The organism is Streptomyces sp. NPDC028305 (assembly GCF_055569495.1).
In genome coordinates this window covers 57,672-113,141 of sequence record NZ_JBVHTN010000006.1, presented here as the reverse complement: position 1 = coordinate 113,141, position 55,470 = coordinate 57,672, and the positions used below count along the sequence as shown (strand labels likewise).

Genomic DNA, 55,470 nt, shown 5'->3' with positions numbered 1-55,470 from the left:
CCTCAACTCCGCTTTGACACTCCGGCTGCCCGGGCATCGTTCATGACAGGTAGGGACCGGTGACCTGATACGGGGAGTACGGGGGAGAGTACGGGGGATACCGGACACCGGACCGAACACGGGGGACACGGGGGAACGGAAGGGAGTGAGGTCCGATGACCTTCATGGTCGTCCTGATCGTGGTGGCGTTCGCCGTCGCGGTGCTGGCCGCGCTCGGCACCGCGCGGACCCGGCGGGCCCGGGCCTGGGGCAGCTCGGCGTACGGCGGCGGGGCCGACGACAGCAGCTGGTGGGCCGGGAGTGACGGGGGCGGAGGACACGGAAACGGGGGGCACGGGGGACACAGCGGAGGACATCACCACTCGTGCGCAGGCAGCGGGTCGTCGTGTGGGGGCGGCTCGTCGAGCGGCGGCGGTGGTGGCTGCGGAGGGAGCAGCTGACTCACGGGGGGTCAGCTTCTCCACCCGCCTGTGCGCCCGGCGTGCCAACGCACGCCGGGCGCACTTATGTTGGGCGCCAGTGCCTATTGAACACATGAACTGATAGGCGCCCGCAGGGGTGGAAACCTGGCGAAGATGGGTAAAAACGATGTGCTGCCCGCTCATTCCATGATTCCGTGTACCACCGACCCCACGGACCCCGCGTGGGCACGCTTCGGCGCATCCGAACGCGCCCGGCTCACGGCGGGGCGGGCCGGCCGATCTCTTCCCCCTGCGCTGTTTGCGGAGCCGACCCATGCTCACGACCCTCAAGACTGCCTATACCGACACCCGCGCCGACGACCTCGCCTGGAGTCTGGGGCGGGAACCGCTGCCGGCCCTGGCCGTGCTCGATCTGCGGCTGCGTGAGTTCTCCGTGCAGTTGAGGCTGCTCGGCGCCTCCCACCAGGTTCTCCTGGAGGGCGAGGGGGGCTCCTGCTCGGAGACCGTGGCCTGTATGTCGGGCAACAGCACCCCGCTCCCGATGGGCGTCTCCACCCTGGTCGACGGCCGTGAGTACGAATTCGCGGCGCGCGTGGAGGAGTTGTCGCGCGACGCGTTCGCGGGGCGCGCGCAGGAACTGCTCGCGCTGGTCGCGGACCATCCCCACGGGCTGGCCGGCACCTTTCCCGGCAGCCCGCACGCGTTCACGGCGATGGTCGCGCAGTGGCGGGACGGGAAGGTGAGCTGGCGGACCTGGCACGCCTATCCGCAGGAGGGGCGGCTGGTGGCGACGCGTACGTGCATGGGGGCGCGGGTGGCGGCGGCGCTCTGACGCCCGACCCCTCGAACCCGGTCTCGCCCTGAGAAGAGGGGCTCTAGGCACGGATGAGCGGCGGCCATTGCCTCCGTGTGGGTGACAAAGCGTGAGTGATGTGTGACGTAGCGTGCCCTTCGTGATCGATTCGTCGGTGCCCGCCACCCCGAGCGCGCCACCTCTCCCCGAGCCCGAGCGCCCGGCGCGGCTGCCCGTGCCGCCCGGGCTCGGCCGCTTCCTCGTGCTCGGCACCGTCTTCGTCTGCGCCGCCTGCGGGCTGGTCTACGAGCTCGAACTGGTCGCCCTCGCCTCCTATCTGATGGGCGATTCGGTCACCCAGGCGTCCGTCGTGCTGTCCGTCATGGTCTTCGCCATGGGCCTCGGCTCGCTGCTGGCCAAGCGGCTGCGCTGCCGCGCCGCCGTCGGCTTCGGCGCGATCGAGGCGGTGCTCGCGCTGGTCGGCGGCTGCTCGGCGATGGCGCTGTACGCGTGCTTCGTCTGGTCCGGGCAGTCGCGCGCCGCACTCGTCGGCTTCTCGCTGGCGATCGGGGTGCTGATCGGCGCCGAGGTGCCGCTGCTGATGACCCTCATCCAGCGGGTGCGGCGGCAGGACGCGGGCGGCGCGGTGGCCGACTTGTTCGCGGCGGACTACGTGGGCGCGCTGGTCGGCGGGCTGGCGTTCCCCTTTCTGCTGCTGCCCGCGCTCGGCCAGCTCACCGGCGCGCTGCTGACCGGCGCGGTCAACGCGGTCGCGGGCGGGGCGCTGGTGCTGTGGCTGTTCCGCCGCGATCTGAGCGCGCGGGCGCGGTGGACGCTGGTCGTGGCCAATGTGGTGGTGCTCGCCCTGCTGGCCGCCGCCGCGGCGCTGACCCCCGCCTTCGAGCGGGCCACCCGGCGAGCCGTGTACGGGCCGGACATACGGGTCGCCGTGCGGACCGGCGTCCAGGAGATCGTGCTGACCGGCGGTGGGGCGGACGGGCGGCCGCTGTCCCTCTTCCTCGACGGCCGGCTGCGGGTCAGCGGGCGCGACGAGCTCCGCTACCACGAGGGGCTGGTCCACCCGGCGATGGCCGGGCCGCACCGGCATGTGCTGGTGCTCGGCGGCGGCGACGGGCTCGCGGCGCGCGAGGTGCTGCGGTACGGCGGGGTCCGCTCGGTCACCGTGGTCGAACTCGACCCGGAGGTGGTGCGCCTGGCCCGCACCGACCCGGGGCTGACCTCCCTGAACGCGCACGCCTACCGCGATCCGCGGGTGCGGGTGGTGACCGCCGACGCGTTCGGCTGGCTGCGCGGGGCGGGAAGTCCCTACGGCCCGGCCGACGGCCCCCGCTCGCCTGGCCCGTCCGGCTCCTCTGACTCTTCTGGCTCCTCCGGCGCGTACGACGTGGTGATCTGCGATCTGCCCGACCCCGGCGTCACCCCCAGCACCAAGCTCTACTCCCAGGAGTTCTACGGGCTGGCCGAGCGCGTGCTGACGCCCGGCGGGCGGCTCGCGGTGCACGCGGGAACGCTGAGCGCCGACCCGAGGGCCTACTGGACGGTCGAGGCGACGGTGCGCTCCGTCGGCCTGCGGACCACGCCGTACACGGTCGGCGGGCGGCCGCCGGGCGGCGACTGGGGCTTTGTGCTGGCCGGGCGCGCCCCGGTCCGGCCGGCCCTGCCCGATCGCGGTCCGCGCCCGCGGACCCTGACGCCGGACGCGCTGCGCGCGGGCGTGCGGGAGGCGGCTCGCCAGCGGCAGCCGGGGCTGCCCGCCTCGACGCTGACGCACCCGCGGTACGCGCCGTGACCCCGCCGCCCGGAATTCACGCGGGTGCGCGGTGAAAGTCGCGCGGGAACGGGTCTCACGGGAGGCGCGATGGGTAGTGTCTTGAGCTATGGAGCATGAGGTGTTCGTTCCGTTTCCCGTCGACACCGTCCGGCTGGCGCTCACGGAGTCCGACCGAGTCGCCCGCTGCGTTCCCGGGCTCCAGCAGGACGCCGATGAAACGGCCGGCCCGCTCGCCGGGCGGCTCCGACTGCGGATCGGCGGCTCGACCATCACCTACCGCGGCTCGCTGCGGGTCGCGGCGCGCGGCGGTGACTTCGAGGCGCAGGGCGAGGGGACGGAGGCGCGCGGCGGCGGCTCGGTGAAGCTCGCGCTGACCGTGGCGCTGAAGGCCGTGGCCGGAGGGACCGCGCTGATCTGCTCCGGGGCCGTGCGCAGGGAGGGGCGGCTGGCGGAGTTCGACGAGGAGGCGGCCGCCACGGTCGGCCGCCGGATGCTGGACCGCTTCGGCGCGGCGCTGGCCGCGGGCCTGGAGAGCGACCCGGTCGTCACGCTCGACGACGTCGAGGAGGTGGCCGTCGATGACGTCGGGGATCTCGACGACGTCGACGACATCGATGACATCGCCGATGTCGAGGACATCGAAGACATCGAGGACGTGGCCGAGGTCGGCGACCTCAGCGACCTCGACGAGCTGGGCGACCTCGGCGACGAGCCCCCCGCGGAGGCCGCACACGCCCGCCGCACGATGATCGGCCGCTCCACGGAGGAGGTCGACCACGCCCCGCCGCGCGGCCGCTACGCCCCGGTGCCCGCGCCCGAGACCGTGTCCTCCGGTATTGCACTGCGCTGGGCCGCGCCCGCCGCCGCAGTGGTGATCGCCTCCGCCGTCGTGGTCAGCCGGGTGCTGCGCCGCAGAAAGTGAGCGCCGCAGAAAGTGAGCGCCGCGGAAAGTGATCGCAGCGGAAGGTGAGCGAGGCGTGCGCGGGCGCATAAGGTCGGGGGCGTGACCACCGAAGAGAGTACGGATACCCGCGGCGTACGGCTGAGCGCCGGGGACGTCGAGCTGACCGTCGCGCCCGACAGCGGCTGCCGCGTCGGCTCATTGCGCATCGGCGGTACGGAGCTGCTGCGGCAGGGCCCGAAGTTCGGGTCGTTCCCGATGGTGCCCTGGTGCGGCCGGGTCGAACACGGACAGTTCCGTAACGGCGGCCGGAGCCATCAACTGCCCGTGAACGCGCCGCCGCACGCGATCCACGGCACGGGGCGGGACACCGCCTGGCGCACGGTGAGCGCCGACTCCGCCACCGCGGCCTTCACCTACGACCTCGCCGACCCGTGGCCGTACCGCGGGCGGGTCACCCAGACCTTCCAGCTGACTCCGGACTCCCTGACGACCACGATGAGCGTGGAGACCGAGGACGAGTCCTTCCCGGCGCAGGCGGGCTGGCACCCGTGGTTTCTGCGCAACCTCCCGGGTGACGGCGCCGGCACCGCCGTGGAGATCTCCTTCCAGCCCGACTGGCAGGAGGAGCGCGGCGAGAACCACCTGCCCACCGGCCGCCGGATCGAGCCCCGCCCCGGCCCCTGGGACGACTGCTTCGGCATGTCGCAGGGCGTGGACGTCACGCTCACCTGGCCCGGCCGGCTGGAGCTCAAGGTCGCCAGCCGCACCGAGTGGGTCGTCGTCTACGACGAGCAGGCGGAGGCCGTCTGCGTGGAGCCGCAGTCCGGCCCGCCCAACGGGCTGAACACCCTCCCGCGCCTGGTCACCCCCATCGACCCGCTGGAGATCGCCATGACCTGGAGCTGGCGACGGCTCGGGTGAGGCGCCGGCGGGACAGCGGTCTAGGCTCGTGGCCATGAGCGATGCGCGTGACGCCCTGCTACAGCAGATCAAGGACAAGGCCGTGGTCCACGGCAAGGTGACCCTCTCCTCCGGGCTGGAGGCCGACTACTACATCGACCTGCGCCGGATCACCCTGGACTCCGAGGCGGCGCCGCTGGTCGGCCAGGTCATGCTCGACGCCACGGCTGACCTGGACTTCGACGCGGTGGGCGGGCTCACGCTCGGCGCCGACCCGGTGGCCGCGTCCATGCTGCATGTCGCCGCCGCGCGGGGCCGCAGGCTCGACGCCTTCGTCGTGCGCAAGGCCCAGAAGACCCATGGCATGCAGCGCCGGATCGAGGGCCCGGACATCAAGGGCCGCCGGGTGCTGGTGGTCGAGGACACCTCCACCACGGGCGGCTCGCCGCTCACCGCCGTCGAGGCGGCGCGTGAGGCGGGCGCGGAGGTCGTGGCGGTCGCGACGATCGTCGAGCGCGGGGCCGCGCCGGCGATCGCGGAGGCGGGGCTGCGCTATCTGCACGCGTACTCGCTGGCCGACCTCGACCTCGGCTGAGGCGCGCTTGCGGGCGGCCGCGTTGGACACTTGATGACGGGGGGTGGTGGTTTCACGTGAAACCACCACCCCCCGTCCGAGTCATCCCGCCGTGCGCCGTGTGGAGCAAAGGACGGAGTCTGGGAAGATGGCCGTGACAGTGACGTCGCCCCCGCGGTTTTCCTAGGTCAGGGCCAAGAACCGACACCCGCACATCACAAGGAGCGGACAGATGCCCATCGCATCCCCCGAGATCTACAACGAGATGCTCGACCGGGCGAAGGCAGGCAAGTTCGCCTACCCGGCGATCAACGTGACCTCGACGCAGACTCTGCACGCCGCGCTGCGCGGCTTCGCCGAGGCGGAGAGCGACGGCATCGTCCAGATCTCCACCGGTGGTGCGGAGTTCCTGGGTGGTCAGTACAGCAAGGACATGGTGTCCGGTGCGGTCGCCCTCGCCGAGTTCGCGCACATCGTCGCCGAGAAGTACCCGGTCAACATCGCCCTGCACACCGACCACTGCCCCAAGGACAAGCTGGACGGGTATGTGCGCCCGCTGATCGCGATCTCGCAGGAGCGCGTCGCGGCCGGCCGGAACCCGCTCTTCCAGTCCCACATGTGGGACGGCTCCGCGGAGAAGCTCGACGAGAACCTCCGGATCGCGCAGGAGCTGCTCGCCGAGGCCGTCAAGGCCCGGATCATCCTCGAGGTCGAGATCACCCCGACCGGCGGCGAGGAGGACGGCGTCTCGCACGAGATCAACGACGAGCTGTACACCACCGTCGCGGACGTCGAGCGGACCGCGGAGGCGCTCGGCCTGGGCGACAAGGGCCGCTACCTGCTGGCCGCCTCCTTCGGCAACGTCCACGGCGTCTACAAGCCGGGCAATGTCGTGCTGCGCCCGGAGCTGCTGCGTGATCTCCAGGACGGCATCTCCGCGAAGTACGGCAAGGCCGACCCGTTCGACTTCGTCTTCCACGGCGGCTCCGGCTCCACGGAGGACGAGATCCGCACCGCGCTGGAGAACGGCGTGGTGAAGATGAACCTCGACACGGACACGCAGTACGCCTTCACGCGGCCGATCGCGGACCACATGTTCCGCAACTACGACGGTGTGCTGAAGGTCGACGGCGAGGTCGGCAACAAGAAGACGTACGACCCGCGGAGCTGGGGCAAGCTGGCGGAGAAGGGCATGTCCGAGCGCGTCACCAAGGCGTGTGCGGATCTGCGCTCCACGGGCACCAAGCTGAAGTAACGCGGCGACGCGGTTTCTGCGGGCCCGGTACCCCCACGGTGGGGGCGCCGGGCCCGCGGCTTTCTCCCCGCCCCGCCCCTTCCCGAACCGGGACTCCGCCCCGGACCCCGAGCCGGCACTCCGGCCCCCGGATCTTGGGTTTCGGGTTGGCGGGGAGGGGCGGGGGCGAGGAGGATCCTGGTATGGGTGATACCGGGCCGGGTGTCGGGCCGCGCCGCGAGCACAGGCCCTCGGGTTCCGCGCCGTCCGGGGCGGGCGGGGCGGGGGCGGAGCGTGCCGGGACGATGCGGCTTTCCTCCGCGGCCGGGCGCTGGGTCGTGTTCACCACCGTGCTGGGCTCGGCGATGGCGCTGCTCGACAGCACCGTCGTCAATGTCGCCCTGCCGCACATCGGCCTCGACCTGAACGCCGATCTCGCCGTTCTCCAGTGGACCATCAACGCCTACATGCTCACCCTCGCCGGGCTGATCCTGCTGGGCGGGGCGCTGGGGGACCGATTCGGGCGGCGGAAGGTCTTCGTCATCGGCGTGGTGTGGTTCTCGGTCGCCTCCCTCCTGTGCGGGCTGGCGCCGAACGCCGGGGTGCTCATCGCCTCCCGCGCGCTCCAGGGCATCGGCGGGGCGCTGCTCACGCCGGGGTCCCTGGCGCTGATCCAGGCGACCTTCCACCCGGACGACCGGGCGCGGGCGGTCGGCCTGTGGTCCGGGTTCGGCGGGGTCGGGGCGGCGATCGGGCCGTTCGTGGGCGGCTGGCTGGTGGACGGGCCGGGCTGGCGCTGGGTGTTCTTCCTGAACGTGCCGTTGGCGCTGGTGTGCGCGCCGGTCGCCCTGCGGCATGTCCCCGAGTCCCGCAATCCGCGCGCGCACGGGCGGTTCGATGTGCTGGGCGCCGCGCTGGGCGCGCTGGCGCTCGGCGGGGTGACCTACGCGCTGATCGCCGCGCCCGTCGCCGGGGTCTCGGCCGCCGTGATCGTGCCGGCCCTCCTGGGCGTGCTGCTGGGCGTGGCCTTCGTGTACGTGGAGCGGCGGCGTGCGTCGGACGCGATGCTGCCGCTGGACATCTTCGCGTCCCACCAGTTCACCGCCGTCAACGCGGTGACGCTGTGCGTGTACGCGGCGTTCAGCGGCTTCTTCTTCCTGTCCGTGCTTCAGCTCCAGGTCGTGGTGGGCTACTCCGCGCTCGCCGCGGGCACCGCGCTGCTGCCGACCACCGTGCTGATGCTGCTGCTGTCGGCGCGCGCCGGTGAGCTGGGGCGGCGTATCGGGCCGCGGATCCCGCTGACCGTCGGGCCGCTGCTGTGCGCGGTGGGGATGCTGCTGATGACGCGGGCCGGGCCGGGGGCGGTCTACTGGCGGGATGTGCTGCCCGCGCTGCTGGTGCTCGGCCTGGGCATGGTGACGCTGGTCGCCCCGCTCACCGCGACCGTGCTGGCCTCGGTGGAGGTGGAGCGCGCGGGTCTGGCCAGCGGCATCAACAACGCGGCCGCCCGTGCGGCGGGCCTGATCTCGGTGGCGGCGCTGCCGCTGCTGGCCGGGATGGGGCCGGAGGCGTACCGGTCGGCGCACCAGTTCCAGGCGACCTTCGACCGCGCGATGCCGATCTGTGCCGGGGTGCTGGTGCTGGGCGCCGTCGTGGCCTGGTGCACGGTACGGCCGGATGTGCTGGAGCAGGGGGCCGTCGAGCCCGCGCCCGCCGCCGGGCCTACGGCCGGGCCCGCGGGCGCTCCCGCGGCGGCGGCGGAGGAGGGCGCCCCGGGGCCGTGCCGTCCCGAGTGCGTCTACCACTGCGGCGTGGGCGCCCCACCGCTGGATCCGGGCGACGCCTCGCGGCGCGTCCCGGGCTGCTGAGGGCCGGACGGCTGTCCGGGACGCCCCCCGCCCGGGCCCGGACCAGGCAGACTGGGGTCCATGGCCATTCATGAGAATCTGCTCGGGGGACCGCCCCCGACCCATCTGCCCGACGACCCCGAGCCGCGTGAGCTGCTCGCCTCCGGCGCCGCTCCGGCCGAGGTCGCGGCGAAGTACCCGGCCTCCTCCCTCGCCTGGGCGCAGCTCGCCGACGAGGCCTTCGAGGCCGGACGCGTGGTCGAGTCGTACGCGTACGCCCGCACCGGGTACCACCGCGGCCTGGACGCGCTGCGGCGCAGCGGCTGGAAGGGCCACGGGCCCGTGCCCTTCGAGCACGAGCCCAACCGCGGCTTTCTGCGTGCGCTGCACGCGCTGGCCCGCGCCGCCCAGGCCATCGGTGAGCAGGAGGAGTACGAGCGCTGCTCGACGTTCCTGCGGGACAGCTCTCCGACGGCGGCGGACACCCTCTCCTGAGGACTCCTGAGGCCCGGCAGCGCACTTGCGATAAGTGCGCATGGCACGCATGATGCGCTCGGGGCCCGTCGATGGCGGGTCCCGAGGGGACCGGGGCTCCGACGCCGATCAGGAAGGGGCGGACCGCTACCCGGTAGCAGACTCAGGAGACAGCGATGTCGCATCAGCCTGCCCCGTACGAAGCCGAGCCGGACGCCCCGAATCTCGACTTCCAAGGCACGACGCCTTATGAGGACTACGTCCAGGCGTCCGTGCTCACCCACCTCCAGCACCCGCTCTCCGAGGACCCCGGAGAGATGGTGTTCCTGGTCACCACCCAGGTCATGGAGCTGTGGTTCACCGTCATCGTCCACGAGTGGCACACCGCCGCGCAGGCGCTGCGCGAGGACGATCTGTCCACCGCGCTGGCCGCGCTGAAGCGCTCCACGTACGAGCTCGAATCGCTCAACGCGTCGTGGAAGCCGCTCGCGCATCTCACGCCCGGCCAGTTCAACTCCTACCGCTCCGCGCTCGGCGAGGGCTCGGGCTTCCAGTCCGCGATGTACCGGCGGCTGGAGTTCCTGCTCGGCGAGAAGTCCGCGTCCATGCTCGTCCCGCACCGGGGCGCGCCGCGGGTGCACGCGGAGCTGGAGAAGGCCCTGACCGAGCCCAGCCTCTACGACGAGGTGCTGGGCTATCTGGCCCGCCAGGGCCTGGCCGTCCCGGAGTCCGTGCTGGACCGCGATCCGACGCGGCGGTACGAGCCGGACCCCGCGGTCGAGCGGGTGTGGGAGGAGGTCTACTCCGGCCCGGAGGACAGCGCTCCGGCCCGCCTCGGGGAGGCGCTCACGGAGGTCGCCGAGCTGGTGTGGCGCTGGCGCAACGACCACCTCGTCGCGACCCGGCGGGCCATGGGGGCCAAGACCGGCACGGGCGGCTCGGCGGGGGTCGCCTGGCTGGAGAAGCGGGCGACGAAGAACGTCTTCCCCGAGCTGTGGACGGCGCGCAGCCATGTCTGAGCCGAACGCGTCCGCCACCGCCTCCCTGGCCGAGGAGGCGGCGAAGCTGGACGCCGCCGACGAGCTCAGCGCCAAGCGCGCCGACTTCGTCCTCGACGACACGGTCTACCTCGACGGCAACTCGCTCGGCGCCCTGCCGGCCGCCGTCCCCGCCCGGCTGGCCGATGTCGTGGCCCGCGAGTGGGGGCGGCTGCGCATCCGCTCCTGGGGGGAGAGCGGCTGGTGGACCGCGCCGGAGCGGATCGGCGACCGCGTGGGGCGGCTCGTCGGGGCCGCGCCCGGGCAGGTGGTGGTCGGCGACTCGACCAGCGTGAATGTCTTCAAGGCGCTCGTCGGCGCCATACGGATCGCCCAGGGGCGGTCAGCGGGGCGAGATGTGGCCCGGGACGAGATCCTCGTCGACGAGTCCACCTTCCCCACCGACGGCTATATCGCCGAGTCCGCCGCCCGGATGACCGGCTGCGCCCTGCGGCCCGTACCGGCGGCCGAGATGGCCGCCGCCGTCGGCCCGCGCACCGCCGTCGCGCTCGTCAACCACGTCGACTACCGCACCGGCCGCCTCCACGACCTGCCCGGCATCACGGCGGCCGGGCACGCCGCGGGCGCCCTCGTCGTCTGGGACCTGTGCCACAGCGCGGGCGCGCTGCCGGTCGGGCTCGACGAGCACGGGGTCGACCTCGCGGTCGGCTGTACGTACAAGTACCTCAACGGCGGGCCCGGCTCGCCCGCCTACCTGTACGTCGCGTGCGAGCACCAGCCCCGCTTCGACTCCCCGCTGCCCGGCTGGAACTCCCACGCCGACCCCTTCGGGATGGCGCCCGCGTACGTCCCGGCCGATGGCGCCCTGCGCGGCCGTGTCGGCACCCCCGACATCCTGTCCATGCTCGCGCTGGAGGCCGCGCTGGACGTCTGGGACGGGGTCTCGACGGCCGCCGTGCGGGCCAAGAGCCTGGCCCTGACGGACTTCTTCCTGCGCTGCGTCGGCGCGTACGTCCCGGCGGGGCGCGTCGAGTCCCTCACCCCCGCCGCGCACGGGGAGCGCGGCAGCCAGGTCGCGCTGCGCTGCGCGGACGCGGGCGAGGTGATGGCCGAGCTCATCCGGCGCGGCGTGGTGGGCGACTTCCGCCACCCCGACGTGCTGCGCTTCGGCTTCACCCCGCTCTACACGGGCTTCGCCGACACCGAGCGCGCGGCGCGCGTGCTGGCCGCGGTGCTGGCGGGGGCGCCGGGGGAGGTGGCCTAGTGCCGCATCAGACGAGGTGCGCCCGGTTCGCCGTCCTGGCGCCCTCCTCCGGCTGTCGCCGGGCGGTGCCCGTGTGTTGTGTCGGCCGAAAGCCCGGTAGGCCCGCCCCCGGCCTTCGGCGGGGCGGCGCGCCGCGCCGCGCGTGGGCCCGCCGGACCCTCGGGCGCCGTCCCGCTGGACGGGGCCTGGCCGGGTGCCCGCACGGTGCGGCTCCGCACCGGGCCGTTGCCGCCGGGCCCCCGGGCGCGCGCCCGGGCACGGGGGATTTCCCCGATGTCCGGGGACAGGGCGCGGGGCCCCTCGCCCGGCGTCCCGGGAGGGGTTCGCACGGGGCCTCTCGCCCCTGCGCGGCCGAGCCCGGGCGGCCGGGGACGGGCCGGCCGTACGGGCGGGGGAGCCGGCGTTGACCGGCCGACCGGACCCGGCCCCGGACCCGGCCGCGGACCCGGCCGCGAACCCGGCCCCGGACCCGGCCGCGTCCGCGAAGGCGTCCGCCGAGGCCGAGGAGGCGTCCCTCTTCGGCCTCGCCACCGTGCCTCCCGACCGCGTCGCCGCCTACGGCGACCACCGGGACCAGGTGGTCGACTTCCATCTCCCTCCGTCCGAGGCGGACCCGCACCACGCCCCGCTCGTGCTGCTGTTCCACGGCGGCGCCTGGCGCGCCCCGTACGACCGGCGTCACGTCTCGCCGTTCGCCGCGTATCTCGCGCGGCGCGGGTTCGTGGTGGCATCGGTGGAGTACCGCCGGGGCGGGGGACAAGAGCACCACGCCGGGCGGTGGCCGGAGACGCTGGACGACATCGCGGCCGCCGTGGACACCGTGCCGGGGCTCGCGCGGGGCCTGGCGCTGCCCGTGGACCCGGCGCGGGTCGTGCTCGCCGGGCACTCCGCGGGCGGGCACGCCGCGCTGTGGGCGGCGGCCCGCCATGTCCTGCCGCCGGACTGCCCCTGGCATCTCCCCGCGCCTCCCCCCGTGTGCGGCGTGGTCGCCCTCGCCCCCATCGCGGACTTCGCCACGGCGCGCGAGCTGCGGGTGTGCTCCGACGCCGTCGACCAGTTCCTCGACGGCGAGGCGCACCACCCGGAGCGGCTGCCGCTGGCCGACCCCGCCGCGCTGCTCCCCACCGCCGTCCCCACCACCGTCGTGCAGGGCGCCACCGATATCGACGTCCCGCCGCGGGTCGCCGAGGCGTTCGCGGGGGCCGCGCGCGGCGCGGGGCAGCCGGTCCGGCTGGTGCGGCTCGCCTCGGCAGGGCACTTCCCGCTGATCGACCCCACCGCCCCCGCCGCGCGCACGGTCGCCGAGGAGATCGCCCATGCGGCCCGCAGAACGAGAGAGAAGTAGCGTCCGAGTATGAGCAGCAGCGCAGCACCCGCCCCGGCCTCCTTCGACCCGTGGGAGCCGTCGTTCGTCGCCGATCCCTATCCGGGGTACGCGGCGCTGCGCGCGGGGGGCCGCGCGCACTACTTCGAACCGTCCCGGCAGTGGCTGATCCCGCACTACGAGGACGTCCGGGCCCTGCTGCGCGACCGCCGCCTCGGCCGCACCTATCTGCACCGCTTCAGCCACGAGGAGTTCGGCCGCACCGCCCCGCCGCCCGAGCACGAGCCGTTCCACACCCTCAACGGCCACGGCATGCTGGACCTGGAGCCGCCGGACCACACCCGGCTGCGCCGGCTGGTGTCCAAGGCGTTCACGCCGCGCATGGTCGAGCGGCTCGCGCCGACCGTCGCGCGGCTGGCGGACGAGCTGGTCGAATCGTTCGTCGCCGAGGGCGGCGGCGACCTGGTGGCGGCGGTGGCCGAGCCGCTGCCGGTGGCCGTCATCGCCGAGATGCTGGGCATTCCGCCCGCCGACCGCGCGCCGCTGCGCCCCTGGTCGGCGGACATCTGCGGGATGTTCGAGCTCAACCCGGGCGAGGAGACCGCGCGGCGCGCGGTCCGCGCCTCCGTCGAGTTCTCCGCGTATCTGCGCGAGCTGATCGCCGCCCGCCGCCGGGACCCGGGCGAGGACCTGATCAGCGGGCTGGTCGCGGCGTACGACGAGGGGGACCGGCTGTCCGAGCAGGAGATGATTTCCACCTGTGTGCTGCTGCTGAACGCCGGCCACGAGGCCACGGTCAACTCCACGGGCAACGGCTGGCTGTCCCTCTTCCGCAACCCCGGCCAGCTCGCGCTCCTGCGGTCCGACCCCGACGCGCTGCTGCCCACCGCGGTCGACGAACTGCTGCGCTACGACACGCCGTTGCAGCTGTTCGAGCGGTGGGTGCTGGACGACATCGAGGTCGGCGGGACGGTCATCCCGCGCGGCAGCGAGGTGGCGATGCTCTTCGGGTCGGCCAACCGCGACTCGGCGCGCTTCACGGACCCCGACCGCCTCGATCTGTCCCGTACGGACAACCCCCACTTCAGCTTCGGCGGCGGCATCCACTACTGCCTGGGCGCGCCCCTGGCTCGTCTCGAACTCGCCGCGTCGTTCGGCGCGTTGCTGCGGAAGGCGCCCGGGCTGCGGCTGGTCGAGGAGCCGCGGTGGAACCCCGGGTTTGTGATCCGGGGGCTGCGGGAGCTGCTGGTCGAGGTCTGAGCCCGCGCCGGATGCCCGGAACCCCCGCCGTTGTCCACAGGGTGTGGACGACGGCGGGGGTTCCGGCTTGACGGGAGGCGTCAGTTGGTCATGTCGCGGCGCCGCAGCCCCACCAGCCCCGCGACCGTCAGGACGGCCGACAGGAGGAGGAGCCACAGGAAGGGCGCCGCCGACAGGCTCTCGCCCGGGAGCTTGGGCAGATGGCTGAAGGGCGAGAGGTTCAGCACGGGCTGGGGCGCGTCGAGCGCCGGGCCGAGCCAGCCGATGGCGACGACCACCCCGACCACGGCCCAGCCGAGGGACGCGGTGTAGTTGGGCAGCAGGCCGAAGAGGAAGACCACCAGGCTGGTGACCACCCACACCGCCGGGACCTGGGCGAGCATGGCACCCAGGACGCGCGGCAGCTCGCCGCCCAGGTCGTCGGACGCGGCTCCGTAGACCAGGCCCATCGTCAGCCCGCCGGCGGCGAGGACGGCGACCGGGCCGAGATAGGCGATGACGAGGTGGCTCGCGGCCCACCGCAGTCGGCTGACGGCGTTGGCCAGCAGTGGTTCCGCGCGCTGGTCGGTCTCCTCGCTGCGCAGCCGCAGCACCGCACTGACGGTGTGGACCGTGAGGACCACGCCGAGGACGGTGACCATGGCGGCGAGGAAGGCGTCGTTCAGGTTCTGCGCCCCGCCCAGGCGCTCGATGAGGTCGCGGTTCTTCTGGCTGTCTCCGATGATGCTGTCGGCGCCGTTGGCGGCGCCGCCGAGCCCGGCGGCGGAGAGGGCGATGCCGATACCCCAGCCGATCAGGGTGCCGCGCTGGAGGCGCCAGGCCAGGCCGTACGGGCCCTGGAGGGAGCGGCCGGCGGAGGCGGGGCCGGGGCGGGACGCGAAGAAGCCGGCGCCGATGTCGCGGCGGCCCGCGAGGGAGTAGGCGACGGCGAACGAGACGGCCGTGAAGGCGGCCAGCAGCAGCAGCACCCACCACCGCTCGTTCGCGAACGGCCGCGTGTACTCCGCCCAGCCGATCGGCGAGAGCCACACCAGCACATGGCCGGAGCCCTTCGACCCGTCCTGGGCCGCGTCGCCCAGCAGGCGCAGCATGTACGCGATGCCGACGGCACCGGCGGCCAGACCCCTGGCCAGTCGCGCGTTCTCGGTGACCTGGGCGGCGATGGCGGCCAGCCCGCCGAAGGCCAGGCCGGTGAGGCCGACGGCCAGGCCGTAGGCGAGCGCGCCACCGCTGCCCTCGCCCGCGAGCGTGGCCGTGATCAGCAGGGCGATGGCGGCGTTGGCGATGCCCATGGTGAGCAGGGCGGAGGTCAGGCCGGCGCGGCGGCCGACCATGCCGGCCGACAGCGCCTCCTGGCGGCCCGACTCCTCCTCCTCGCGGGTGTGCCGGATCACCAGGAGCACACTCATGATCCCGGCGAACGCGGCGAGGAAGACGCCCACGCGCCAGGCGGAGAGCGCGCCGTACGAGTCGCCGAACGCGACGCCGAGCATCGACCGCATCGAGCCGTTGCCGTTCATGTCCTGCACGACCTTGGCCCGGTCGGCGGCCGTCTCGTACGTGCTCTTGAGCCGGCCGAGGGCGCTGCTGCCGGTCATGCCGATGGCCAGCACCCACACCGGGATCATGACCCGGTCGCGGCGCAGCGCGAGCCGCAGCAGCGTGCCGGTGCCGGCCAGGTCGCGGGAGCCGGTGCGCTCCGGGGTCGTGGCGCGGGTGTCCGCTACGGCGGTCATCGGGCGGCCACCTCTGCCTCTTCGCGGATGTCGTCCTGGTAGTGGCGCAGGAACAGCTCTTCAAGGGTGGGCGGGGTGCTGGTCAGGCTGCGCACGCCCGACTCGCTGAGCTGCCGCAGCACGGCGTCCAGCTTGTCGGTCTCGACCTGGAGCTTGACGCGCTTGCCCTGGACGTCGAGGTCGTGGATGCCGGGGAGGCCGGACAGGCCGTTGGGCGGGCCGACCAGCTCGGCGGTGACGGAGGTGCGGGTGAGGTGGCGGAGCTCGGCGAGCGAGCCGGTCTCGACGGTGCGGCCCTTGCGGATGATGCTGACCCGCTCGCACAGCGCCTCGACCTCGCTGAGGATGTGGCTGGACAGCAGCACCGTGCGGCCCCGGTCCCGCTCCTCGATCACGCAGTCGCGGAAGACCTCCTCCATGAGCGGGTCGAGCCCGGAGGTCGGCTCGTCCAGGATCAGCACATCGACGTCCGAGGCGAAGGCGGCGACCAGCGCGACCTTCTGCCGGTTGCCCTTGGAGTAGGTGCGTCCCTTCTTGGTGGGGTCGAGCTCGAACCGCTCCAGCAGCTCTGCCCGCCGGTCCTGGTCGAGACCGCCGCGCAGCCGCCCGTACAGGTCGATGACCTCGCCGCCGCTGAGGTTGCGCCACAGGGTGACGTCGCCGGGTACGTACGCGATGCGGCGGTGCAGCTCGACCGCATCGTGCCAGGGGTCCTTGCCGAGGACCTGGACCGCTCCGCCGTCGGCCCGCAGCAGGCCGAGCAGGACGCGGATGGTGGTGGACTTCCCGGCTCCGTTCGGCCCGAGGAAGCCATGGACTTCGCCTGTCTCGACCTCCAGGTCGAGGCCGTCCAGCGCATGGGTTCGGCCGAATGACTTGTGGAGGCCGGAGGTGGAGATTGCCGTTGTCATGCTTCAGAAGCTACGCTAGTTTCACAAAATTGTGAAGTTAGGGAAGCGTATAAACTGATATTGAACAAGCGGCGAGGGGAGATGATGAGGTGGTGACGGAGGTGACGCGGCAGGAGGGCGCGCACAAAGGCGCGGACGACGATTTCGCGCGCGACGAAGAGGCGGTGGCGCAGTTCGTCGAGCGGTTCGCCGCGGACATGACCGAGTCCGGGATGCAGCGGATGGGCGCCCGGGTCTTCGCCGTGCTTCTCGCCTCCGACTCCGGCAAGCTCTCCGCCGCCGAGATCGCCGAGCGGCTCCAGATCAGCCCGGCCGCCGTCTCCGGCGCCGTCCGCTACCTCGCCCAGGTGAACCTGATCACCCGCGAGCGGGAGCCGGGCTCGCGGCGCGACCAGTACCGCCTGTACAACGAGGTCTGGTACGAGGCCGTGTCCAAGCGCGACCACATCCTCGAACGCTGGCAGCGCACGATGCAGGACGGCGCGAAGGTCCTCGGCCCGGACACCCCGGCGGGGGCGCGGGCGATCAGGACCGCGGAGTTCTACGAGTTCATGCAGGCGGAGCTGCTCGACATGCTGGCGCGCTGGCGGGCCCGCTTCCATGTGGGGGAGCAGCGGAACAACAGCGCGCCTTAAGCCGGACACCCCCTGCTCAGCCTCCTCGGGGGAGCATCAGATGCCAGGCCTCGGTGAGAACCGTCCAGGTGCGGGTGCGCACCGGGCCGCGGGCCAGGGTGTCCGCGCGGTAGCGGAAGTCCGGGCCCGAGACGGTGATCGCCCGGGCCCGCGCGCGGACCGGACCGGCACCGGCGCGCGCGTGGATCACGACCTCGGCCAGGCCGCCGCCCGCGGTGCCCGTGGACACCGAGACCCGCTCGACCGGCCGGTCCAGATCGGCCAGCAGCACGCCGTCCGCCTCCACCCGCAGCCGCTGCGCGGGCGGCCGTACGCGCCGCCGGGAGCCGCCCAGGCCGATGCCGCCGGGCAGCGACAGCAGCGTCAGCGCGGAGCGCGCGGTGCGGGCCGCCGGGGTCCACCACGGCTGATGGCCGCCCGGCGCGCCGTGCCCCAGGTCGCGCCCGGGCCTCTTGCCGTCGGGCCCGTCGCCGTCGAGCCCGCTGTCGCCGTCCGGCGCGCCGTCCTGCGCCTCGTCCTGCGCCTCCCGGTTCTGAGCCTCGTACGCCGCGTCGTACGGCGCGAAGCCGCACCCGCCGACCTCGGCCCCGGCCCCGGCCCCGTACGCGGTGGCGTCCTCGCCGGAGATCCTCAAGCCCCCGAGGACCACCCCGCCGCTCTCGTCGACCAGCAGATCCCGCCGGTGCGCGGAGCCGTCCAGCGCCGTGCGCGCCGCGCTCACCGCGTCCGTGGGCAGCCCCAGGGCGCGGGCCAGCGCCAGCGTCGCCGAGCCGCCCACCGGCACCATCGACAGCGCCGCGTCCGCCAGCTGCCGCTTGCGGTGCAGCAGCTCCACGGTCCGCAGCAGGGCCCGGTGGTCACCGACGACCACGGGGCGGCGGCTGCCGCGGCGGGCGAGCGCCCGCTCGACCTCGTCGGGCCCGTCCGGCAGGCAGATTTTCGCTGCGGCGCCCGCACACAACACATCTTTCGCGATCCGCACCGACTCCCCGTCCGTTCGCCGGGCGGTGGGGTCGATGAGCACGAGCAGGGGGCGGCCCCGGACGGCGTCCGGGGGAATCTGCCAGGGATCTGGAGCCGACACCTCGGTCCTTCCTCAGGTAATCTCTCGGTGCAAGAGCCCCTGTCGCTGTTGCGCCAGGGGCTTCGTCTATCCGGGGCACCGGTCCGACGGCTCTTGTGGTTGCGCGAGCCACCACGCACGTTGGACATGCCCCGCCCGGAAGGGGTGTACGCCTGTGCCCGCACTTGTGCTGCTCGGTGCTCAGTGGGGTGATGAAGGCAAGGGAAAGGCCACCGACCTGCTCGGCGGCTCGGTGGACTATGTGGTGCGTTACCAGGGCGGCAACAACGCCGGCCACACGGTCGTCGTCGGCGACCAGAAGTACGCGCTGCACCTCCTCCCTTCCGGAATCCTCTCCCCGGGATGCACCCCGGTCATCGGCAACGGCGTCGTCGTGGACCCGGCGGTCCTGCTCTCCGAGCTGAGCGGGCTGAACGCGCGCGGAATCGACACGTCCAAGCTGCTGATCAGTGGTAACGCGCATCTGATCACTCCGTATCACACCACCCTCGACAAGGTGTCGGAACGCTTCCTCGGAAAGCGCAAGATCGGCACCACCGGCCGCGGCATCGGCCCGGCGTACGCCGACAAGATCAACCGGGTCGGCATCCGGGTGCAGGACATCTTCGACGAGTCGATCCTGCGGCAGAAGGTCGAGGCGGCCCTCGACCTCAAGAACCAGCTCCTGGCGAAGCTCTACAACCGGCGCGCCATCGCCGTCGAGCAGGTCGTCGAGGAACTGCTGGGCTACGCCGACCAGCTCCGCGGCTTTGTCGCGGACACCACGCTGATCCTCAACGACGCCATCGACGACGGCCAGGTCGTCCTCTTCGAGGGCGGCCAGGGCACGCTGCTCGACGTCGACCACGGCACGTATCCCTTCGTCACCTCCTCGAACCCCACCGCGGGCGGTGCCTGCACGGGGACCGGCGTCGGCCCGACGAAGATCAACCGCGTGATCGGGATCCTGAAGGCCTACACCACGCGCGTCGGCGCGGGCCCCTTCCCGACCGAGCTCTTCGACGAGGACGGCGACAAGCTGCGCACGATCGGCGGCGAGCGGGGCGTGACGACCGGCCGTGACCGGCGCTGCGGCTGGTTCGACGCGGTCATCGCGCGCTACGCGACCCGGGTCAACGGCCTGACCGACTTCTTCCTCACCAAGCTGGACGTGCTGACCGGCTGGGAGCGGATCCCGGTGTGCGTCGCGTACGAGATCGACGGCAAGCGGGTCGACGAGCTGCCGTACAGCCAGACCGACTTCCACCACGCGAAGCCGATCTACGAGACGCTGCCGGGGTGGTCGGAGGACATCACCCAGGCGAAGACCTTCGACCAGCTGCCGAAGAACGCGCAGAAGTACGTTCAGGCGCTGGAGGAGATGTCGGGCGCGCCGATCTCGGCGATCGGCGTCGGGCCGGGCCGTGACGAGACGATCCAGATCAACTCGTTCCTGTGACCGTCCGGGGGCCCAGAGCCCCCGGACCTGAGCCCGCGCCGCGGGGCGTTGCCCCCGGACCCCCGGGTCCGGGGCGGGGCGCTCCTGCGGGGGTGCCGCACGTCGATGACGTGGGAAGGGGCCGGTAGCCCCGGGGGCGCCGCAGGCTTCGCCCGCGCGGCCGGGCGCCAGCTCGCCCGCAGGTGGCGTAGGAGCCGCGGGGGCGCCGGGGGCTGGGGCGGAGCCCCTCACGCGGCGGAGCCGCATATCGACAGGGGCTGGAAAGGGGCGGGGAGGGGAAACATTCCTCCGGACACCACTCAGCGCATCGCGGGAGGCCCGAAGCCCCCTCCCTCCGGCTGCCAGCGCTGCGGCTGCTGCATCTTCGTGACGCGGGCCACCACCATCAGCGCCAGCACAGCCGCGGGCGCGGAGGCCACATCGTCGATGATGCCCAGGCCGACGGACACCATCTTCCGCTCGGTCGAACTGGCCAGGCCCTCCGCCGCCTCCTGGAAGACGGTGCTGAAGCACATCGTCACGAACAGCGCCCACCACCAGTTCAGCACCGCGCGGGAGGCGGGCCGGGTGTTGGGGGGCGTGCTGGAGATCCAGATGTCGTTGGCGATCTGCTTGGGGATCCACAGCTGGGCGACCGGGAGGAACCACGAGCCGGCCGCGAGGCCGCTGCCGTACCGCTGGCGGCCGGGCGCGAGGAACGTGGCGTTGAGGTACACGTGCCGGAACCACACCGGGAACAGCACGATGAGCGTGATCCCCAGCACCCCGGTGAAGATCTCGAGGAGGTCCAGGGCGTTCCTGGCCTCGTCGATATCGGCCCTGGTGTCGACGCCGTTCAGAGAGTCGTCGTACGCGCCGAACAGCGTGCCGTTCAGGCCCAGATGGGCGATGGACAGCAGCGCGAAGGCGCCGAGCAGCCACTTCATGGTCGTGCTCAGGCCGCGCGAGGTGCGCAGCGACCGGGCGGGCGGGGCGCCGATGCGGCCCGGGAACTGGTGGTGGGCGCTCGGCCAGGGCTGCCCGGCCGCGCCGGCCATCGGGTAACCGGGGTGGGCGGCGGGCGGGGTGAAGGCGCCGGGTGGTGTCCCGGGCGCTCCGGGCGCGGGGGGCGTGGCGTAGCCGACGTGGCCGCCGGGGGTGTGCGGCGCGACGGCCACCATGCCGCCCGTCCGCAGGTTGGCGGTGTCCGAGTCTGCTTCGGAGTCGGAGTCTGCCTCCATCTCCAGCAGCTGTAGCGCGTCCCGCCCGAGCTTGGCGAGCAGCTCGCCCGGCAGCCAGGGGCCGGTGGCCGCCTGCCCGGCCGGTTCGGTGCGCGCGAGCACGTCGTCGATCGAGAACCGGGCGTCCGGGTCCTTGTGCAGACAGCCGACGACCAGCTCGCGCAGTCCCTCGGGCAGCCCCTGGAGGTCGGGCTCCTCCTGGGCTATTCGGTACAGCAGGGCGTGCACCCCGCTGGTCACATTGCCGAACGGCTGACGGCCGGTGGCGGCGAAGGCCACCACCGAGCCGAGGCAGAAGACATCGCTCGCGGTGGTCACGGCCTCGCCGCGCACCTGCTCGGGCGACATGAAGCCGGGCGAGCCGACGACCGCGCCCGCCACCGTCAGGTTGGTGCCCACGCCGGCGATGGTCTCCAGGGCCCGCGCGATGCCGAAGTCGATGACGCGCGGCCCGTCGATGGTGATGAGGATGTTGGACGGCTTGAGATCCCGGTGGATCAGCCCGGCCCCGTGGATGTCGCGGAGCGCGAGGGCCAGCCCGCGGGCGAGGGTCTGTACGGACTGCTCGGGCAGCGCGCCGAACTGCTCGGCGACGACGTCGTGCAGGGAAGGACCGCCGATGTAGCCGGTGGCCACCCAGGGCACCTGGGCCTCGGTGTCGGCGTCCAGTACGGGGGCGGTCCACTGCCCGCCGACCCGTCTCGCGGCCGCGACCTCACGCCGGAAGCGGCTGCGGAAGTCCGTGTGTCGGGCGAGTTCGGCCTTCACCAGCTTTACGGCGACGGTGCGGCCGCGGGAGGAGCGGGCCAGGTAGACCCGGCCCATCCCGCCCTCGCCCAGCCTGCCGAGCAGCCGGTACTCGCCTATCCACCGCGGGTCCTGGGCCCCGAGGTTCTCCATTGCCGTACGGCTCCTGTCCGTGTGCGTTCAGCCGACGACCGGCCATCGGCTGACGGGCGATCAGCCTACGCGAGTGAACGTCTGCGTCTGAGTCTCGTCGCTGTAGTCGTTCGGATCGTCGTAGTCCACACGGAGTTTGTCAGAACCGTCGGCGGTAAAGCTGAGCATCTCGCTCGAAGGGCAGGAGTCCGCCGGGGTCTCGTCGACGACCTCGCCGGGGCTCAGGACCAGTCCCTTGTCGACCGAGACCAGAATCCGCCTGGTCTCGCACTGGTACCTCTCGCTCTCCCCGAGGTCCTTGGTGACCACCGTGCCGATCGCGCCCTGCTTGATGGTGATCTTCAACGTGGCGCCGGACACCCCGAACGCGTCCTTGGCCAGCCAGGTGCCCAGGTACTTGTCGGGGATGGGGCTGTCACCGGACTTCGAGGGGCGCAGCGTGGCGGACGAGGAGCCGTCCGAGTTGTTCCAGGCGATGGAGCCGTCGTTGCCCAGCTTCAGGGTCTGTTCCCCGACGGCGCTGCAATTGGCCGAGGGGATGCTGGTGTTCACTTCTTCGTCCTCGATGACCAGAAGGCTCTTGACGTCCTTGAGGGTCGCCTTGCTCGAGCAGAAGGAGTCGGAGGCGGCGGTGAAGGTCTCGATGGTCTTCGAGCCGATCGCGCCCTGGGAGATGACGATGCGGCGGATCTTCCCGGTGGCCGTGTCACCGTCCATGATCTGGCCTTCCCAGGCGCCCAGGTAGTCATCGGGGACGTCGCCGCCGTTGTTCAGGCCCGTCGAGGACGGCTCGGGCGAGGACGAGTCGTCCTCGGACGGCGATGTCGGCGGCGTGGTCTTGGAGTTGGCCGGGGGCGTGTGGGTCATCTTGCTGTAGTCCGGCTTGTCCTTCTTGTCGTCGTCGTTGAAGGCGACGTAGGCGAAGGCGGCCGCGCCCGCGATGATCAGGGTCGCGGCGGCTGCGGAGGCGATGATGACCGGCTTGCGCCTGTTGCGCTTCGCGGGCGGGGGTGTGGGCGCGGGGGCGGGCGCGAACGGCCCGCCGGGGCCGCCGGGACCTTGGAGTCCGCCGGGGCCGCCCGGGCCCATGGCGCCGAGGCCCGCGGGGGGCGTGTTGGGCGTGGCGTCGAAGGAGGTGACCTCCGGCGGCCCGAATCCCTGCGGCGGCGTGGGCGCAGGTGCCGCACCCGGTGCCGCGCCCGGACCCGCGGTCTGCGCCGGCTCGGCGGGCGCGGCCGGTTCGGGGGCCTGCGGCGCGGCGGCGTTCTCCGCCCGCGGCTCGGGCACCGGGCTCGCGGCGGGCGCTTCGGCCTGCGGCGGGACGGCGGGCGGCTGAGGCGTCTGCGGGGCCGCGGCTGCGGGCGCCACCGGCGAGGCGGCGGGCATCGCGGGGGGAACGGCCGGGGGAGTGGCGGGGGCCGCGGGCGGGGCCGCCTGCGCGGGCGCGCCGGCCGGCGGCGGGTTGGTCGGCGGCGGGGGCGTCGGCGGCTCCGCAGGCGCCAGCGGGAACGACGTGGCGGACAGCGACGCCGTGGGCGGCGTGGCCGGGGGAGCCGGGACCGTCGGCTTGGCCGGCGGGAAGGCGGGCGGGCCGGCCGGCGGTATGGTCGGCGGCGCGGGCACGCCGGGCGACAGCGGCGAGGCGGGGGTCTCCGCGTCCAGCAGCTGTACGGCGTGGCGCCCGAGCTGGGCGACGAGGCTGCCCGGCAGCCAGGGCTCGTCGGCGCCGTCGGCCCCCTCGGGCTCGGCCGTGCGCTCCAGCAGCTGCTCCAGGGTCGGCCGGGCGGCCGGGTCCTTGCGCAGACAGTCGGTGACCAGCTCCCGCAGCCCATCGGGCAGCCCCTGAAGATCGGGCTCCTCCTGCGCGATGCGGTACATCACCGCGTGCACCCCGCTGTCGGTGGTGCCGAAGGGCTGGCGGCCGATGGCCGCGAACGCGAGCACCGACCCGAGGCAGAACACATCGCTGGACGGGCTGACCCGCTCGCCGCGCACCTGCTCGGGCGACATGAAGCCGGGGGAGCCGACCACGGCGCCGCTGCGGGTGAGGACGCCGTCGGTGATGGTCTCCAGGGCCCGCGCGATGCCGAAGTCGATGACGCGGGGCCCGTCGATCGTGATCATGACGTTGGAGGGCTTCAGATCGCGGTGGATCAGGTTCGCGCCGTGGATGGACTGGAGCGCGCGGGTCAGGCCGTTGCCCAGGATGCGCACGGACCGCTCGGGCAGGGGGCCCGACTCGGTCACGATCGCGTGCAGTGAGGGCCCGGCGATATAGCCCGTGGCGACCCAAGGGGTGGCGGCCTCGGTGTCCGCGTCGAGCACGGGCGCGGTCCACTCACCGCCCACCCGCTGCGCGGCCCGCACCTCCTGCTTGAAGCGGCGCCGGAATTCGGCCTGCTGCGCGAGTTCGGTCTGTACGAGTTTGACCGCTACCGTACGGCCGCGCGGCGAGTGGGCCAGGAACACCCGTCCCATGCCCCCCGCTCCCAGCCGGCGGATCAGCCGGTACTCGCCGATCCAACGAGGGTCGTCGGCCCCCAGGTCTTCCATGCCTCGCTGTCCTTCCCCTGATCCCCTGATCAGCCCCTTGCCAGAGAATAAAGGGGACTGAGAGCGAAGTGGACGACGCATACGATCCGTTATCGGTTCCGTATCTGACCGTGCCGATTCCGCACCGTCCGCACGGCCTCCGGCGGCCGCCCGCGGCGCGTCCGCCCCGGCCGTGAACCCCCCTCCCCCGCCCGGCTGTTCGCACAGCCGTCCGGCGCGACCCCGGTGGCCTGGAACGATCCCTCGAACGGCCGCGGCCTTCGGCGGGGACCGAGCTCCGTCACTCTGTCCATTCTGTCGATGGTTCGGGCCCCGCGCCCGACAGCCTGTCGGTGCCGCGCCCCGGTCACCGGTCCGTACCCTGGGCTCCACCGACCCGCGAGCGATCAGAGGTAGCGAACGTGTCCGCACAGCCCGCGCACTCCGCGCCGACCCCCAGCCCGACGCCCGACCCCGCCGCCGGTGCCGCCGTCAAGGCGGTGGACCGGGCCCATGTCTTCCACTCGTGGTCCGCCCAGGGGCTCATCGACCCCCTCGCCGTCGCGGGCGCCTCGGGCTCGTACTTCTGGGACTACGACGGCAACCGCTACCTCGACTTCTCCTGCCAGCTGGTCAACACCAACATCGGCCACCAGCACCCCAAGGTCGTCGCCGCCATCCAGGAGCAGGCCGCGCGGCTGTGCACCATCGCGCCGGGCTTCGCCGTGGACGTACGGTCCGAGGCGGCGCGGCTGGTGGCCGAGCGCACGCCCGGCGACCTGGACAAGATCTTCTTCACCAACGGTGGCGCCGAGGCCGTGGAGAACGCCGTGCGCATGGCCCGGCTGCACACCGGCCGCACCAAGGTGCTGTCCACCTACCGCTCGTACCACGGCGCCACCGCCGCCGCGATCAACCTGACCGGCGACCCGCGCCGCTGGGCCTCCGACACCGCCTCGGCCGGCGTCGTCCACTTCTGGGGGCCGTTCCTCTACCGCTCGCCCTTCCACTCCACCGACGAGCGGCAGGAGTGCGAGCGCGCGCTCGCGCACCTGGAGGAGACCATCGCCTTCGAGGGCCCGCAGTCCATCGCCGCGATCATCCTGGAGACCGTCCCCGGCACCGCCGGGATCATGGTGCCGCCGCCCGGCTATCTGGCCGGGGTCCGCGAGATCTGCGACCGCTACGGCATCGTCTTCATCCTCGACGAGGTCATGGCGGGCTTCGGGCGCACCGGCCGCTGGTTCGCCGCCGACCACTTCGGCGTCACCCCGGACCTGCTGACCTTCGCCAAGGGCGTCAACTCCGGCTATGTCCCGCTCGGCGGCGTCGCGATCAGCGCCGAGATCGCCGCGGACTTCGACCAGCGCCCCTACCCCGGCGGACTGACCTACTCCGGCCACCCGCTCGCCTGCGCCTCCGCCGTCGCCACGATCAACGCGATGGCCGAGGAGAGCATCGTGGAGAACGCCGCCGAGATCGGGGAGAAGGTCATCGGCCCGGGGCTGCGCGAGATCGCCGAGCGCCACCCCAGCGTGGGCGAGGTCCGTGGCCTGGGCGTGTTCTGGGCGCTGGAGCTCGTCAAGAACAAGGAGACCCGCGAGCCCCTGGTCCCGTACAACGCGGGCGGCCCGGCCAATCAGCCGATGGCCGACTTCGCGGCGGCCTGCAAGCGCGGCGGTCTGTGGCCGTTCGTGAACATGAACCGCACGCATGTCGTCCCGCCGTGCACCGTCACCGAGGCCGAGGCCAAGGAGGGGCTGGCGATCCTGGACGAGGCGCTGTCCGCGGCCGACGCCCACACCGACGCCTGACCCCGGCGTCCGCCCGCGCGCCGCGCGTCGGCGCCGCCCTGAGCCCGCAGGCTCAGGAGGAGATCAAATAACCGTGTAGACCAGTTCACTCGGGTCCTCTCCGCGCACTTCGCGCAACGGCCCTCGCATATCGTGATGCGAGGGCCGTCCGCATCCGTACGACACGACGGCCGCGGAAGGAGACGGTCCTCGATGTCCGTGCCCGGTGCCAGCCCGGTCAAGCGCAACACCCTGCGGCAGCAGATCGCCGAGGCGCTGTGTGACGAGGTGCTCGCGGGCAGGCTCCCGGCCGGGCGGCAGTTCACGGTCAAGGAGATGGCCGACCAGTACGGGGTCTCCGCCACTCCGGTCCGCGAGGCCCTGCTCGACCTGTGCTCGCAGGGGTTGCTGGACGTCGAGGAGCACCGCGGCTTCAAGGTCCACGAGTTCACGTTCCAGGACTTCCGGCACATGGTCGACGCCCGCAACATGGTCGTCGAGGGACTTTTCCGGCATGCCGTCGAGGAGACCCTGCGCACCATGACCCCGCAGGCCCTGGCCTCGGTGCGGCGCCGGGCCGAGGAGGCCGAGCGCGCCGCGCGCTCCGGCGACCTGGACATACTCATCGGCTACGACCTGCGCTTCTGGCGCGAGATCTGCGGGCTCGTCGGCAACCCCTACATACTCGACTTCCTCCAGCGGCTGCGGGTGCAGACCTGGGTGTTCACGGTGCCGTATCTGCGGCGCGTGCCGGATCTGCGCGGGGAGCTGTGGGCGGGGCACTGCGAGCTCACGGCGGCCGTCACCCGCGGCGACGCCGAGATCTCCGAGCGTCTGATAGCCGCGTACAACGCGCACTTCCTCGCCCTCATCGAGCGGTTGGTCAACGGGCGCGAGAAGGAGTGACCGCTCGCCCCTCGTGAAGCTGTGACGCAGAACACACAACCTGCCGGGGGTCCGGCGTGGTCACCGTCATGTGCTGCACACTTCGCCAAGTCCTCTCGTGGCCCGCGGGCCCGCGTCCGGCACCGGCGCCGTCGATCTGACGGTCGTCGTGCCCGCGTACAACGAGGAGGACCGGCTGCCCGGGACCCTCGACGCGATCTGCCGCTATCTGCGCTCCTCGCCCGGCCGCCACGCCGAGTGGGAGCTGATCGTCGTCGACGACGGGTCGACCGACGCCACCGCGGCCGTCGTCCGCGACGCGGCCGAGACCGAGCCGCGCATCCGGCTGCTCGCGCCGCCCGCCGCCGCATCCCCCACCTCCGGTTCCTTCGCGCGCAACCACGGCAAGGGCCACGCGCTGCGCCTGGGCGTGCTCGCCTCGCGCGGGCGCCGGGTGCTGCTCACCGACGCCGATCTCGCCACCCCCATCGAGGAGTTGGCACAGCTCCACGACCGGCTCGACGCGGGCTTCACCGCGGCCATCGGCTCCCGCGCCCACCCCGACGCGCTGATCGAGGTGGACCAGCACCCGCTGCGCCGGCTGCTCGGCCGGGCGGGCAACCGGCTGATACGGGCGGTGGCCCTGCCCGGCTTCGGCGACACCCAGTGCGGCTTCAAGCTCTTCGACGGCGACCGGGCGCGCGCGGCCTTCGGGCGGTCGCGGCTCGACGGGTGGGGCATCGACGTGGAGATCCTGCGCACCTTCCGCCGCGCGGACTGGGCGGTCGCCGAGGTGCCGGTGCGCTGGGCGCACCAGGCAGGCTCCAAGATCCGCCCGCTGGACTACGCCCGGGTGCTCATGGACCTGCTGCGCCTGTGGCGGCGGAGCCTGGGGGAGCGGATACGCCCCGGCGACCGGGCCGTCCTCCTCGCTTATCTGCTGCTGTCGGTGCTGCTCTACAAGGGGCTGTGGGTGGATGTCGGCCACCGCTACCTCGTGGACAGCGGGCAGGACCAGAACCAGTGGGAGTGGTTCTTCGCGGTCACCGCCGACAACCTCTTCGGGGGATCCGGGCCCGGCGACCCGTTCTTCACCGAGCTCCAGAACGCCCCGCTCGGGGTGAACCTCATGGCCAACACCGCCATGCTCGGGCTGTCCGTCCCGCTCGCGCCCGTCACCGTGCTCCTCGGCCCCGGGATGACCTGGGCGCTGGTGCTGACCTGCGGGCTGGCCGGTTCCGCGGGCGCCTGGTACTGGCTGCTGCGCAAGCGGTTCGTACGCGCCCGCCGGGCCGCCGCGCTCGGCGGCGCCCTCTGCGCCTTCGCCCCGCCGATGATCTCCCACGCCAACGCGCACCCCAACTTCGCGGTGCTGTTCATGATGCCGTTGATCATCGACCGGCTGCTGCGGCTGTGCGAGGGCACCCGTGTCAGGCGCGACGGCGTGGTCCTCGGCCTCTTCCTCACCTACCAGGTCTTCCTCGGCGAGGAGGCGCTGCTGCTCGCCGCGCTGGGCCTCGTCCTCTTCGCGATCGGCTACGCGGCCGCCCGCCCGCGCGTGGCGCGCGCGGCGCTGCGCCCGCTGGCCCGGGGGCTGGCCTTCGCGCTCGCGGTGTGCCTGCCGCTGGTCGCGTATCCGCTGCTGTGGCAGTTCTTCGGCGACCAGAGCTACCACAGCGTGCTGCACGGCCCGGCCGGCAACTCACCGCGCGCGTTCACGGAGTTCGCGGGCCGCTCGCTGGCCGGGGAGGAGGCCACCGCCGACGCGCTCGCCATGAACCGCACCGAGCAGAACGCCTTCTTCGGCCTGCCCCTGCTCCTGCTGGCCGCCGGCACGGTGGTGTGGCTGTGGCGGGACGCGCGGGTGCGGACGCTCGGCTGGGTGGCCCTCGGGGCCTCGGTGCTCTCGCTCGGGCGCACGATCCCCGTGCCCTGGACGGGGATCGTGCTGCCGGGCCCGTGGCGGGTGTTCGCCGGCCTGCCGCTGTTCGAGTCGGTCATCGAGTCGAGGGTGGCGATGGCGGCGGTGCCCGCGCTGGGCATCCTGGTGGCGCTGGCCTGCGACCGGCTGTACGAGGAGGGGCGCCGCGCGGAGGGGCGTCGCGCCGAGGGGGGTGAACGGCTCTGGTTGCCGCGCATCACGGGGGCAGGGACCACCGGGCCCCGCATCACCTGGCTCCGAACGACCGCCTCGCAAACCGTCGGGTCCCTGACCACCTGGCTCGGAACCGCCAAGCCCCAGCTCACCAGGCCCCAGCTCACCAGGCCCCAACTCACCAGGCCCCAGCTCACCTGGTTCCGAACCACCGGGCTCCGGATCGCCGGGTGGGCCGCCGTCGTGGCCGCCCTGCTGCCCATCGCGCCCACCCCGTTCACCACCGCCGACCGCACCCCCGTCCCGTCCTTCGTCGCCGACGGCACCTGGCGCGCGCATGTCCCCGAGGGCCACACGCTCGTCCCCGTGCCGCTGCCCAGCCCTGGAAACGCCGAGCCACTGCACTGGCAGACCGTTGCCAAGATGGGCTTCCCGATCCCCGGCGGCTACTTCAACGGCCCCTACGGCCCCGACCGGACCGGCATCTACGGCCCGGAGCCCCGCTACACCTCCGCCCTCTTCGAAGAGGTCCGCCGCACCGGGAAGGTCCCGGACATCGGCCGCAAGCAGCGCCGCGCCTTCCGCGCGGACCTCGACTTCTGGCGGGCGGGCGCCGTGGTGCTGGCCCCGCAGCCGGGGGACGAGGCGCTGCGTGCCACCCTGGAGCGCCTGCTCGGGTGGCGGGGCGAGTGGATCGGGGGCCTGTGGGTGTGGGAGGTGCACGGAGAGGCATGAGGGGGAGGGCGGGGCACGGGGCCGCCGGTACGGCCGAGGACTGGACGAAGGACCGGGCCGACGACCGGGCCGAGGCCGAGCGAGCGTACACCGCGTACGTCTCCGCGCGGCTGCCCGCGCTGCGCCGCCTCGCGCATCTGCTCTGCAAGGACCCGCACCGCGCCGACGACGTGGTCCAGGCGGCGCTGACCAAGCTGTACGTCCACTGGCGCCGCGCCCGCGCCGCCGACGACCTGGACCGCTATGTGCACACCATCCTCGTCCGGTGTTTCCTGAACGAACAGCGCCTGGGCTGGGCCCGGTTCGTCCGGCTCTCCGGCGCCCCGCACGACACGCCGGGGCTGCCGCCCGTCGAGGGGGTCCCGGACATCGAGACGCGCACCGTCGTGCACACCGCGCTCTCCCGCATCCCGGCGCGGCAGCGCGCCGTGCTGGTGCTGCGCTTCCTGTGCGATCTGCCGGTGGCCGAGGTGGCCGCGGTCCTCGGCTGTTCGGAGGGGAATGTGAAGAGCCAGACCGCGCGGGGCCTCGCCCGGCTGCGCGGCCAACTCGGCGACCGGCCGCTGACGTCGGGGCCGTCAGGGCCGTCGGGGACCTCGGGGACATCCGTGGGCAAGCCCGTGGGGAAGGAGTAGCCGCCATGCGGGACGACGACGAACTGGCACGGGAGGCGGTGCGGCTGCTCGCCCCGCTGCGCGGGCTCGAACCGGGCCCCGGGGCGCCGGGCGTGGACATGGCGCGGGCGGTGCGCAGCGGCAGGCGCCGGGCGCGGGCGCGCCGGGCGGCGGTGCCCGTGGCCGCGGGGCTGGTCGTCGCGCTGGTGGCGGTGGCGCTGGCCCTGGTCGTACGGATCCTGCCCGACGGCCGCGACGCGCCGCCCGCGGGTCCGGGCCCGGTCCGCCCCGTGTCGTCGACGACCACGACCACGACCACCACCGCGACCGCGTCGCCCTCGGAGTCCTCGTCCGGGACGTCCGGAACATTCGAGACGTCCGGATCGGCGGAACCGTCGGGGTCGACCTACTCGCCGTCGACGCCGCCGCCGAGCACAACGGGGGCCCAGCCGACGGACACGGACACGGTCACGTCGCCGGCGAGCCCGTCCTCGCCGACGCCCCCCGAGACGACTCCAGTGACGACCCCAGCGACCACAGCCCCCTGACGTACGGGACTCTTCGCGCGGCGTACGGGGAGCATTACGCTGGGCCGACCATCGACCGTACGGATACGAGAGTGAGATCGCGTGGCATGTGACCTCTGGCTGGTCCCCCTCGTCGATGTGCTGTGCCACAGCCCCGACAACCCCTTCGCGGAGGAGATCGCGGCATACGACAAGGCGCTCGGTGAAGCCGGACTGCCGCCCGTGCCCGTCTTCGGCTATATGCCGGGGCTGTCCGGGGACGTCGCCCCGGTCGCGGCCTTCGACTACGACGCGCTGCACTTGCTGCGCCGCGCCTATCTGCTCCAGGTCTGCGGGCTGGCCGTCTCGCCGGTGGGCGAACTCGGCGGGGACTACGAGCAGTTGCTGGAGATGTTCGAGCCCACGGCCCAGCAGTCGCACCTGGTGTGGCACTACGACCACGCCGGCACGTATGTCCCCGTCGACTTCGAACGCCCGCTGTCCAACGACGAACTCCTCGAAGGCGGCGGCCCCCTGGGGTCGAGCCACGGCCTGCTGAGAGAGCTGGAGGCGGTCGCCCCGGCCCTCGGTATCGACCCCAACAACCCACCCGCCGCCCCGGCGCCCCCGGCCCGCCCCACCACCCTGGAGGAACCGGCGGAATCCATTCCGTACGAGGACGGCCCCTTCGCCCGTGAGCGCCATGTCTGGCTGGGCCTGCACGCGGCGGCCACGCGCAGCCTCGGCCAGGGCTCGATGATCGTCTTCAGCTGAGACCCGACCCATCACATGGATGTGGCGCACGTCACATTCATGTGATGGGTTCGGCCGTCACATCTCCTGAACCGCGTCCGTCAGTGCTGTGTAAGCGTCGACACGGCAAGGAGAACACCATGGACGCCCGTCTGAACTTCTACGGCAACCCCGTCGCGGCCAAGTTCGCGAAGTACATCAACTCCGCGGGCAAGGCCGTCAGCGACTCGACGCTGCCGGCCGCGACGCAGGAACTGGTGAAGATCCGCGCCAGCCAGATCAACGGCTGCGGCTTCTGCACCGACATGCACACTAAAGACGCCGCGCACGCCGGGGAGACCTCGGTGCGTCTCAACCTGATCGCGGCCTGGCGGGAGGCCAAGGTCTTCACCGAGGCCGAGCGGGCCGCCCTGGAGCTGACCGAACAGGGCACCCGCATCGCCGACGCCGCCGGCGGTGTCACCGACGAGGCCTGGGCGAACGCCGCCAAGCACTACGACGAGGACCAGCTGGCCGCCCTCGTCTCCCTCATCGCCCTCATCAACGCCTACAACCGGATGAACGTGATCATCCAGCAGCCCGCCGGCGACTACCAGCCGGGCCAGTTCGGCTGACGGGCCCGGGCACGATTTATTCGATCGCTCCGCGCTTGTGCGTCCCGTTAGGTTGGCGCGATGGCCGAGCTGCGTACTGATCGTCTTGTGCTCCGCGGGTGGCGGGACTCCGACCTCGAACCGTGGGCTGTGATGAACGCCGATCCCGAGGTCCGCGAGTACTTCCCGGACGTGCTCACGCGGGAGCGGAGCGAGGCGTCGGTGGCCGGGTTCCAGGCCGACCTCGACCAGCGCGGCTGGGGATGGTGGGCGGTGGAGGTGCGGGCCACCGGCGAGTTCATCGGGTTCACCGGGCTGGACCCGGTGGACGAGGACACGCCGTTCACCGGAGTGGAGGTCGGCTGGCGCCTGGCCCGCCCGCACTGGGGCCACGGCTATGCCACCGAGGCCGCCCTGGCGGCGCTGGACCACGGCTTCACCACCCTCGACCTCGCCGAGATCCTCGCGATAACGACGGCCACCAACCTCCGCTCGCAAGCGGTGATGCGCCGTATCGGCATGACCCGCGACCCCGCCGATGACTTCGACGACCTGACGGTGCCCGAAGGGCCGCTGCGTCGGAATGTCGTGTATCGGCTTCGGGCAAAGGACCGCCAGTAGGCTTTGTCCGAGGGGGATGCTTCATGAGGCTATGGGTGACGTTGCCGCCGGAGCAGGGGGAGCGGGTGCTCTGCGTGAAGACCGGCGCGGTGCTCATTCCGGGGACCGGACTCGCGCTGATCGGCGGACTGCTCGTCCTCACCAACCGCCGCCTCTACCACGGCCCGCTGAACACCAAGCTCGCGGGCCAGCTGCTCAGCACGGTGGCGGGTTCGGCGGCCCCGCCGGGCGTCGACAGGGCGATCGACCTGATCGTCGGCTGGTCGAACAAGGCGCGGGCCGTGCGGCTCGAGGACATCACGTCGGTCGGGGCGGCCGGCCGGACGGTGCTCCGTATCACCACGCGGGACGGCGGGCGCCGGCGCTTCGGCATCGCCGCCGGCTGGCGGACGCCGGTGTGGTCGCGGCACAACATCGCGCACCGCGACGAGATGGTGGCGGCGGTCCAGTGGGCGATCCAGCAGGCGGCGCGCGGTTGAGCGTCAGCGCGCTGGTGCACGCGGAGCTGGAGCGCCACGACTGGGCGGCGCTGAGCTGCGGCTGTGGTGAGTCCGCGGAACATGTGCCGTTGATGTTCGAGGCGATCCTCACCGCCGGGACACCGCGGCACATGATCGGGTACACCCTCGACAACCACCTCGAGATCGGCACCAACCTCTTCGAGGCGGCCGTGCCCGCCGTCGGCGTGATCCTCGCCGCGCTGGCGGGGGACCCCTCCCCGCCGGCCCGACGCCACCTCCTGGACACGCTGTGCCACCTGGTCAGCGGTGACTCCCACGCCACCGAGCAGGCGGCGGGACGGGCGGAACTCGGCGACGAGTGCCGCCGCAAGGCCCGCGAGGGCTACTGGCTGATCGCGCGGACCGGACTCACGGGCAGCGCGGACGACGCCGGGACGGCGGCGGACATCTGCGAGTTCATCGACCTGGACGACGAACGGTCCGGCTACTACCAGGCCCTGCTACGAGAGCGCATGAGCGCGAAGACCAAGCGCCGCCCGAGGGGTTGAGGCTGTTCTCAACCCTGGGCCCGGCCTCAGCGGGGCGGCTCCGGCGGGCGCTGGCGCGGCATGTTGGGCCGGGTGGCAGGGGGCATCGGGAAGCGGTTCGCGGGGCTTCCGCCGTCCGGGCGGGAGCCCTGGGCCACCAGCGCCTGGGTGAACAGCGGCGCCGAGCCGGAGCCGAAGTCCACCATCCAGCCGGCGGTCTCGGTCCGTACGAGCTCCGACACGTCCTCGCAGAAGCGGCGCAGCACGGCGAGGCAGCGCTCCACGGCCTCGGCCGCGGTGCCCTCGGTCGGGCCGAGCACCTCGCGCACGCTCTCCGACGCCCAGTCGAACTGAAGCGCCTCCAGCCGCCGCTGTACGGCCTGCGCCGTCGCCACGTCCCGCATCCATCCCGACGTCAGCCCGAAGAACCGGTCGCACCCCACACACGCGGCGGCGATCAGCAGCATCAGACAGCCCCACCCGGCCCCGCCGCCCAGCACCCCGTTCAGATCCAGCAGCGGCAGTATGGCCCCCACGACCCCCGTGACCGCCGCCCCCACCCGCAGCGCCCGCGCGATCCGCCGCTTCCATACGCGTTCGGTGAGATACCACCGCGCGACCTGCAACGCGCCTTCCTCGACCCACCGGTAGAGCTCGTCGAGACGCTCGGCGGGCTCCCCCCAGTCGCCCTGCGGGAAGGGCCGGCCGAGCAGGTCCCCCTGCTTGTTCGCCTCTTCCTGTCGAGGAAGCCCCTCGGGCTGCATCTCCGGCTGACTCACCCGTGGCACTCCCTCTGCGCTGAGGTACTCGCTACGCCTCCCTTGGCGCGCGGCTGATGCGGAACCACCTTACCTACCGCCGAACGGCTGGCCACGCGGCCGGGTTCGCGGGATAACCGCCCGTACGAGGGGCGTGATTCGGTATAGGAGCGTCCGCCCCCTCACCCGAAAGAGTGCCGGGGCCGACCCGGCGACGGTCTCACCCCAGCGACCGGTCGGCGACGTACGACACATGCTCCTCGAACCGCTTCCGCGCATCCGGGGTCAGGCTCGCCAGCGCGACCATGGCGGTCAGGACGACGTCGCACAACTCCCGCTCCACGTCGGCCCACGTGCGGCTGGCGCCCTTGCGGGGGTTGCCGCCCATGACGCCGTGCACCGCCTCGGCGACCTCCCCCGCCTCCTCGCTGATCTTGAGCACCCGCAGCAGGCGCGCGACCTCCGGCGATGCCGCGGCGCTCTCCGCGTCCAGCCATGCGACGAGCCGGCGGACGGTGTCCCAGGTCTCTTCCATGACCGGCGAACGTACCTGTCGCGACGGTCATCCGACCAAGGTGAGCACCACTTCGTCGATCTCCTCGCCCCGTGCGTTCGCGAAACCGCGCTCCCTGCCGGTCACCACGAATCCGCACTTCTCCAGGACCCGGATGGAGCCTGCGTTGTCCGCTGCCGCCCGGGCGAGCAGCGGACGCTCCGGTACGGCGCCGAGCAGCTCCCGCAGCGCGGCGGTGGCCGCCCCACGGCCCCAGTACTCCCGCCCGATCCAGTACGTGACCTCGCGCTCCTCGGGCGGACCGAACACCGCGGCGTGCCCGACGATCTCACCGCTTCCGCCGACCACGGTGCGGTGGGTGACCGCCGGGTCCTGGCGGTTCCGCGCCCAGTGGGCGTCGAAAGCGGCGCGGTCGGATGGGTCCTCGGCGGTGAAGGCCGCCATATGAATCCCCTCGGGCTCGTTCATCTGAGCCCAGAAGACGGACAGGTCGTCGTCTCTCACTTCGCGAAGCGCGATGTCCATCGGCGGGATCAGCCCCGCCCGGCTTCGTCGGCCACCCGCTCCAGACGGTCCCGGTACTCCGCCCACCACGACGCGTCGACCGACGGCATGTTGCTGCTGGCGCTCCGCATCCCGACGGCCCCGTCGATGAGCTCCCGGAGGATGTCGGCGTGGCCGGCGTGCCGCTGGAGGTCGCTCGTCACGTGCAGCACGATCTGGTGCAGCGTGACCTCCCTGCGCCCCTCCAGCCACCACGACACATGACCGGCCGCGTCGAGCGGCAGTGCCTCGATCGTCTCGTCCGCGTGCTTCCACGCGCGGTGGTACAGCCCGACGATGTCTTCCCGCGACTCGTCGGCGGCCGCCCACATGTCCGCGTTGGGTTCGGCGTCGTCCGCCAGCCAGGGCAGCGGCTCGTCGGCCGGCCGCCCGAACACCTCGCCGAAGTACGTCAGCTCCACGCAGGCGGCGTGCTTGACCAGCCCCAACAGGTTGGTGCCGGTCGGCGTCAGGGGGCGGCGGACGTCGTACTCCGAGAGCCCGTCGAGCTTCCACAGCAGGGCTTCGCGGGCGGAGCGCAGGTAGTGGTGCAGATTCGCTTTGAAGTTCGCTTCCGGCATGCGGGGAAGTCTCGCAGAGGGCACTGACAGCGCCGTGGGCTCGCCGGGCTCGGCGGTCTCAGGACCTGGCCCGGTCCCAGGTCGGGCTGGTGCGGAAGTAGGTGTCGTAGAGCTCCTGGACCTCCGCCAGGCTCTCCGGCGGCACCTTCCCGTAGGCGATGCGCTCCAGGTGGCGGAAGTACTCGAACCGCTCGACGCCGGGGGTGATGACGATGAGGATGTCGGCGTTGTGCCCCGGTGCGGCGGCGAAGGCGTGGGCCAGACCGGGCGGCACGATGACGAGGTCGCCGCGCTCGGCGGTCACGACCTGCTCGCCGGACAGGAGCTGGGCGGTGCCGTCCAGCATGTAGAACAGCTCGGCCGAGTTGGCGTGGTGATGCGGTCTGGCGCCGTCCGCGCCGTCGGTGAGCGTGACGCGTTGAGTGGACAGCGCGCCGCCGGTCGAGCCGCTGTCGGCCAGCAGCCGGATGGTGGTCGGGGCCTGGCCGATCACCTCGGCCTCCGCGGAGCGGACGATCACGGACTCGTTGAATTCCGGCACGACCAGAGACATCTGCGTAACTCCCTTGGGGCGAGACTGCTGAGGGTCAGACGGCGAAGAGGAGCGCGGCGCTGATGAGGACGACCACGGCGGTGGCGAAGTGGATGCCGAAGGCCGCCGCCTTGGTGCCGCCATTGCGCAGGACGATGAGGGTGTCGCCGAGCGGGGTGAGGGCGACGGCCAGCATGTACCAGCCCACGGCATGGACGTCCGCGAAGGCGAGCAGGGCGAGGCCGATCACGCCCGAGGTGAGGTCGCGCAGGCCCTTGACCGTCAGGTAGGCGGCGTCTCCGTGCTGCTTGGCGGGTACGCCGAAGCCGGTCGCGGCGGCCTGGGGGCTGACCAGAAACCGTGCGCCGATGAAGACGACGAAGAGGGTGAGGAAGGCGGCCAGTCCGTAGGCGATGGGCGTGAGCATGATTTCTCCCGTTTGCTAGCGGCGCTAGGAACATGGTCGACGCTATCAGGTCGCCGACCGGAAATCTAGCGCCGCTAGAAACCGGGCGCGGTGGACAGCCGCACCTGGATCATCATTCGTCCGTGGGCAGGGCCCAGCTCGGCCCGTCGGGCTTGCGCAAGGACGACCTCTACGCGATAGACCTGAGCGCGGCGCCGTGGCGCAAGTCGTCCTTCAGCGACGGCGGCAATGGCTGCATAGAGATGACCGATCTCCCACGCGGCGGCGTCGCCATCCGCGACTCGAAGAACCCGGCCTTCCCGGCCCTCCGCTACACCGCCGCCGAGTGGGACGCCTTCCGGAAAGGCGTGCTCTCCGGCGAGCTCTGAGCCGGGTCCGGTACGGCCCGCACGGCCGCCGCGAGGGGGCGGCCGGGCCCCCGGGGCCGGGGGGCGGGGCGGGGAGGCAATAGGCTGCATACCGTGAAGGTCCTCGTCATCGGCAGCGGCGCCCGCGAACACGCCCTGTGCCGCGCACTGTCCCTCGACCCCGACGTCAGCGCGCTGCACTGCGCTCCCGGCAACGCCGGCATCGCGGAGGTCGCCGAGCTGCACACGGTCGACGCCCTCGACGGCGCGGCCGTCGCCGAGCTGGCCGCCTCGCTGGAGGCGGAGCTGGTGGTGGTCGGCCCGGAGGCCCCGCTGGTGGCGGGGGTGGCCGACGCGTTGCGCGCGCGGGGGATCCCGGTGTTCGGGCCGTCCGCCGAGGCGGCGCAGCTGGAGGGGTCGAAGGCGTTCGCCAAGGACGTGATGGCGGCGGCCGGCGTGCCCACCGCCCGCGCTTACGTCTGCACGAACGAGGCCGAGATCGACGAGGCGCTGGACGCCTTCGGCGCGCCGTACGTCGTCAAGGACGACGGGCTGGCCGCCGGCAAGGGCGTGGTCGTGACCAGCGACCTCGCCGCCGCCCGCGAGCACGCGCTGGCCTGCGGCCGCGTGGTGATCGAGGAGTATCTGGACGGCCCGGAGGTGTCGCTGTTCGCCGTCACGGACGGCGAGACGGTGATCCCGCTCCAGCCCGCCCAGGACTTCAAGCGGGCCTACGACGGCGACGAGGGCCCGAACACGGGCGGCATGGGCGCGTACTCCCCGCTGCCGTGGGCGGACCCCAAGCTGGTCGACGAGGTGCTGGCGACCGTGCTTCAGCCGACCGTGGACGAGCTGCGCCGCCGGGGTACGCCGTTCGCGGGGCTGCTGTACGCGGGTCTCGCGATCACCTCGCGCGGGGTGCGGGTGATCGAGTTCAACGCGCGCTTCGGCGACCCGGAGACCCAGGTGGTGCTGGCCCGGCTGAAGACGCCGCTGGCGGGTGTGCTGCTGGCCGCCGCGACCGGGCGGCTCGACTCGCTGGCGCCGCTGCGGTGGAGCGACGGCGCGGCGGTGACGGTCGTGATCGCGTCGCACAACTACCCGGACACGCCCCGTACGGGTGACGCGATCACCGGCCTGGACCAGGTGGCGGAGCAGGACGGGCCCAAGGCCTATGTGCTGCACGCGGGCACCAAGCGGGACGTTGCCTCGGGTGACGTGGTGAGCGCGGGGGGCCGGGTGCTGTCGGTGACCGCGACCGGCTCCGACCTGGCCAAGGCCCGCGAACGGGTGTACCAGGCGGTCACCCGGATCGGCCTGGACGGCTCCCACCACCGCTCGGACATCGCCGCCAAGGCGGCGGCGGAGGCGGCGGCGGAGGCGGCCGTGGAGGCGGGGCCCGGGGCGGCATCGGCCTGAGGCCCGGTCGAGAAGGGTTGGAGAAGGGATTGAGGAGCGCTCGAGTAGAGCCTGTGGTCGTCCAGAAAGCTCCTGGAGAAGTTCCCGGTTCCGACCAAGGCCATTCCATCGGGTGAGCCCTCCCGGCATCCTGCTGACGCACGCACGGGGCCCCAACTAGTGTGCCGCTCAGGCGCGGTGCGGCAACTGGCCCACCGGCATTGCGGCGCGGGCGGCCGGTGCGACAGTGGGGTGGGTAAGGGCACAACACCGCCGTCGTCCGCTGTTCGAAGATCGGCTGGACAGCAGGGGGTGATGGAACCGTGGCAGGTCCGGAAGCAGGCGCAGAAGTGGCGCGCGCTCGCGCCCTCGCGGTGCTGCGGATCCGGAGCACCGCGCTCGCGATCGCGCTCCTCCCGGCGGCGGCCGCCGTCGTACTGCTGGCCGGGGGCGCCACCGGCCGGATCGGCGGCTCCCATGACGAGGGCTGGACCGCCGTCCGCTGGGCGGTGGTCGGCGGCGCCGTGGTGGCGCTGCTGCTGGCGGCCGCCGTGGCGGCCGTGGTGGTCCGGGCCAGGCCCGCGCTGAGCCCCACCGTGCCCATCCCCGAGGAGACGGCCCCTGACCTCTATCGCCTGGTCCGCGACCTCGCGGACCGGCTGGAGGTGCCCGCCCCGTCCGCGGTAGCGCTCACCCCGGACTGCGACAGCTGGCTGGAGGACCGTACGCACCGGGCGCACAGCCCCCGCGGCAGTGGTGCGGCCGCGGCGGAGCGCGTGCCGACCGGTGCGGCGGTCCTCGGGAGAGGCGAGCGGCGGGTGCCGCAGCCGCCCGTGCTGGTGATCGGCTCGCCGTTCCTGTGGTGGATGCGCGTCGCCGAGCTGCGCGCCCTGCTCGCGCCCGTGGTCGCGGGCACCGGCCCCTCCACGCACCCCGACATAGCGGCCGCCCGCCGCTTCGTCCGCGGCCTGGACGCCGCCGTGGCCGTCGCCGCCCACGGCGGGGGCCATGGCTCGGGCCACGGCGCGGGCCCGGCCCTCGGCCGGGCGGTGCGCCGCCCCGCCCTCGCCTTCCTCGGCTGGATCGCGCGGCTGCTGCTGCGCGGCTGCCGGGACCACGCCGCCGTGATGGAGCGGGCCGTCGCCGCGGCCGCCTCCGAGCGCGCCCAGACGGTCGACTACGGCCTGCGGATCGTGGCCCAGGAGCAGGTGGGCCTGGCGTACGCGGGGTGGGACCGGCTGCTGACCAGGGTCGCGCTGCCCGCGTGGCGGATGGGCCGCTGGCCGTCCCGCCTGGACGCGGGCGTGGTCGCGGCCCTCACCGAGCTCTCCCGCCGCGACCGGCTCGCCGAGGGGTTCACCTCCCGGCTCAGCGAGCGTCCTGCCTGCGACCTGCTTGAGGAGCCGGGCGTGATCGACGAGGCGACGTCCCTGCTGGCCGCCCGGCTGTTCCACGGCGGCCCGAGCGAGCCTGGCCCGGACTGGTCCCCGGTCGACTGGGGCGAGTATCCGGAGGAGGTCGTCGACCGCAAATGGCGCGTGGAGGCCGCCCGGCTGCACCGCGTCCTCGACGAGCAGGCCGGCTCCGGTGGCGGCGGACGAACGGGCTCCGCGGCGTCTGGAGAGGCGGCCACAGGGGCGGGCCCCGAGCCCGCCGCGCCCACCCTCGCCCGGGTCATGGACCGGCTGACCGCCGCTCCCGACCTCGCCCCGACCGGGCGGCTCGGCGAGGAGGTCGCCACCTGGCTCAGTGTGGAGCTGGCCCGTGAGGAGGCCGTCCGCCGGGCGGCCACCCGGGCGGCGCCCGGCCAGACGGCCGGGGTGCGTACGGGGGAGGGGCCGGGCTCCGGCGGCGACCCGTGGATCGACGGCTTCGCGCCGCTGTTCCCGCTTCAGCCGCCCCGCAGCGGCCGCGAGCTGCTGGCCGACCATGTCACGGCCATGGTGTGCTGCGCCGCCATAGACACCGCGGGCGCCGCGCCGGGCCTCGACTGGCTGGACGGGCCCGCGCTGATGATCGGCGGGCGGCGGCGGGCGGATCTGGCGCACCCGGTGCTGAGCCTGGTCGAGGACGGCGACGCCGAGCCGCTGCGCGCCTGGCTCGGCGAGGCGGGCGTGCGGCCGGAAAAGCCGGTCCGGCTGGTCTGACGGCCGGGCGTCACGGACCGAGCACCTCAGCCCGGTAAATCAAGGGCCGACCGGATGAAACCCGGACGTGAACGCTCCGGGTCTGGGTTCGGCAAAGTCGCGACGATCAGTGACTGAGTGGGTGCGTAATGTGATGTCCTGGGGTGGTGGTGGCTACAGGCCGCCCGGGGGAGGCAGGGAGGGGAGCCAGTCGTGGACGACGTCACGGAACCGGTCCGGCGCTGGGAGTCGGGAGCGCTCGCACACGCGGTGACGGATCCGTTCGGCCAGGGCCCGCTGCCCTGGCTGCGGGGCAGGCAGACCTACTTCAGCGAGACGGGCCGCCTGGTTCCCTGGTACGTGGAGCACGACCCGGCCACGGGGGCCCTCGGCACCACGGGAGCCACCGGGGCCACCCGAACCCCCCGGACGTTCGAGATGACGGGCGTCGGCGCCGGCGTCGGCCCCGGCGAGGCGGCCGACCCGGGCCCCGGCCATATCCCCTCCACCCGCACCGCCGACGACATACACCGCCAGATCAAGGGCTTCACCTCCGCCTCCGCCGCCGCCCCCGGCGAGGCCATCGACTTCCGGATCACCGTCGACCCGCCCCAGCAGTTCAGCGTCGACGTCTACCGCGTAGGCCACTACGGCGGCGACGGCGCCGCGAAGATGACCAGCAGCCCCCGGCTGTCCGGCATCGTCCAACCGCCCCCGCTCGCGGCCGACCGCACCGTCTCCTGCCACCACTGGTGGCTGTCCTGGCGGCTCCAGATCCCCTCGTACTGGAACCCCGGCGCGTATGTCGCCGTGCTGACCACCGCCGACGGCTACCGCAACCACATCCCCTTCACCGTCCGCGACCCCCACCCCGCCGACCTCCTGCTCGTCCTCCCGGACATCACCTGGCAGGCGTACAACCTCTACCCGGAGGACGGCCGGAGCGGCGCCAGCCTCTACCACGCGTGGGACGACCGCGGCCGGCTGCTCGGCGAGTCCCAGGCGGCGGTCACGGTCTCCTTCGACCGGCCGTACGCGGGCGCGGGGCTGCCGCTGCACGTGGGCCACGCGTACGACTTCATCCGCTGGGCCGAGCGGATGGGCTACGACCTCGCCTACGCCGAGACCCGCGATCTGCACGCGGGCCGCGTCGACCCGGCCCGCTACCGCGGGCTGGTCTTCCCCGGCCACGACGAGTACTGGTCGGCCCCGCTGCGGCGCGCCGTCGAGGCGGCCCGCGACGCCGGCACCTCGCTGGTCTTCCTCTCCGCCAACACCATGTACTGGCAGGTCGGCCTCGCGCCGTCGCCCTCCGGCCCGGACCGCCTGCTGACCTGCCACAAGCGCCGCGGCCCCGGCCGCTCGGCGCAGTGGCGGGAGACCGCGCCCGAGCAGCAGCTGCTGGGCATCCAGTACGCGGGGCCGGTGCCCACGCCGTCCCCGCTGATCGTCCGGAACACGAGCCACTGGCTGTGGGAGGCGACCGGCGCGGGCGAGGGCGACGAACTGCCCGGCCTGGTCGCGGGCGAGGCCGACCGCTACTTCCCGCGCACCAGCCTGCCCGGGCATCTGCGCCGGATCCTGCTCGCCCACTCCCCGTACCGGGACGCGGAGGGCGTCACCCGGCACCAGGACACCTCCCTGTACCGCGCGCCCAGCGGCGCCCTGGTCTTCGCGTCCGGCACCTTCGCCTGGACCCCGGCCCTGGACCGCCCCGGCCACACCGACGTCCGGGTGCAGCGCGCCACCGCCAACCTCCTGGACCGCATCTGCAAACGCGCCTAGGGGTGTCCGACGGATCTTTTCCCCTACCCGCCCCTTCCCGCGGTGTCGATGTGCGGCGGAGCCCCGCGCGGCGGAGCCGCATATCGACAGGGGCTCGACAGGGGCTCGACAGGGGTCGGGAAGGGGCGGGGTGGGGGAGGAGCCCGCCGCAGGCGTCAAGATTGGCCGGACACCGCCGAAGCCCCAGGCCACGCCTGGTGCGCCCCGCGTCGGCCGCGTGGTGGGGCGTGGGGCAGAATCGTGGGGGTCTTGGACAAACCCACCAGGAGGAACCGTGTCCGGATTCGTGGAGAAGCCCGAGCCGGTGGAGGTGCCAGGCCTTGTGCACCTGCACACAGGCAAGGTGCGCGATCTCTACCGGAACGAGAAGGGCGACCTCGTCATGGTCGCCAGCGACCGGATGTCCGCCTACGACTGGGTGCTGCCGACCGAGATCCCCGACAAGGGCAGGATCCTCACCCAGCTCTCCCTCTGGTGGTTCGACCAGCTGGCCGACCTCGTGCCCAACCACGTCCTGGCCACCGAGATCCCCGAGGGCGCCCCCGCCGACTGGGCGGGCCGCACCCTGGTGTGCCAGTCGCTGAGCATGCTCCCGGTGGAGTGCGTGGCCCGCGGCTATCTGACCGGCTCGGGCTTGGCCGAGTACCGGGAGGACCGTACGGTCTGCGGGATCGCCCTCCCCGAGGGCCTGGTCGACGGCTCCGAGCTGCCCTCCCCGATCTTCACCCCGGCCACCAAGGCCGAGGTCGGCGAGCACGACGAGAACGTGTCGTACGAGGAGGTCGCCCGCCGGGTCGGCACCGAGACCGCCGCCCAACTGCGCCAGGCCACGCTCGCGGTCTACAACCGGGGCCGTGACATCGCGCGCGACCGGGGCATCATCCTCGCCGACACCAAGTTCGAGTTCGGCCACGCCCTGGCCGAGGGCGGCGCGGACGGGCATGAGCTGGTCCTCGCCGACGAGGTGCTGACCCCCGACTCCTCCCGCTTCTGGCCCGCCGACGAGTGGCAGCCGGGGCGCCCGCAGTCCTCCTTCGACAAGCAGTTCGTCCGTGACTGGCTGACCTCCCCGGCCTCCGACTGGGACCACCGCGGCGAGCAGCCGCCGCCCCCGCTGCCGGCGGAGGTCGTGGAGCGGACGCGGGCGAAGTACGTGGAGGCGTACGAGCGCCTGACCGGCAGCCGCTGGGCCTGACGGCCGGGCGGCGGCACGACGAAGGCCCTGGCCGATGTGGCCAGGGCCTTCCTCACAAGAGCGGACGACGAGGCTCGAACTCGCGACCTCAACCTTGGCAAGGTTGCGCTCTACCAACTGAGCTACGTCCGCATGCGCGGACGAATTCCGTCCGGCGCGCCTCCACTATAACCAAACCCGAGACGAGGGAACTACCTCGTGCCGTCAGGCGACGTCGTGCGGCCGGAACTGGATGCTGATCCGCGGCCCCGTGGCCCGGGTGCTCTTGGGGATCGCGTGCTCCCAGGTCCGCTGGCAGGAGCCGCCCATCACGATCAGGTCGCCGTGCCCGAGCGGCCGCCGCACGGTGGCCCCGCCGCGGCGCGGGCGCAGCACGAGGTCGCGGGGGGCGCCCACGGACAGGATGGCGACCATCGTGTCCACCCGGGCGCCCCGGCCGATCCGGTCGCCGTGCCAGGCCACGCTGTCCCGGCCGTCCCGGTAGTAGCAGAGCCCGGCCGTGGTGAACGGCTCGCCCAGCTCGGCGGCGTAGTGAGCGGAGAGCGCGGCCCGTGCCTCGCCGAGGGCGGGGTGCGGCAGCGGGTCGTCGGCGCCGTAGAACGCGAGCAGCCGCGGTACGTCCACGACCTGGTCGTACATAGGGCGCCGCTCCGCTCGCCACGGCACCTCGTCGACGAGGTGCGCGAACAGGGCGTCCGCCCCGCTCAGCCATCCGGGCAGCAGATCGATCCAGGCCCCGTCGCCGAGCGCCGTCCTGCGCATATCGCCCAGCGGGCCGAGACGGATGTCGTCGGCCTGGTCGAAGAGCGAGCCCTGGAGGCCTCGGGGGTACGAGGGCATGCGTCCAGGATAACCGGCCACCCGAATGTCTGTGCGATTAGCTGCGCGCCGTCGACTCCTGCGCTACGTTCCCCGCATGGCTGAATTCGTGCTGGTGTCGGGTGCGTGGCTGGGGGCGTGGGCGTGGGACGAGGTGGTCCCGGAGCTACGGGCGGCGGGGCACGGCGCCCATGCCCTGACGCTGTCCGGGGTCGCCGAGAAGCGCGGGGTGCCCGCCGGGCAGCAGACCCACGTGGCGGACATCGTCGACGAGGTCGAACGCCTCGACCTGCGTGATGTCGTCCTCGTCGGGCACAGCTACGCCGGCATCCCGGTCGGCCAGGCCGCCGAGCGGATCGGCGACCGGCTGGCCCATGTGGTCTTCGTCGACTCCAACGTGCCGGCCGACGGCGAGTCGTTCGTCTCCGGCTGGGCGGACGGGCGGGCGGCGATCGAGGCCTCGATCGCCGAGACGGGCGGCTTCTGGGCGCCGCTCCCGGCGGACGACTTCGCCGGCCAGGGCCTCACGGACGAGCAGATCGCCCGCATCGTCGACCGCGCGACCCCGCACCCGGGCGCATCCCTGACCGAACCGGCCCACCTGTCCCGCCCGCTCACCGAGCTCTCCGCGACGTACATCAAGTGCCTGCTCGACTGGCCGCAGCCGAGTGACGACGTGGCCGAGCTGCTGAAGAGCGAGCGCTGGCGGCTGGTCGAGATGAACACCGGCCACTGGCCGATGCTCTCCCAGCCCCAGGAGCTGGCCGGCGTCTTGTGCGAGTCGGCGGAGCCCGCGCGCTAGCGGGCCCCGGGCTCTCTTTCCGCCCGCTCCTCCCCGGCTCCAGTCGATCTACGGCTCCGCCGCGTGGTGGGCCCGGCCCCCAGGCCTCGGGGTCCAGGCCTCGGGGTCCAGGCCTCGGGGTCCAGGCCTCGGGGTCCAGGGGCGGAGCCCATGGTTGTGGGAAGGGGCGGGTAGGGGAGAAAGCCCTGTCGCCGCGAGCCCGTGAGGCCGCCGCTCGCTAGATCCAGCCGCGCTCGCGCGCCAGGCGTGCGGCCGCGTGGCGGTTTTCGGCGGGGATCTTGGACGCGGCGGAGGACAGGTAGTTGCGGACCGTGCCCTGCGACAGCCCCGCCCGCTGGGCGATCTCCGCGATGGACGCGCCGTCCGCCGCCAGTTCCAGCAGCTCCGCCTCGCGGGCGGTCAGCGGGGAGTCGCCCGCGCTGATCGCGTCGGCCGCGAGGCCGGGGTCGATGTACCGGTTGCCGCCGTGCACCGTGCGGATGATCTCCGCGAGCCGCTGCGCCGACGCGGTCTTGGGCAGAAAGGCCCGTACCCCCGCCTCCAGCGCCCGCTTGAGGTGGCCCGGACGGCCGTGGCTGGTCACGATCATGGACCGGCAGCCGGGCAGCTCGGACCGCAGGGAGGCGGCCACCGACACCCCGTCCGCGCCGGGCATCTGGAGGTCGAGCACCGCGATGTCGGGCCGGTGTGCCCGGGCCATCGCGAGCGCCTCGGGCCCGGACGCGGCCTCCGCGACGACCAGCAGGTCCTCTTCGAGGGACAGCAGGGCGGCGAGGGCGCCCCGGATCAGATGCTCGTCGTCCGCGAGCAGCACGCGGATCGCGGAAGCCCCGCTCATACGCCGACCCCTTCAGACGTCTCGCGCGCCTCGCGCTCCTCGTGCTCCGTCAACGGGAGTTCGGCCCGCAGCCGGTACGTCCCGCCCTCCCCGGGCGCGGACCACAGCGTGCCGCCCAGCGGCACCAGCCGCTCCCGCAGCCCCTTCAGCCCGTTGCCCGAGGTACCGGGCGCCGACGTACCGGGTACGCGGGGTTCCACCTCAGGCACCCCGTCATTCTCCATGACCAGCACCGCCGTACGGCCCCCGTCCGTCGTCCGCCCCATCCCGACCCGCACCGTGCAGCGGGCCGCCTCCGCGTGGCGCAGGACGTTGGTCGTGCCCTCGCGCACCACCCACGCCAGCGCCGACCGCACCGCGGGCGGCAGCTCCGCGTCCGCGCCGTCGTCCGGGATCCGGTAGTCGATGTGGCAGTCGACGCGGGCCGCCCGCAACACCGATCGCGCTCCGGCCAGCTCCACTTGGAGATCCGCCTTCCGGTAGCCGCGCACCACGTCCCGGATCTCCTCCTGGGACTCCTGCGCGATCCGCTGCACCTCCACCATCTGCTCGGCGGCCTCGGGCCGCCCCCGCCGCGCCAGTTGCACCGCGAGCTCGCTCTTGAGCGCGATCACCGTCAGGTTCCGGCCCATCACATCGTGCAGATCACGGCCGAACCGCAGTCGCTCCTCCGCGACCGCGAGCCGCGCCTGCACCTCGCGGCTCGCGTCCAGCTCCCACATCACTTCCAGGATCCATATCGAGCTGCGGACCGAGAACGCGGACAGGGCGGCCATGAGGAGCACCGCCAGGGGGGAGGACACCGACAGGAAGACGCTCGCCTGCGCGACGGACAGCGCCGTGAGCGTCGCCGCGGCGATTCCCGCGTGCACCAGGGTGAAGGCGCGGACGGACAGCAGCAGGGGGCACGAGAGGGAGAACGGCAGCGTGTTCATCGTCGCCGCCGACATGAACGCCGAGCCTTCCGACGCCCCGTCCACGATCAGCAGCGCCACCCCCGCGCACTGCCCTGCCGCCACCATCGCCCCGGCGAGCGCCAACAGCCCCCGCGGCGCCGCGCGCTCGCCCCGCCGGTGCTCGATCCCCCGCCGCAGCAGCGGAATCGCGAGCACGTTCTGGACCACCGCCAGGCCGAACTGCCCCCAGGCCAGCCAGTTCGCCGGTGCCTCCGACCGCAGTCTGTCGGGCAGCGGACCCGCCATGGCGAGCAGCATGATCCAGGGCAGCGCGTACAGCGTCCAGCGCGTGAACAGCTCCACGCGCACCACCTGCCGGCTGCGCCGCCGCCATCGCCGTATCACCAATCCTGTCCTTCCCCCTCGGCCATCACGGGCCACGACCGGTCAGCGCCGCGGCTCCCACGGGAACCGCCGGCGCACGGTCCACCCTGCCAGGGCCGTCCAGGCCGCCGCCGTGGCCAGGGCCGTCAGCGCCTCGCCGAGGCCCATCTCACCGGTCCAGCCCGCCCGTACGAGGGCGACCACCGGCGTCAGCGGCGCCCACTCGCACACCGCCGCCACCCGGTCCGGCATGATGTCGAGCGGTACGAACAGCCCCGAGGCCAGCATCGACACCAGCATCACCGGCATGGGGGTCAGCTGCGCGGACTCCGCCGTCTTGGTGAAGGCCGCGGTCGCGGCGGCCAGCGTGGCCATCAGGGCCAGACCGGCGGCCACCCCGAGCACGACCAGATGCGGCGCCTTCGGCGCGGGCGCGTCCAGCGCCGGGCCCACCGCGGCGACCATCAGCACACACTGAACCAGCCCCATCAGCACGGCGGGGAGCGCCGCCCCGGCGAGGATCTCCGGATCGGTCAGCTCACCGGTGCGCAGCCGCTTGAGGACCAACTCCTCGCGGCGGATGACGTAGACGCCGACGAGGTTCATATAGACGGCGAGGATCAGCGCCAGGCCGATCGAGCCCGGGAGGACCAGCGTGGGAAGGTCCAGACCGGCCTTGTCGAGGTCGATATCGCTGGTGAAGGTGGTCATGCTGAGGGTGAGCGAGCCGGGCAGCAGCAGGGCGTAGGTCAGCGCGGCCTTGTTCCGTATGAGCAGCGTCAGTTCGGCCCGCGCGAGTGAGGTGACGCGGGCGCGCGCGGTCGTGCGGGCGGCGGTCTTCGTGGCGCCGGTGGTGGTGTGTGTCGTGGTGTGCGTCGTGGTCATCGGGCGTTCCCCTTCGCCGTCTCCGTCTTCTCCAGGCCCTGGGCGATATGCAGGAACGCCTCTTCCAGCGAGGCCGACCGCGCGTCGAGCCCGCCGAGTTCGAGCCCCTTGTGCCGCGCCCACATCAGCGCCTCGGTGGCCGTGCGCTGGAGGTCGCGGGTGCGCAGCCGCACCGTCCGCCCGTCCGTCTCGCGGTCGGTGGCGCCGAGCTGGGCGAGCGAGGGCAGGTCGGCGGCGGAGAGCGGGGCCGGGAGGGTGAAGGAGAGGTGCGAGGGCCGCTCGGCCACGATGTCCGCGACCCGCCCGGAGGTGACGATCCGCCCCTGGTGCATGATCGCGAGCCGGTCGGCCAGCTCCTCGGCCTCCTCCAGGTAGTGCGTGGTCAGCAGCACGGTGGTGCCCTCGTCGCGCAGGGCGCGCACCAGCTCCCAGGTGTCGCGCCGGCTCTCCGCGTCGAGGCCGGTCGTCGGCTCGTCGAGGAACAGCACATCGGGGCGGCCGAGCAGCGCGAGCGCCAGGTCCAGGCGGCGCCGCTCCCCTCCGGAGAGCATCTTGACCCGTACGTCCCGGCGCCGGACCATACCGACCAGGTCCAGGGCCTCGCCGACCGGCCGCGCCCCGCTGGTGCACCCCGCCCACAGCTGTACGGTCTCGCTCACGGTCAGCTCGGACGGGAAACCCCCCTCCTGAAGCATCACGCCGATCCGCGGCCGGACCCGGCCCCGCTCGCGGTACGGGTCGTGGCCCAGCACTCGCACCCGGCCGCCGGTCGGGGCGGCCAGCCCCTCCAGCAGTTCGACGGTGGAGGTCTTGCCGGCGCCGTTGGTGCCCAGCAGGGCGAACAGTTCGCCGTGCTCGACCGAGAAGGAGACGCCCCGCACGGCTTCGAAGCCCTGGGCCGAAGAGGTGCCGTACCTGCGCCGTAGTTCTGTGACGTCTATCGCGTTGTCCCCGAGATCCATGTCTCCAGGCTTCCGCCGTCCTCGGGGCGCGGGTAGTGCGGGCTGTCATGAGCTCGGATGACAAATGTCAGCAGAGCAATCTCTCAAGACCACAAAAGCCCTGAGGCGCCGGTCAATTCGACCGGCGCCTCAGGGTCATTGAGCGGACGACGAGATTCGAACTCGCGACCCTCACCTTGGCAAGGTGATGCTCTACCAACTGAGCCACGTCCGCATGCATCCGACTGGCTTTCACCAACCGGCGCGACCACCACTCTACCTGATCCACCGGAGTGGTCGAGCAGATGATGAGAGCGGGTGACAGGGATTGCACACTGCGCCTCCCCCTTGGAAAGGGGGCGCTCTACTACTGAGCTACACCCGCGTGACTCCGATCAACTTCCGCCGATCGGCGTGTCCATCACTCTACCTGATCCACTGGAGTGGTTCGGTCGAGCGATGAGAGCGGGTGACAGGGATTGCACACTGCGCCTCCCTCTTGGAAAGAGGGCGCTCTACTACTGAGCTACACCCGCGCGTTCCTCGGGGTTTTGCCTTTCGGCCTCGCCCCTCGGCGTGATCCAGACTCTAGCGGATCACCAGGGTGGGTGTGCAACTCGGTGCGGGGGCTTGCTCAGTTCGACGCGTTGAAGGCCTCGTAGACCTTCTTGGGGATCCGGCCGCGCGGCGGGACCTCCATGCCGTGCGACCGCGCCCAGGCGCGGACGGCGGCCGGGTCGGGGGCGACGGAGGTGCGGCGGTAGGCCTTGCCGGAGCGGGACCGCTTGCGGCCCGCTTCCACGTAGGGCTCGAGAAGGCCGCGGAGTTTCGTCGCATTGGCAGCGTTGAGGTCGATCTCGTACCCCTTGCCGTCGAGTCCGAACGAGACCGTCTCCTCCGCCTGACCGCCGTCGAGGTCGTCGGAGAGCGTGACTACTACGCGCTGCGCCACGGGATATCGGTCCTTTCGGGCTGCATCGATGCGTTGACGTGCAAAGATGGCAGCTGTCCTGTTGTTAGTGAACAATGCTTTTTCATTTGTACAGCGGCGAGCATTGCATTGTGAAGCCCCGCTAATTCTGCCCGCGTGTCACGTCGCAATCGGGACCATACGTTTTTCCTGGAACTTTCCCCAGCGGATGCACCTGCCGATGCTTAAACGTGACGGAAGGCCAACCTAATCTACCCGCGTAGATTTTCGATCGAGGTAGGCTTGGCGGACCGCCTTACGCACCAGCACCACACCACCGGGAGTGCCAGTGGCACGCGTCGTAGTCGACGTCATGCTCAAGCCGGAGATCCTCGACCCCCAGGGACAGGCGGTGCAGCGCGCGCTGCCCCGTCTCGGTTTCGAGGGGATCGCCGACGTCCGTCAGGGCAAGCGCTTTGAACTCGAGGTGGAGGGCCCGGTCGATGACGCCGCCCTCGCCCGTATCCGCGAGATCGCGGAAACCTTCCTTGCCAACACCGTGATCGAGGACTTCGACGTGCGGATCGAGGCCGATCAGGCCGATCAGGCCGCGCTCGCCGCGAAGGCGGAGTCGTGACCGTACGCGTCGGAGTCATCACCTTCCCCGGCACGCTCGACGACCGCGACACCCAGCGCGCCGTCCGCGTCGCCGGGCTGGAGGCCGTGCCGCTGTGGCACCGCGACAAGGACCTCAAGCAGGTCGACGCGGTCGTGCTGCCCGGGGGCTTCTCCTATGGCGACTATCTGCGGGCCGGAGCGATCTCCCGCTTCTCCCCGGTAATGGAGTCGGTGATCGAGCAGGCGAAGGCGGGCATGCCCGTACTTGGCATCTGCAATGGCTTCCAGGTTCTCACCGAGACTCATCTTCTGCCCGGCGCGATGCTGCGGAACAACCATCTGCACTTCATCTGCCGTGATCAGAAGTTGCGAGTGGAAAACGCCGACACCGCCTGGACCCGCTCCTACGAGCAGGGCCAGGAGATCAACATCCCGCTCAAGAACATCGATGGCCGCTATGTGGCCGACGAGCGGGTTCTGGACGAACTCGAAGCAGAGGGCCGTGTCGCCTTCCGCTATGAGGGCTTCAATCCGAATGGCTCGCTGCGCGACATCGCCGGCATCACCAACGAGGCGGGCAATGTCGTCGGCCTCATGCCGCACCCCGAGCACGCCGTCGAGCCGTTGGTCGGTACCGGCGGCATCGACGGGCTCGGATTCTTCACCTCGATCCTCAAGAACCTGGTTGACGCATGACTCTGGACACCGTCAAGCACGCGGAGCAGACGCCCGACGTCCAGCAGCCCTGGGCCGAGCTCGGCCTCAAGCAGGACGAGTACGAGCGCATCCGCGCCATCCTCGACCGCCGCCCGACCGGCGCCGAGCTGGCCATGTACTCCGTCATGTGGTCCGAGCACTGCTCGTACAAGTCGAGCAAGGTCCATCTGCGGCAGTTCGGCGACAAGGCTCCGGCCTCCGACGCGCTGCTCGTCGGCATCGGCGAGAACGCGGGCGTGGTCGACGTCGGCCAGGGCTACGCGGTCACCTTCAAGGTCGAGTCGCACAACCACCCCTCCTACATCGAGCCGTACCAGGGCGCGGCCACCGGCGTGGGCGGCATCGTCCGCGACATCCTCGCCATGGGCGCCCGCCCGGTCGCCGTGATGGACCCGCTGCGCTTCGGCGCCGCCGACCACCCCGACACCAAGCGGGTGCTGCCCGGCGTGGTCGCGGGCATCGGCGGCTACGGCAACTGCCTGGGCCTGCCCAATATCGGCGGCGAGGTCGTCTTCGACCCCTGCTACCAGGGCAACCCGCTGGTCAACGCGCTCTGCGTGGGTGTCATGAAGCACGAGGACATCCACCTCGCCAAGGCTTCCGGCACGGGCAACAAGGTCATCCTCTACGGCGCCCGCACCGGCGGCGACGGCATCGGCGGCGTCTCCGTGCTCGCCTCCGAAACGTTCGATGACACCAAGCCGACCAAGCGCCCCGCCGTCCAGGTCGGCGACCCCTTCCAGGAGAAGCTGCTCATCGAGTGCACCCTGGAGATCTTCAGGGAAGACCTGGTCGCCGGCATCCAGGACCTCGGCGGCGCCGGGCTCTCCTGCGCCACCAGCGAGCTGGCCTCGGCCGGCTCCGGCGGCATGCGCGTCGAGCTGGACACCGTGCCGCTGCGCGACGCGACGCTCTCGCCCGAGGAGATCCTCATGAGCGAGTCGCAGGAACGCATGTGTGCGATCGTCGAGCCGGGCAAGGTCGACCGCTTCCTGGAGATCTGCGAGAAGTGGGACGTCATCGCCACCGTGATCGGTGAGGTCACCGAGGGCGAGCGGCTGGAGATCTTCTGGCACGGCGAGCAGATCGTCGACGTCCCGCCGCGCACCGTCGCCCACGAGGGCCCGGTGTACGAGCGCCCGTACGCCCGCCCGGAGTGGCAGGACGCCCTTCAGGCCGACGACGCGAACAAGCTGGCGCGCCCGGCGACCCCCGCCGAGCTGCGCGAGCAGGTCCTCAAGGTCGTCTCGTCCCCGAACCAGGCGTCGAAGTCGTGGATCACCGACCAGTACGACCGCTTCGTCCAGGGCAACACCGTCCTCGCCCAGCCCGAGGACTCCGGCATGGTCCGCATCGACGAGGAGACCGGCCTCGGTGTCGCGGTCGCCACGGACGGCAACGGCCGCTACGCCAAGCTCGACCCGTACGCGGGCGCGCAGCTGGCGCTCGCCGAGGCGTACCGCAATGTCGCCGCCTCCGGCGCCAAGCCGCTCGCCATCTCCGACTGCCTGAACTTCGGCTCGCCCGAGGACCCGGCGGTCATGTGGCAGTTCGCGGAGGCCACCCGTGGCCTGGCCGACGGCTGTCTGACCCTGGGCACCCCGGTCACCGGCGGCAATGTCTCCCTCTACAACCAGACCGGGGACGTGGCCATCCACCCGACGCCGGTGGTCGCCGTCCTCGGCGTCATCGACGATGTGGCGCGCCGCACCCCGGTCGGGTTCGCGGACGAGGGCCATCTGCTGTACCTCCTCGGTGACACCGAGGAGGAGTTCGGCGGCTCGGCCTGGTCGCAGACGGTCCATGACCACCTCGGCGGGCTGCCGCCGAAGGTGGACCTGGAGCGGGAGCGGCTGCTCGGCGAGATCCTGATCTCGGCCTCGCGCGACGGCATGGTGGACGCGGCGCACGACCTGTCCGACGGCGGTCTGATCCAGGCGCTCGTCGAGTCGTGTCTGCGCGGCGGCAAGGGCGCCCGCATCGTGGTGCCCGACGGCGTGGACCCCTTCGTCTTCCTGCTGTCGGAGTCGGCGGGCCGCGCCGTGGTGGCCGTTCCGCGCAGCGAGGAGGTCCGCTTCAACGACATGTGCGGGGCGCGGGGTCTTCCGGCGGCCCGGATCGGTGTCGTGGACGGGGACGCGATCGACGTCCAGGGCCAGTTCAGCATTCCGCTGGCGGAGCTCAAGGAGGCGCACGAGGCGACGATCCCGGGTCTGCTCGCCTGACGCCTGCCCCGTATGACGGGATAAACCCCGTTCCCTGCCGTCACACAGGGAGCGGGGCCGTCTTCTTCAGCGCCAGAACGTGTTCGAGGTGTCGATGTCCTCGCTGCACTCGTCGATGTCGCTGATCTTCCCGCCGACGATGGTGAAGAACATGCCGATCTTCATGTCGATGCCGATGTCGTCGCGCTCCGCACGGCACCGGTGGACGGAGATCACATGCCCGCGCCCGTCGGCCAGCAGCGTTTCCAGTTCGGTGCGCAGGGTGCCGCCGGACAGCTCGCCCAGGCGGCGGTACAGCTGGACGCAGGCCTCACGGCCCTTGTGATGGCCCGATATGGAACTCTCGCCGGGGACGTGATGCGTCACATCGGCGGTCATCAGCCCTGCCAGGGCGTCCAGGTCACCGCGGGTGAAGGCCTCGTAGCCGCGGCGGACCAGGGTGCAATCCGGGTGCTCGGCCATGGCGTTTCACGCCTTTCGTGCTGATTTCTCTCACCTTCCCTTCCATCCTCTGCCGCCGCCCCCGCGCTGTCCACGCTCCGGCCGTGCTCCTCGGGGCTTCTCGGTACGCTCGGCCGCATGCCTCCCCGCCCCCGCGCCCGTACCTATGACCCGGCCAAGACGCGCGCCGCCGTGACCGCGCAGCTCGAGCACGTACGGGACGCGGTGCGCGGCCTGGGCGAGGAGCAATTGGCCGCGCCGACGCGGCTCGGCGACTGGACGGTCCGGGAGCTGGTCGCGCATCTGTCGATGGCCGTGGGGGCGGTCGGCCGCCACCTGGAGCGGCCCGCGCCGCCGGCGCCGGAGGTCACCGCGACCGGCTGGGTGGCCGCGACCGCCGCCCTCGGCGGGGATATCGACGACGACACCCGATCGCTCGCGGCGAGCGCGGCGCCGGCCGAACTGCTGGACCGCGCCGCCGCGCGCTTCGCCGAGCTCCTGCCCCAGGCGCCCGGCGACCGGCTGCTGGCCGCCCGGGTGGGGGCGATGCGGCTCGACGACTTCCTCGTCACACGCTGTGTGGAGCTGGTCGTGCACACCGACGACCTGGCGGCCGCGCTCGGGACCACGCTCCCGTACGACCGCCAGGCCCTGGCCACCGCCACGCGCCTGCTCGCCGACGCGCTGGCGGCGAAGGCGCCCGGGGGCTCGGTCGAGGTGCGCGTCCCGCCGTACGCGGTCGTGCAGTGCGTCGAGGGCCCCCGGCACACCCGCGGCACGCCCCCGAACGTCGTCGAGACGGCCCCGCTGACCTGGATCCGCCTCGCCACGGGCCGCCTGGACTGGTCCGAGGCGGTCGAGGAGGCGGATGTCACGGCCAGTGGCGAGCGCGCCGATCTCGCGCCCCACCTGCCGCTCCTGGCCTGACGCCGCACGCGTCCCAGGGCTCCTGGAAGCGTTCGC

53 protein-coding genes and 4 tRNA genes are annotated in these 55,470 nt (G+C 72.6%); 35 read left to right on the top strand and 22 right to left on the bottom strand.

The annotated features are described in order from the left end of the window. The first annotated feature begins 155 nt into the window (after positions 1-155). The 13 genes from ACZ4WQ_RS25830 to ACZ4WQ_RS25770 all read left to right on the top strand — a co-directional run bounded on the left by ACZ4WQ_RS25830 (position 156) and on the right by ACZ4WQ_RS25770 (position 13,786). Positions 156-440, top strand: coding sequence for a hypothetical protein (locus ACZ4WQ_RS25830; protein WP_398377417.1), 285 nt, complete (start codon positions 156-158; stop codon positions 438-440). A 295-nt stretch (positions 441-735) separates the two neighbouring features. Beyond that, positions 736-1,254, top strand: a complete 519-nt coding sequence (locus tag ACZ4WQ_RS25825) for a DUF2617 family protein (RefSeq protein WP_311729154.1) — start codon at positions 736-738, stop codon at positions 1,252-1,254. 121 nt (positions 1,255-1,375) lie between these two features. Beyond that, positions 1,376-3,025: a polyamine aminopropyltransferase gene (locus ACZ4WQ_RS25820; protein WP_385351542.1), complete on the top strand. Its 1,650-nt coding sequence runs from the start codon at positions 1,376-1,378 to the stop codon at positions 3,023-3,025. Positions 3,026-3,113: 88 nt separating this feature from the next. Continuing rightward, complete coding sequence (locus ACZ4WQ_RS25815) at positions 3,114-3,929, top strand: SRPBCC domain-containing protein (protein WP_398377416.1); 816 nt, start codon at positions 3,114-3,116, stop codon at positions 3,927-3,929. 81 nt (positions 3,930-4,010) lie between these two features. Then, positions 4,011-4,832 carry an aldose epimerase family protein gene (locus ACZ4WQ_RS25810; RefSeq protein ID WP_385351536.1) on the top strand — a complete coding sequence of 274 codons (822 nt, stop codon included), beginning with the start codon at positions 4,011-4,013 and terminating at the stop codon, positions 4,830-4,832. Between the two features lie 34 nt (positions 4,833-4,866). Beyond that, positions 4,867-5,406 (top strand): orotate phosphoribosyltransferase, encoded by a 540-nt coding sequence (pyrE, locus tag ACZ4WQ_RS25805; protein ID WP_311729150.1) that lies wholly within the window; start codon positions 4,867-4,869, stop codon positions 5,404-5,406. Between the two features lie 211 nt (positions 5,407-5,617). Beyond that, positions 5,618-6,640 (top strand): class II fructose-bisphosphate aldolase, encoded by a 1,023-nt coding sequence (gene fbaA / locus ACZ4WQ_RS25800; RefSeq protein WP_311729149.1) that lies wholly within the window; start codon positions 5,618-5,620, stop codon positions 6,638-6,640. 284 nt (positions 6,641-6,924) lie between these two features. Then, complete coding sequence (locus ACZ4WQ_RS25795) at positions 6,925-8,487, top strand: MFS transporter (RefSeq protein WP_398377433.1); 1,563 nt, start codon at positions 6,925-6,927, stop codon at positions 8,485-8,487. Positions 8,488-8,547: 60 nt separating this feature from the next. Further along, positions 8,548-8,961: a DUF3151 domain-containing protein gene (locus ACZ4WQ_RS25790; protein ID WP_311729148.1), complete on the top strand. Its 414-nt coding sequence runs from the start codon at positions 8,548-8,550 to the stop codon at positions 8,959-8,961. Between the two features lie 155 nt (positions 8,962-9,116). Beyond that, complete coding sequence (locus ACZ4WQ_RS25785) at positions 9,117-9,959, top strand: tryptophan 2,3-dioxygenase family protein (RefSeq protein ID WP_358846905.1); 843 nt, start codon at positions 9,117-9,119, stop codon at positions 9,957-9,959. Further along, on the top strand, positions 9,952-11,202 hold the full coding sequence (gene kynU / locus ACZ4WQ_RS25780) for a kynureninase (RefSeq protein ID WP_398377414.1): 1,251 nt from the start codon (positions 9,952-9,954) through the stop codon (positions 11,200-11,202). Before ACZ4WQ_RS25785 ends, kynU begins: the two co-directional genes overlap by 8 nt. Before the next feature lie 403 nt (positions 11,203-11,605). Beyond that, entirely contained in the window at positions 11,606-12,547 is a 942-nt protein-coding gene (locus ACZ4WQ_RS25775) for an alpha/beta hydrolase family protein (protein WP_398377412.1), read from the top strand. A 9-nt stretch (positions 12,548-12,556) separates the two neighbouring features. Continuing rightward, on the top strand, positions 12,557-13,786 hold the full coding sequence (locus tag ACZ4WQ_RS25770) for a cytochrome P450 (RefSeq protein ID WP_398377411.1): 1,230 nt from the start codon (positions 12,557-12,559) through the stop codon (positions 13,784-13,786). Positions 13,787-13,866: 80 nt separating this feature from the next. On the opposite strand, the gene ACZ4WQ_RS25765 is transcribed toward ACZ4WQ_RS25770, so the two are convergent. Both ACZ4WQ_RS25765 and ACZ4WQ_RS25760 read right to left on the bottom strand, forming a co-directional pair. Then, positions 13,867-15,522, bottom strand: coding sequence for an ABC transporter permease (locus tag ACZ4WQ_RS25765; RefSeq protein ID WP_361190716.1), 1,656 nt, complete (start codon positions 15,520-15,522; stop codon positions 13,867-13,869). Next, positions 15,519-16,433 carry an ABC transporter ATP-binding protein gene (locus tag ACZ4WQ_RS25760; RefSeq protein WP_361190713.1) on the bottom strand — a complete coding sequence of 305 codons (915 nt, stop codon included), beginning with the start codon at positions 16,431-16,433 and terminating at the stop codon, positions 15,519-15,521. Before ACZ4WQ_RS25760 ends, ACZ4WQ_RS25765 begins: the two co-directional genes overlap by 4 nt. Before the next feature lie 101 nt (positions 16,434-16,534). On the opposite strand from ACZ4WQ_RS25760, the gene ACZ4WQ_RS25755 reads away from it, so the two are divergent. Next, complete coding sequence (locus ACZ4WQ_RS25755) at positions 16,535-17,068, top strand: GbsR/MarR family transcriptional regulator (RefSeq protein WP_398377431.1); 534 nt, start codon at positions 16,535-16,537, stop codon at positions 17,066-17,068. Between the two features lie 16 nt (positions 17,069-17,084). On the opposite strand, the gene ACZ4WQ_RS25750 is transcribed toward ACZ4WQ_RS25755, so the two are convergent. After that, entirely contained in the window at positions 17,085-18,152 is a 1,068-nt protein-coding gene (locus ACZ4WQ_RS25750; RefSeq protein WP_311729141.1) for a hypothetical protein, read from the bottom strand. A gap of 154 nt (positions 18,153-18,306) precedes the next feature. On the opposite strand from ACZ4WQ_RS25750, the gene ACZ4WQ_RS25745 reads away from it, so the two are divergent. Beyond that, on the top strand, positions 18,307-19,590 hold the full coding sequence (locus tag ACZ4WQ_RS25745; protein ID WP_311729140.1) for an adenylosuccinate synthase: 1,284 nt from the start codon (positions 18,307-18,309) through the stop codon (positions 19,588-19,590). A 299-nt stretch (positions 19,591-19,889) separates the two neighbouring features. Here the strand turns inward: ACZ4WQ_RS25745 and ACZ4WQ_RS25740 are convergent, their stop codons facing one another. Beyond that, the gene (locus tag ACZ4WQ_RS25740) at positions 19,890-21,710 is read right to left on the bottom strand and encodes a protein kinase domain-containing protein (protein ID WP_398377408.1); all 1,821 of its coding nucleotides are present in this window, start codon (positions 21,708-21,710) and stop codon (positions 19,890-19,892) included. Between the two features lie 60 nt (positions 21,711-21,770). Continuing rightward, entirely contained in the window at positions 21,771-24,263 is a 2,493-nt protein-coding gene (locus tag ACZ4WQ_RS25735; RefSeq protein WP_398377407.1) for a serine/threonine protein kinase, read from the bottom strand. 401 nt (positions 24,264-24,664) lie between these two features. On the opposite strand from ACZ4WQ_RS25735, the gene ACZ4WQ_RS25730 reads away from it, so the two are divergent. The 10 genes from ACZ4WQ_RS25730 (at position 24,665) to ACZ4WQ_RS25685 (ending at position 33,846) form a co-directional block, all read left to right on the top strand. Next, on the top strand, positions 24,665-26,056 hold the full coding sequence (locus ACZ4WQ_RS25730; protein WP_398377405.1) for an aspartate aminotransferase family protein: 1,392 nt from the start codon (positions 24,665-24,667) through the stop codon (positions 26,054-26,056). Between the two features lie 192 nt (positions 26,057-26,248). After that, the gene (locus ACZ4WQ_RS25725; protein ID WP_311729136.1) at positions 26,249-26,941 is read left to right on the top strand and encodes a GntR family transcriptional regulator; all 693 of its coding nucleotides are present in this window, start codon (positions 26,249-26,251) and stop codon (positions 26,939-26,941) included. Between the two features lie 97 nt (positions 26,942-27,038). Further along, entirely contained in the window at positions 27,039-29,750 is a 2,712-nt protein-coding gene (locus ACZ4WQ_RS25720) for a dolichyl-phosphate beta-glucosyltransferase (RefSeq protein ID WP_398377404.1), read from the top strand. Continuing rightward, positions 29,747-30,385 (top strand): SigE family RNA polymerase sigma factor, encoded by a 639-nt coding sequence (locus tag ACZ4WQ_RS25715; RefSeq protein ID WP_311729134.1) that lies wholly within the window; start codon positions 29,747-29,749, stop codon positions 30,383-30,385. The genes ACZ4WQ_RS25720 and ACZ4WQ_RS25715 overlap by 4 nt, the downstream gene beginning before the upstream one ends. Before the next feature lie 5 nt (positions 30,386-30,390). Continuing rightward, entirely contained in the window at positions 30,391-30,912 is a 522-nt protein-coding gene (locus ACZ4WQ_RS25710; protein ID WP_398377402.1) for a hypothetical protein, read from the top strand. 81 nt (positions 30,913-30,993) lie between these two features. Further along, a complete protein-coding gene (locus ACZ4WQ_RS25705; protein WP_311729132.1) occupies positions 30,994-31,644 on the top strand; it encodes a hypothetical protein in 651 nt (216 codons plus the stop codon). 119 nt (positions 31,645-31,763) lie between these two features. After that, complete coding sequence (locus ACZ4WQ_RS25700) at positions 31,764-32,237, top strand: carboxymuconolactone decarboxylase family protein (RefSeq protein WP_311729131.1); 474 nt, start codon at positions 31,764-31,766, stop codon at positions 32,235-32,237. A 60-nt stretch (positions 32,238-32,297) separates the two neighbouring features. After that, complete coding sequence (locus tag ACZ4WQ_RS25695; protein WP_385346051.1) at positions 32,298-32,837, top strand: GNAT family N-acetyltransferase; 540 nt, start codon at positions 32,298-32,300, stop codon at positions 32,835-32,837. Positions 32,838-32,872: 35 nt separating this feature from the next. Then, a complete protein-coding gene (locus tag ACZ4WQ_RS25690; protein ID WP_468022455.1) occupies positions 32,873-33,316 on the top strand; it encodes a hypothetical protein in 444 nt (147 codons plus the stop codon). Then, on the top strand, positions 33,313-33,846 hold the full coding sequence (locus ACZ4WQ_RS25685) for a hypothetical protein (protein ID WP_468022454.1): 534 nt from the start codon (positions 33,313-33,315) through the stop codon (positions 33,844-33,846). The genes ACZ4WQ_RS25690 and ACZ4WQ_RS25685 overlap by 4 nt, the downstream gene beginning before the upstream one ends. A 26-nt stretch (positions 33,847-33,872) precedes the next feature. Here the strand turns inward: ACZ4WQ_RS25685 and ACZ4WQ_RS25680 are convergent, their stop codons facing one another. The 6 genes from ACZ4WQ_RS25680 to ACZ4WQ_RS25655 all read right to left on the bottom strand — a co-directional run bounded on the left by ACZ4WQ_RS25680 (position 33,873) and on the right by ACZ4WQ_RS25655 (position 37,180). After that, entirely contained in the window at positions 33,873-34,604 is a 732-nt protein-coding gene (locus ACZ4WQ_RS25680) for an SLATT domain-containing protein (protein WP_311729127.1), read from the bottom strand. A 199-nt stretch (positions 34,605-34,803) separates the two neighbouring features. After that, the gene (locus ACZ4WQ_RS25675; protein WP_468022453.1) at positions 34,804-35,118 is read right to left on the bottom strand and encodes a MazG-like family protein; all 315 of its coding nucleotides are present in this window, start codon (positions 35,116-35,118) and stop codon (positions 34,804-34,806) included. Between the two features lie 27 nt (positions 35,119-35,145). Then, positions 35,146-35,622: a GNAT family N-acetyltransferase gene (locus tag ACZ4WQ_RS25670; protein WP_398377395.1), complete on the bottom strand. Its 477-nt coding sequence runs from the start codon at positions 35,620-35,622 to the stop codon at positions 35,146-35,148. Positions 35,623-35,630: 8 nt separating this feature from the next. After that, on the bottom strand, positions 35,631-36,221 hold the full coding sequence (locus tag ACZ4WQ_RS25665) for a DinB family protein (protein ID WP_398377393.1): 591 nt from the start codon (positions 36,219-36,221) through the stop codon (positions 35,631-35,633). Between the two features lie 58 nt (positions 36,222-36,279). Then, the gene (locus ACZ4WQ_RS25660) at positions 36,280-36,774 is read right to left on the bottom strand and encodes a cupin domain-containing protein (RefSeq protein ID WP_311729125.1); all 495 of its coding nucleotides are present in this window, start codon (positions 36,772-36,774) and stop codon (positions 36,280-36,282) included. A 34-nt stretch (positions 36,775-36,808) separates the two neighbouring features. Then, positions 36,809-37,180, bottom strand: a complete 372-nt coding sequence (locus tag ACZ4WQ_RS25655; protein ID WP_358846885.1) for a DUF4267 domain-containing protein — start codon at positions 37,178-37,180, stop codon at positions 36,809-36,811. A gap of 122 nt (positions 37,181-37,302) precedes the next feature. Here ACZ4WQ_RS25655 and ACZ4WQ_RS25650 point away from each other — a divergent pair, with 122 nt between their 5' ends. The 5 genes from ACZ4WQ_RS25650 to ACZ4WQ_RS25630 all read left to right on the top strand — a co-directional run bounded on the left by ACZ4WQ_RS25650 (position 37,303) and on the right by ACZ4WQ_RS25630 (position 44,031). Further along, positions 37,303-37,548 carry a DUF397 domain-containing protein gene (locus tag ACZ4WQ_RS25650; protein WP_398377391.1) on the top strand — a complete coding sequence of 82 codons (246 nt, stop codon included), beginning with the start codon at positions 37,303-37,305 and terminating at the stop codon, positions 37,546-37,548. Positions 37,549-37,641: 93 nt separating this feature from the next. After that, positions 37,642-38,946, top strand: coding sequence for a phosphoribosylamine--glycine ligase (gene purD / locus ACZ4WQ_RS25645; RefSeq protein ID WP_398377389.1), 1,305 nt, complete (start codon positions 37,642-37,644; stop codon positions 38,944-38,946). A 329-nt stretch (positions 38,947-39,275) separates the two neighbouring features. Next, a complete protein-coding gene (locus ACZ4WQ_RS25640) occupies positions 39,276-41,072 on the top strand; it encodes a hypothetical protein (RefSeq protein WP_468022452.1) in 1,797 nt (598 codons plus the stop codon). A gap of 192 nt (positions 41,073-41,264) precedes the next feature. Continuing rightward, entirely contained in the window at positions 41,265-42,836 is a 1,572-nt protein-coding gene (locus ACZ4WQ_RS25635; protein WP_398377385.1) for a N,N-dimethylformamidase beta subunit family domain-containing protein, read from the top strand. Between the two features lie 274 nt (positions 42,837-43,110). Next, on the top strand, positions 43,111-44,031 hold the full coding sequence (locus ACZ4WQ_RS25630; protein ID WP_398377384.1) for a phosphoribosylaminoimidazolesuccinocarboxamide synthase: 921 nt from the start codon (positions 43,111-43,113) through the stop codon (positions 44,029-44,031). A gap of 59 nt (positions 44,032-44,090) precedes the next feature. Here the strand turns inward: ACZ4WQ_RS25630 and ACZ4WQ_RS25625 are convergent. Both ACZ4WQ_RS25625 and ACZ4WQ_RS25620 read right to left on the bottom strand, forming a co-directional pair. Beyond that, positions 44,091-44,163 (bottom strand) — tRNA-Gly (locus tag ACZ4WQ_RS25625). Positions 44,164-44,235: 72 nt separating this feature from the next. Next, positions 44,236-44,871, bottom strand: a complete 636-nt coding sequence (locus ACZ4WQ_RS25620) for an alpha-ketoglutarate-dependent dioxygenase AlkB family protein (protein WP_398377382.1) — start codon at positions 44,869-44,871, stop codon at positions 44,236-44,238. Positions 44,872-44,947: 76 nt separating this feature from the next. On the opposite strand from ACZ4WQ_RS25620, the gene ACZ4WQ_RS25615 reads away from it, so the two are divergent. Further along, complete coding sequence (locus ACZ4WQ_RS25615; RefSeq protein ID WP_398377380.1) at positions 44,948-45,652, top strand: alpha/beta fold hydrolase; 705 nt, start codon at positions 44,948-44,950, stop codon at positions 45,650-45,652. A 217-nt stretch (positions 45,653-45,869) separates the two neighbouring features. Here the strand turns inward: ACZ4WQ_RS25615 and ACZ4WQ_RS25610 are convergent, their stop codons facing one another. From ACZ4WQ_RS25610 to ACZ4WQ_RS25575, 8 genes are all read right to left on the bottom strand, one after another. Continuing rightward, complete coding sequence (locus ACZ4WQ_RS25610) at positions 45,870-46,490, bottom strand: response regulator transcription factor (protein WP_311729117.1); 621 nt, start codon at positions 46,488-46,490, stop codon at positions 45,870-45,872. Beyond that, a complete protein-coding gene (locus ACZ4WQ_RS25605) occupies positions 46,487-47,749 on the bottom strand; it encodes a sensor histidine kinase (RefSeq protein WP_468022451.1) in 1,263 nt (420 codons plus the stop codon). The genes ACZ4WQ_RS25610 and ACZ4WQ_RS25605 overlap by 4 nt, the downstream gene beginning before the upstream one ends. An 84-nt stretch (positions 47,750-47,833) precedes the next feature. Beyond that, on the bottom strand, positions 47,834-48,655 hold the full coding sequence (locus ACZ4WQ_RS25600; RefSeq protein ID WP_311729115.1) for an ABC transporter permease: 822 nt from the start codon (positions 48,653-48,655) through the stop codon (positions 47,834-47,836). Next, positions 48,652-49,617, bottom strand: coding sequence for an ABC transporter ATP-binding protein (locus tag ACZ4WQ_RS25595; protein WP_311729114.1), 966 nt, complete (start codon positions 49,615-49,617; stop codon positions 48,652-48,654). Before ACZ4WQ_RS25595 ends, ACZ4WQ_RS25600 begins: the two co-directional genes overlap by 4 nt. A gap of 141 nt (positions 49,618-49,758) precedes the next feature. Then, positions 49,759-49,831: transfer RNA gene (locus ACZ4WQ_RS25590), tRNA-Gly, on the bottom strand. Positions 49,832-49,909: 78 nt separating this feature from the next. After that, positions 49,910-49,981 (bottom strand) — tRNA-Gly (locus ACZ4WQ_RS25585). A 79-nt stretch (positions 49,982-50,060) separates the two neighbouring features. Then, a tRNA-Gly gene (locus ACZ4WQ_RS25580) sits at positions 50,061-50,132 on the bottom strand. Positions 50,133-50,230: 98 nt separating this feature from the next. Then, positions 50,231-50,548: a histone-like nucleoid-structuring protein Lsr2 gene (locus ACZ4WQ_RS25575; RefSeq protein ID WP_311729113.1), complete on the bottom strand. Its 318-nt coding sequence runs from the start codon at positions 50,546-50,548 to the stop codon at positions 50,231-50,233. Between the two features lie 307 nt (positions 50,549-50,855). On the opposite strand from ACZ4WQ_RS25575, the gene purS reads away from it, so the two are divergent. The 3 genes from purS to purL are packed head-to-tail and all read left to right on the top strand — an operon-like array spanning position 50,856 to position 54,066. Beyond that, positions 50,856-51,143, top strand: coding sequence for a phosphoribosylformylglycinamidine synthase subunit PurS (purS, locus tag ACZ4WQ_RS25570; RefSeq protein WP_311729112.1), 288 nt, complete (start codon positions 50,856-50,858; stop codon positions 51,141-51,143). Next, positions 51,140-51,820 carry a phosphoribosylformylglycinamidine synthase subunit PurQ gene (gene purQ, locus ACZ4WQ_RS25565; RefSeq protein WP_468022450.1) on the top strand — a complete coding sequence of 227 codons (681 nt, stop codon included), beginning with the start codon at positions 51,140-51,142 and terminating at the stop codon, positions 51,818-51,820. Before purS ends, purQ begins: the two co-directional genes overlap by 4 nt. Continuing rightward, positions 51,817-54,066: a phosphoribosylformylglycinamidine synthase subunit PurL gene (purL, locus tag ACZ4WQ_RS25560; protein ID WP_385346076.1), complete on the top strand. Its 2,250-nt coding sequence runs from the start codon at positions 51,817-51,819 to the stop codon at positions 54,064-54,066. Before purQ ends, purL begins: the two co-directional genes overlap by 4 nt. 66 nt (positions 54,067-54,132) lie before the next feature. Here purL and ACZ4WQ_RS25555 read toward each other — a convergent pair whose 3' ends face one another. After that, a complete protein-coding gene (locus tag ACZ4WQ_RS25555; protein WP_398377371.1) occupies positions 54,133-54,528 on the bottom strand; it encodes a nuclear transport factor 2 family protein in 396 nt (131 codons plus the stop codon). Between the two features lie 117 nt (positions 54,529-54,645). On the opposite strand from ACZ4WQ_RS25555, the gene ACZ4WQ_RS25550 reads away from it, so the two are divergent. Then, the gene (locus ACZ4WQ_RS25550; protein ID WP_311729108.1) at positions 54,646-55,434 is read left to right on the top strand and encodes a maleylpyruvate isomerase family mycothiol-dependent enzyme; all 789 of its coding nucleotides are present in this window, start codon (positions 54,646-54,648) and stop codon (positions 55,432-55,434) included. Positions 55,435-55,470 lie beyond the last annotated feature (36 nt).

What these genes read in the sequence shown, in the direction of transcription:
- ACZ4WQ_RS25830 (WP_398377417.1), top strand. Translation starts at nt 156, where the DNA reads ATGACCTTCATGGTCGTCCTGATCGTGGTGGCGTTCGCCGTCGCGGTG.
- ACZ4WQ_RS25825 (WP_311729154.1), top strand. Translation starts at nt 736, where the DNA reads ATGCTCACGACCCTCAAGACTGCCTATACCGACACCCGCGCCGACGAC.
- ACZ4WQ_RS25815 (WP_398377416.1), top strand. Translation starts at nt 3,114, where the DNA reads ATGGAGCATGAGGTGTTCGTTCCGTTTCCCGTCGACACCGTCCGGCTG.
- pyrE (WP_311729150.1), top strand. Translation starts at nt 4,867, where the DNA reads ATGAGCGATGCGCGTGACGCCCTGCTACAGCAGATCAAGGACAAGGCC.
- fbaA (WP_311729149.1), top strand. Translation starts at nt 5,618, where the DNA reads ATGCCCATCGCATCCCCCGAGATCTACAACGAGATGCTCGACCGGGCG.
- ACZ4WQ_RS25795 (WP_398377433.1), top strand. Translation starts at nt 6,925, where the DNA reads ATGCGGCTTTCCTCCGCGGCCGGGCGCTGGGTCGTGTTCACCACCGTG.
- ACZ4WQ_RS25790 (WP_311729148.1), top strand. Translation starts at nt 8,548, where the DNA reads ATGGCCATTCATGAGAATCTGCTCGGGGGACCGCCCCCGACCCATCTG.
- ACZ4WQ_RS25785 (WP_358846905.1), top strand. Translation starts at nt 9,117, where the DNA reads ATGTCGCATCAGCCTGCCCCGTACGAAGCCGAGCCGGACGCCCCGAAT.
- kynU (WP_398377414.1), top strand. Translation starts at nt 9,952, where the DNA reads ATGTCTGAGCCGAACGCGTCCGCCACCGCCTCCCTGGCCGAGGAGGCG.
- ACZ4WQ_RS25770 (WP_398377411.1), top strand. Translation starts at nt 12,557, where the DNA reads ATGAGCAGCAGCGCAGCACCCGCCCCGGCCTCCTTCGACCCGTGGGAG.
- ACZ4WQ_RS25765 (WP_361190716.1), bottom strand. Translation starts at nt 15,522, where the DNA reads ATGACCGCCGTAGCGGACACCCGCGCCACGACCCCGGAGCGCACCGGC.
- ACZ4WQ_RS25760 (WP_361190713.1), bottom strand. Translation starts at nt 16,433, where the DNA reads ATGACAACGGCAATCTCCACCTCCGGCCTCCACAAGTCATTCGGCCGA.
- ACZ4WQ_RS25740 (WP_398377408.1), bottom strand. Translation starts at nt 21,710, where the DNA reads ATGGAGAACCTCGGGGCCCAGGACCCGCGGTGGATAGGCGAGTACCGG.
- ACZ4WQ_RS25735 (WP_398377407.1), bottom strand. Translation starts at nt 24,263, where the DNA reads ATGGAAGACCTGGGGGCCGACGACCCTCGTTGGATCGGCGAGTACCGG.
- ACZ4WQ_RS25725 (WP_311729136.1), top strand. Translation starts at nt 26,249, where the DNA reads ATGTCCGTGCCCGGTGCCAGCCCGGTCAAGCGCAACACCCTGCGGCAG.
- ACZ4WQ_RS25715 (WP_311729134.1), top strand. Translation starts at nt 29,747, where the DNA reads ATGAGGGGGAGGGCGGGGCACGGGGCCGCCGGTACGGCCGAGGACTGG.
- ACZ4WQ_RS25710 (WP_398377402.1), top strand. Translation starts at nt 30,391, where the DNA reads ATGCGGGACGACGACGAACTGGCACGGGAGGCGGTGCGGCTGCTCGCC.
- ACZ4WQ_RS25700 (WP_311729131.1), top strand. Translation starts at nt 31,764, where the DNA reads ATGGACGCCCGTCTGAACTTCTACGGCAACCCCGTCGCGGCCAAGTTC.
- ACZ4WQ_RS25695 (WP_385346051.1), top strand. Translation starts at nt 32,298, where the DNA reads ATGGCCGAGCTGCGTACTGATCGTCTTGTGCTCCGCGGGTGGCGGGAC.
- ACZ4WQ_RS25675 (WP_468022453.1), bottom strand. Translation starts at nt 35,118, where the DNA reads ATGGAAGAGACCTGGGACACCGTCCGCCGGCTCGTCGCATGGCTGGAC.
- ACZ4WQ_RS25670 (WP_398377395.1), bottom strand. Translation starts at nt 35,622, where the DNA reads ATGGACATCGCGCTTCGCGAAGTGAGAGACGACGACCTGTCCGTCTTC.
- ACZ4WQ_RS25665 (WP_398377393.1), bottom strand. Translation starts at nt 36,221, where the DNA reads ATGCCGGAAGCGAACTTCAAAGCGAATCTGCACCACTACCTGCGCTCC.
- ACZ4WQ_RS25660 (WP_311729125.1), bottom strand. Translation starts at nt 36,774, where the DNA reads ATGTCTCTGGTCGTGCCGGAATTCAACGAGTCCGTGATCGTCCGCTCC.
- ACZ4WQ_RS25655 (WP_358846885.1), bottom strand. Translation starts at nt 37,180, where the DNA reads ATGCTCACGCCCATCGCCTACGGACTGGCCGCCTTCCTCACCCTCTTC.
- ACZ4WQ_RS25620 (WP_398377382.1), bottom strand. Translation starts at nt 44,871, where the DNA reads ATGCCCTCGTACCCCCGAGGCCTCCAGGGCTCGCTCTTCGACCAGGCC.
- ACZ4WQ_RS25615 (WP_398377380.1), top strand. Translation starts at nt 44,948, where the DNA reads ATGGCTGAATTCGTGCTGGTGTCGGGTGCGTGGCTGGGGGCGTGGGCG.
- ACZ4WQ_RS25610 (WP_311729117.1), bottom strand. Translation starts at nt 46,490, where the DNA reads ATGAGCGGGGCTTCCGCGATCCGCGTGCTGCTCGCGGACGACGAGCAT.
- ACZ4WQ_RS25600 (WP_311729115.1), bottom strand. Translation starts at nt 48,655, where the DNA reads ATGACCACGACGCACACCACGACACACACCACCACCGGCGCCACGAAG.
- ACZ4WQ_RS25595 (WP_311729114.1), bottom strand. Translation starts at nt 49,617, where the DNA reads ATGGATCTCGGGGACAACGCGATAGACGTCACAGAACTACGGCGCAGG.
- purL (WP_385346076.1), top strand. Translation starts at nt 51,817, where the DNA reads ATGACTCTGGACACCGTCAAGCACGCGGAGCAGACGCCCGACGTCCAG.
- ACZ4WQ_RS25555 (WP_398377371.1), bottom strand. Translation starts at nt 54,528, where the DNA reads ATGGCCGAGCACCCGGATTGCACCCTGGTCCGCCGCGGCTACGAGGCC.
- ACZ4WQ_RS25550 (WP_311729108.1), top strand. Translation starts at nt 54,646, where the DNA reads ATGCCTCCCCGCCCCCGCGCCCGTACCTATGACCCGGCCAAGACGCGC.